The sequence below is a fragment of the Cupriavidus sp. GW823-FHT07B10 genome (genome assembly GCF_058794355.1).
The window spans coordinates 109,662-167,332 of record NZ_JBXAGS010000005.1; the positions used below are offsets into that span (position 1 = coordinate 109,662).

Sequence of the window (57,671 nt, forward strand, 5' to 3'; positions counted from 1 at the left end):
AGCGCCTCGCCAAGGCCTTCGAGAGCCTGCTCTGGACCTACGACCTCGCCGGTGGCTGGCGCGAAGGAATCCTGCACCAGAAGCTGACCAAGGCCGAGGTGCTGTCCCACTGCCCGACCTTCAATGAGGAACATCTGACCGGCGGCTACCTGTACTTCGATGCGCGCGTCGATGATGCCCGCCTGACACTGAACATCGCGCGCACGGCAGCGTTCCACGGAGCGGCCGTGGTCAATCACGCGACCGTCGCCGAGATCACCCGCGACGGCCACGGCAAGGTGGATGGCGCCATTGTCCACGCCGGCGAGCGCGAGATCCGCGTGCGCGCAGGCGTGGTCATCATGGCAACCGGCGTCTGGCTGCGCGACTGGACCGGCCGCAGGAAGGGCGAGGCCAGGACCCTGCACATTCGCCCTGCCAAGGGCGTCCACGTTGCCATCCCGTGGCTGAAGATCCGCAATGACTGCACGGTGACGATCCCGGTGCCCGGGCGCAGCCGCCGGGCAACGATCACGCGGTGGGGCAATGTGTCCTACCTCGGCACCACCGACGAAGACTATGAGGGCGACCTCGACAATGTCATGTGCACCCGGCAGGAGCTCGACTTCCTGCTGGAGGGCGCGCGCTCGGCACTAAAAACCGACCTGACGGCGGATGACGTGGTCGGCAGCATCGCGGGGTGCCGCCCGCTGGTGGCGCCGCCCGGCGGCAAGACCCTGGAAATCAAGCGCAATCACGAGATTCATACCGCGGACGACGGCCTGGTGACCATCGTCGGCGGCAAGCTCACGACCTCGCGGCACATGGCCGAGCAAACCATCGATGCGGCGCAGAAGGTCATCGGCAAGCGCAGCAAGTGCCTGACCAGATCGGCCTATCTGCTCGGGGCGGCTGGCTATGACGCGCAGGCCATCGTCGCATCCGGCGGCATGTCCGCGCACCTGGGCGAGCGCTATGGCACGGAAGCGCGCTTTGTCAGCGACATCCTGCAGGCGGACGCCACCCTGGCCAGGCCGATCGTCGAAGGCCTGCCGTATACGGAAGCCGAAATCGTCTACGCCGTGCGCCATGAACTGGCCGGCACGGTTGACGACGTCTTGTCACGACGCATCCGCGCCCGCCTGATGGCGCGCGATGCCTCCGCCCGCGCCGCAGCGCGGGTGGGCCAGATCCTCCAGGCCGAACTCGGATTGTCCGAAGCGGCCGTGGCGCGGCAGGTCAGCGAATACCTGGCCGCCGTCGCCCTCGAAAAATCCGTCCTCATGGGAGACTCAGCATGATCAGCAAGGAAGCCATCAAGCGCGGCTACAACCGCGGCAACTACGTCGTCGGCGCCCACACGCCGCCGGGCTATGCGGCGAACATCCAGGGCACCCCGGATGCGCCGGGCCTGCAACGCGACACCATTGCCGTCTGCGCGGCCGATATTGCGGCCTTGCGCAAGGTGGCCGACGAGGTCCTGACCGATACCGCCGACGTCGTGGCGTGGACGCGCGACTGGTGGGCCGGATCGATGATCACGGAGACCGCCGGCAGGCCCGCCACGCCGCGCGGGGTCATCGTGCGCGCTTCCACCGTGGAACAGGTGCAGGCAGTCATGCGCATTGCCAGCGCCAGTGCCATTCCGGTCACCGTATCGGCCGGCCGCAGCAACGTGACGGGCGCCGCCCTGCCCGTGCGCGGCGGCATCGTGCTGGACGTGTGCGGCCTGAACCAGTTGGTCGGATTCGACAAGGACAGCCAGATCGTCGACGTGGAAGCCGGCATGTTCGGCGACATTTTCGAACAGACCGTGCAGAAGGAATTCGGCATGACGATGGGCCACTGGCCATCGTCGTACGCGATCAGCACGGTCGGCGGATGGGTAGCCTGCCGCGGCGCCGGTCAGTTGTCCACGCGCTACGGCAAGATCGAGGACATGGTGTTCGGCATGGATGTGGTGCTGGCCGACGGCAGCCTCGTCACCGTGGGCGGCTACTCGCGCGCGGCATTGGGCCCGGATCTGCAGCAACTGTTCATCGGGTCCGAGGGCATGCTGGGCGTGATCGTGCGCGTGCGCCTCAAGCTGCACCGCCTGCCCGACTACGGGCGCGCCATCGCCTATGGCTTCAAGACCTTTGCCATCGGTCTGGAGGCCTGCCGCGAAATCATGCAGCGCGGGGCCAATCCCGCGGCGCTGCGGCTCTATGACGAACTGGAGAGTGGCGTGCAGTTCGGGCTGCCGGACACCAACGTCCTGCTGGTTGCCGACGAGGGGGCGCGCGAGATGGTCGATGCGGTGATGACGATCAGCGAGCGCGTGTGCCAGGAACTTGGTGACAAGCTGGACAGCGAGTCCATTTTCGAGCGCTGGCTCGACACGCGCTACCTGACCGGCAAGAGCGCCGAGGGCTTCAAGCGCAGCCCCGGCTTTGTCGCCGACACGCTCGAAATGTCGGGACCGTGGCGCGACCTGGCTGCCATCTACGCGGACGTGGTCAAGGCCATCAATGCCGTGCCGGGCACCCTCGCCGGCTCCGCGCACCAGTCGCACGCCTATGTGGACGGCGCCTGCCTGTACTTCTCGCTGCGCGGTGAGGTCGCGGTGGAAGACCGCCAGAAGTGGTATCGCCAGGCATGGGATGCTGCCAATGCGGTGCTGATCCAATACAATGCGGCACTGAGCCACCACCACGGAATCGGACTGTTGCGCGCGCCATACATGGCCCCGTCGCTGGACACGGCGTTCCCGCTGCTGGCGGCGGTCAAGCAGGCACTCGACCCGCAGAATATCCTGAACCCAGGCAAGCTGGGTCTCAGTGACGTGCTCACCAACGAACCGAAGTAACCAGCATGGACAGGTCCCTCGGTGCGCGCCTGACGCGACACCCCGTCATCGGCACACTCTACGGTGTTGACCAGATCGACGCCATTTTTGAAAGCGTGGCCGAAGTCTGCATTGTCGCCAACGTGGAACTGCGCAAGCTGCAGCCCGTCATCGCCACGCTGGCCAGCGCCGGCAAGTACGTCATCGTCAATATCGACAGCTGCGAAGGCTTGTCGCAGGACAAGGGCGGGGTGGAGTACCTGGCCGACATCGGGGTGACCAGTCTGGTCTCCACGCGCGTGGCAACGATCCAGCGCGCCAACCGCGCCGGCATGGTGACGATGCAGAAGGTCTTTGTGACCGACCGCTCCACCTGGCCGCGCAGCGTCAAGGCGCTCGAACAGAGCGACCCGAACCTGGTGCAGCTGATGCCGGCACCGATGCTGTCGCACCTGCCAGAAGCGGACCGCAAGGCGCTGCCGCCGATCGTGACATCAGGCTTTGTCTGCAATCGGGATGATATCCGCAGCGCGCTCGCACAAGGCGCTGTGGCCGTCTCCACCAGCGACCGCAAGCTCTGGAACCTGGAAGCGAGAGCGCTGAAGGCGTAAGAGTCCCGCCTGGGCAGTTTCGCTGACCGCTGATCGGCCAAAACTGGCCTGCAGCCGCAGGAAGATCGTATAGTCATGTCCTCGGACCTGGCTTGCCCCGCGCCGCGCCGGCCTGCGCCGCGCAGCCTGCAAGCCACCCCCCACATTCCTGATCCCGGAGGACTCCCCCATGAAAACCAAAGCCGCCATCGCCTGGAAAGCCGGCGCCCCGCTGACCATTGAAGACGTGGACCTGGACGGCCCGCGCGCCGGGGAAGTGCTGGTGGAAGTCAAGGCCACCGGCATCTGCCATACCGATTACTACACCCTGTCCGGCGCCGACCCGGAAGGCATCTTCCCGGCAATCCTGGGCCATGAGGGCGCCGGCATCGTCACCGACGTTGGCCCCGGCGTGACCTCGCTCAAGCCCGGCGACCACGTGATCCCGCTGTACACGCCGGAATGCCGCCAGTGCAAGTTCTGCCTGTCGCGCAAGACCAACCTGTGCCAGGCGATCCGCGCCACGCAGGGCAAGGGCCTGATGCCGGACGGCACCTCGCGCTTTTCCATCGACGGCAAGCCGATCTTCCACTACATGGGCACCTCGACCTTCGCCAACCACATCGTGGTGCCGGAGATCGCGCTGGCCAAGATCCGCCCGGATGCGCCGTTCGACAAGGTCTGCTACATCGGCTGCGGCGTCACCACCGGCGTGGGCGCGGTGCTGTTCACCGCCAAGGTGGAAGCCGGCGCCAACGTGGTGGTGTTTGGCCTGGGCGGCATCGGCCTGAACGTGATCCAGGCGGCCAAGATGGTGGGCGCCGACAAGATCATCGGCGTGGACCTGAACCCGGGCCGCGAAGCCATGGCGCGCAAGTTCGGCATGACCCACTTCATCAACCCGAAGGACGTGGAGAACGTGGTCGACCACATCATCCAGCTGACCGACGGCGGTGCAGACTATTCGTTCGAATGCATCGGCAACACGCAGGTCATGCGCCAGGCGCTGGAGTGCTGCCACAAGGGCTGGGGCAAGTCGATCATCATCGGCGTGGCCGAGGCCGGCGCGGAGATCTCGACGCGCCCGTTCCAGCTGGTGACCGGGCGCGAGTGGAAGGGCTCGGCCTTTGGCGGCGCGCGCGGGCGCACCGATGTGCCCAGGATCGTCGACTGGTACATGGAAGGCAAGCTCAATATCGACGACCTGATCACGCACACGCTGCCGCTGGAGCGCATCAACGAGGGCTTCGACCTGATGAAGCGCGGCGAGTCGATCCGCTCCGTGGTGCTCTACTGAGGACGGCGCCGACATGGAACTGATCTCGCAACACGGCTGCCACGGCGGCGTGCAGCGCTTCTATCGCCATGATTCGACGGCGATCGGGCTGCCGATGCGTTTCTCGGTCTACCTGCCGCCGCAGGCGCAGGCAGGCGGCAAGGTGCCGGTGCTGTTCTACCTGGCCGGCCTGACCTGCACCGAGGAAACCTTCATGATCAAGGCCGGTGCGCAGCGCTTTGCCGCCGAGCACGGCCTGATGCTGGTGGCGCCCGATACCAGCCCGCGCGGAGCGGGCCTGCCGGGCGAGGCCGATGCCTGGGACTTCGGCGTGGGTGCCGGGTTCTATGTCGATGCCACCGAGGCGCCGTGGCAGGAGTACTGGCGCATGGAAAGCTATGTGGCCGACGAACTGTTCGGGCTGGTCACCACCGCCTTGCCGGGCGATGCCGGCCGCGTCGGCATCTTCGGGCATTCCATGGGCGGGCACGGCGCGCTGGTGCTGGCGCAGCGCCATCCGCAGCGCTTCCGCTCGGTGTCGGCGTTTGCGCCGATCGCCGCGCCGTCACGCTGCCCGTGGGGTGAGAAGGCGTTCACTGGCTACCTCGGCACGGACCGCGCCGCGTGGGCTGAGTACGACGCCAGTGAACTGATGGCACGCCAGAATGGGGCGCCCTTCCCGGCCGGCATCCTGGTCGACCAGGGACTGGACGACCAGTTCCTGCAAAGCCAGCTGCATCCGGAAGCCTTCGCGGCAGCCTGCCAGGCCGTCGGCCAGCCGCTGACGCTGCGCCGGCACAGCGGCTACGACCACGGCTACTACTTCATCACCAGCTTTATCGCCGATCACATCCGCCACCACGCGGCACAGCTGTAGACGCGCCGCATCAACCTTCCGCCACGCGGCGGTATGCCCCCGGGCGCGATCCGGTCCAGCGCCGGAACGCCCGGTGGAACGCGCCCGGCTCGGCAAAGCCGAGCTCGGCCGCGATATCCGCGACCGGGCGGCCCGAATGGCTGAGCGCCTCGATGGCAAGATCGCGCCGCAGCGCGTCCTTCAGGTCCTGGTAGCTGACGCCCTCCTCCATCAGCCGGCGCCGCAGCGATGATGCCGACAGGCTCAGGCTGATCGCCAGATCTTCAAAGGTGGGCCATTGATCCGGGCGTTGGTTACGCAGCAGCCTGCGCACGCGCGCGCCCACGCTGGCGCGGTCGGAGTACTTCACCACCACGTTGTGCGGCGCATCGCGCAGGAAGGCCTTCAGGCTGCGCTCGTCCTGGCGCACCGGCTGCTCCAGCAGTGCCGCGTCGAAGACCAGCGCCGTGGCCGGCTGCCCGAACGCCAGCTGGCGCGAATACATGACGCGGTATTCCGCGCTGTACTGCGGCTCGTCGTAGTCGAAGGCCGCCAGCCGCACCGGCACGCGCCGCCGCAGCAGCCAGCTCATCAGGCCATGCAGCATGATCAGCATGGTTTCCTTGGCAAACACGCCGGGCTGCCGCCCCAGGTGTGCGCAGGGCGCGGTCAGCACCAGCGCGGCCTCGTCGCCGTGGCGCTCCAGCCGCACGCCGATATCGTCCAGCAGCAGCCGGAAGTACCGCGTGATGCGCTCCAGCCCCTGCCCCAGGGTGCGGCTGCCCGCCACCGCGTGGCACAGCATGGCAAAACTGCCGCACTTCATGCTGCGTGAATCCTGCCCGAAGAATTCATCGTCCAGCGCCGCCGCCACGGCCATCCACAGCTCGCTGTAGCTGGCGGCCGATACGCGTGACTGCGGCACCGCCAGCAGCGCCGGCGCAATGCCAGAGCCGCGCAGCACCGGATCCGGGTCGATGCCGCGCGCGCGCAGCCCCGCGATGGCGTGGTGGACGAAACAGATGGCGACACTGCCTTTTTCCATGGCGCTGGAGGGTGGCAAACGAGTTCACGAAGATTGGCGGATTTTGGCATAGGAGCCCGCCTCCGGCGTTCCTACACTGCCCGCAGGTCAAACGCCAAGCGCGCATTCTGCCTGACTTGCCGCGCGGCTCCAAACCCCCACCCTCATCTGCCATGCACAGCGACTACACCGAAGAGCAAACCATGATCCGCGACAGCGCGCGCGCCTTTGCCAGCGAACGGCTGGCAGTGGGCGCCGCGCAATGGGACCGCGACGGCCGCCTGCCCGATGAAGTCGTCGCCGAGATGGGCGCGCTGGGGCTACTGGGCATGATCGTTCCCGAGGAATGGGGCGGCACCTATACCGACTACGTCGCCTATGCGCTCGCCATCGAAGAAATTGCCGCCGGCTGCGCCGCCTGCGCCACGATGATGAGCGTGCACAACTCGGTCGGCTGCGGGCCGGTCCTGCACTATGGCACCGATGCGCAGAAAGAACGCTACCTGGCGCGGCTGGCCAGCGGCGAGCTGATCGGCGCGTTCTGCCTGACCGAGCCGCAGGCCGGCTCCGAGGCGCACAACCTGCGCACGCGCGCGCGCTTCACCGACAACGGCTGGGTGCTCAACGGCAGCAAGCAGTTCGTCACCAACGGCCAGCGCGCCGGTGTGGCGGTGGTGTTCGCCTCGACCGAGCCCGAGCGCGGCAAGAAGGGCATCTCGGCCTTCCTTGTCCCCACAAACACCCCCGGCTTTATCGTCCACGCCCCGGAGAAAAAGCTCGGCATCCGCGCCTCGGACACCTGCGCGATCACGCTGGAAGACTGCACCGTGCCGCATGACGCACTGCTGGGCGAGCCCGGCGAGGGCCTGCGCATTGCGCTGTCCAACCTGGAAGGCGGACGCATCGGCATCGCCGCGCAGGCAATCGGCATTGCACGCTCAGCCTTCGAGGCCGCATGTCGCTATGCATCTGAACGCATCCAGTTCGGCCGCGCACTGCGTGAACACCCGCCCATTGCCAACATGCTGGCCGACATGGCCACCGAGCTGAACGCCGCGCGCCTGCTGGTGCACCGCGCCGCGCGCATGCGCAGCGAAGGCGTGCCGTGCCTGTCCGAAGCCTCGCAGGCCAAGCTGTATGCGTCCGAGCTGGCCGAGCGCGTGTGCTCCAAGGCGTTGCAGATCCACGGCGGCTACGGCTACCTCGAAGACTACCCGGTCGAGCGCCACTACCGCGACGCCCGCATCACCCAGATCTACGAAGGCACCAGCGAGATCCAGCGCATGCTGATCGCGCGCAGCCTGTAGTCCCCCATCCCTTGCCAACAGAACCAGACCTTCCGGAGACAACCATGAGTGCCGTGCCCAAGACCGACAATGCCGTGCCGACCGTGCCGCTGCTGATCAACGGCGAATGGGTGGATTCATCCGCCACCGAATTCCGCAACGTGGTCAATCCCGCCACGCAGGAAGTGCTGGCACGCGTGCCGCTGGCCACCGCAAGCGAGGTCGCCGCTGCCGTGGGCGCCGCACACCGCGCCTTTGCCACGTGGCGCCACACGCCCATCGGCGCACGGCTGCGCGTCATGCTGCGCTTCCAGGCCCTGATCCGCGAGCACAGCAAGCGTATCGCCGCCATCCTGACCGCCGAGCAGGGCAAGACCCTGGCCGATGCCGAGGGCGACATCTTCCGCGGGCTGGAGGTGGTCGAACACGCCTGTTCGATCGGCACCCTGCAGCAAGGGGGCTTTGCCGAGAACGTGGCCGCCACCGTCGACACCTACACGCTGCAGCAGCCGATTGGCGTGTGCGCGGGTATCACCCCGTTCAACTTCCCGGCGATGATCCCGCTGTGGATGTTCCCGATGGCGATCGTGTGCGGCAATACCTTTGTGCTCAAGCCGTCGGAGCAGGACCCGCTGTCCACCGTGGAGCTGGTCAAGCTGGCGCTGGAAGCCGGCGTGCCGCCGGGCGTGCTGAACGTGGTGCACGGCGCCAAGGACGTGGTCGATGCGCTGTGCACGCACCCGGACATCAAGGCGGTGTCGTTCGTGGGCTCGACCGCCGTTGGCACCCATGTCTATAACCTGGCCAGCGCGCACGGCAAGCGCGTGCAGTCGATGATGGGCGCGAAGAATCATGCCGTGGTACTGCCCGATGCGCACAAGGAGCAGACGCTGAACGCGCTGGCCGGTGCAGGCTTCGGCGCGGCCGGCCAGCGTTGCATGGCCACCTCGGTGGTGGTGCTGGTGGGGGCGGCACGCGACTGGGTGCCCGACCTGGTCGAACGCGCCAAGACCCTGAAAGTCGGCGCCGGCGCTGAAGCAGGCACCGATGTCGGCCCCGTGGTATCGGTGGCGGCAAAGGAACGGATCCTCGGCCTCATCGCCGCCGGCGAGCGCGAAGGCGCGACGCTGGTGCTGGATGGCCGCGGCGTGGAGGTGCCGGGCTTTCCGCAGGGCAACTTCATCGGCCCGACCATCTTTACCGATGTCCGGACCGACATGTCGATCTACACCGAGGAGATCTTCGGGCCGGTGCTGGTGGTGATCGGCGTCGATACGCTGGACGAGGCCATCGCCCTGGTCAACCGCAACCCGTTCGGCAACGGCACCGGCGTGTTCACGCAGAGCGGCGCCGCGGCGCGCAAGTTCCAGAGCGAGATCGACGTGGGCCAGGTCGGCATCAACATCCCCATCCCGGTGCCGGTGCCCTACTTCAGCTTCACCGGATCGCGTGGCTCCAAGCTGGGCGACCTGGGTCCGTACGGCAAGCAGGTGGTGCAGTTCTATACGCAGACCAAGACGGTGACGGCGCGGTGGTTTGATGACGCGACGGTCAACGATGGGGTGAACACCACCATCAGCCTGAAGTAATCGGGCGGCATTCAAGAACGACACGGAAGGAGACCCCATGCATATCGCCTTCATCGGCCTCGGCAACATGGGCGCGCCCATGGCGCGCAACCTGCTCAAGGCCGGCCATACGCTGACCGTATTCGACCTGAACGCCGCGGCGGTGGCGTCGCTGTGCGCCGAGGGCGCCGCCACCGCGGATTCCGCCCGAAAGGCCGTGGCCGAAGCAGACTTTGTCATCACCATGCTGCCCGCCGCTGCCCATGTGCGCAGCGCCTACCTGGGCCCGGAAGGCGTGCTGGCCGGCGTGCGCCCGGGCGTGCCGCTGGTGGATTCCAGCACCATCGACCCCGCCACCGTGCGCGAACTGGCCGCTGCCGCCGAGGCGCACGGCAATGCGCTGGCCGATGCACCGGTCTCCGGCGGCACCGTTGGCGCCCAGGCCGGCACGCTGACCTTCATGGTCGGCGCCACCGAAGCACTGTTCGCCCAGGTGCGCCCGGTGCTGGCCGGCATGGGGCGCAACCTGGTCCACTGCGGCGGCACCGGCACCGGCCAGGTCGCCAAGATCTGCAACAACCTGATCCTCGGCATCTCCATGATCGGCGTATCCGAGGCGATGGCGCTGGGCGTCAAGCTGGGCATCGACGCCAATGTGCTGGCCGGCATCGTCAATACCTCCACCGGCCGCTGCTGGGCCTCGGATACCTGCAACCCCTGGCCCGGCGTGATCGAGGCCGCGCCGGCCGGGCGCGGCTACACCGGCGGCTTTGGCGCCGACCTGATGCTCAAGGACCTGGGCCTGGCCAACGACGCCGCGCGCAGCGTGAAGCAGCCGCTGTTCCTGGGCGCGCTGGCGCAGCAGGTCTACCAGGCCGTGAGCCATGCCGGCGACGGCCAGCTCGACTTCTCCGGCGTGATCCGCCAGTACCTGTCCGCCGCTGACAAGGAGTCCAAGCAATGATCGAGTTCGCCCTGCACGGCCACGTCGCCACGCTGACGCTGAGCCGCCCGCCCGCCAACGCCTTCACTGCGGAAGGCCTGCAGCAGTTGCGCGAGCTGGTGGCAAAGATCGACGCCAACCCCGAAGTGCGCGCCGTGGTGGTCACCGGTGCCGGCGAGAAGTTCTTCAGCGCCGGCGCCGACCTGAACGGCTTCGCCGAGGGCGACCGCGCCCATGCCCGCGTGATGGCGCAGCAGTTCGGCAGCGCCTTCGAGGCCCTGCAGAACGCGCGGCCCGTGGTGATCGCCGCGATCAACGGCTATGCCATGGGCGGCGGGCTGGAATGCGCACTGGCCTGCGATATCCGCATCGCCGAGGAACACGCGCAGATGGCCCTGCCTGAAGCCGCGGTCGGCCTGCTGCCGTGCGGCTGCGGCACGCAGACGCTGCCGTGGCTGGTCGGCGAAGGCTGGGCCAAGCGCATGATCCTGACCAACGAGCGCGTGGATGCCGCCACCGCGTTGCGCATCGGGCTGGTGGAAGAAGTCGTGCCGCGCGGCCAGGCCATCGCCACCGCGCTGGCGATGGCTGAGCGCGCCTGCAACGTGAGTCCCCGGGCCGCCGCGCACAGCAAGCGGCTGGTGCACCTGGCGCGCCAGGGCGTGCCACGCCAGGCCGCGCTGGCGCTGGAGCGCGAGCGCTTTGTCGACCTCTTCGACGATGCCGATCAGCGCGAAGGCGTCAACGCCTTCCTCGAGAAACGAACGCCGCAATGGCGCAACGCCTAGGAGCCCGCCATGCGCCTGACTGAAGAGACCAAGGCCGCCAACCTGGATGCCGCCGAGCCGGAGGTGCTGTTCCAGGTCGTCAACGGTGTCGGCATTGCCACGCTGAACCGGCCGCGCCAGCTCAATGCCCTGTCGTACCCGATGATCGTCGCGCTTGGTGCGCAGATGGAAGCCTGGGCGCGGGATGACGCCGTCCGCGCAGTGGTGCTGCGCGGCGCCGGCCCCAAGGCCTTCTGCGCCGGCGGCGACATCCGCGCGCTGACCGACAGCTACCGCGACGGCACCCCGCTGCACCGGCGCTTCTTCATCGACGAATACACGCTGGATTACCGCCTGCACCGCTATCCCAAGCCGCTGGTGGCGCTGATGGACGGCATTGTCATGGGCGGCGGCATGGGCCTGGCGCAAGCCGCGCACCTGCGCCTGGTCACCGAACGCTCGCGCGTGGCCATGCCGGAGACCGGCATCGGCCTGGTGCCGGACGTGGGCGCCAGCCATTTCCTGTCGAAGCTGCCGGTGCAGCTGGCGCTGTACCTGGGACTGACCGGGGTCACCATCGGCGCTGCCGATGCCCTGCTGTGCGGGCTGGCCGACGCCGCGGTCGACAGCGCCACGCTGGCCGGCCTGGAGCAGACCCTCGCCGGCATCGCCTGGGGCGATGACACGCTGTCAGACCTGCGCCATGCGCTGGTGCGCGAGCACGTCGCCAGCGCCGCCGACGCACCGCTGCTGCAAGTGCTGCCGGCCTTGCTGCGGCATTTCCCCGCACATGCAACGCTGACCGAGATCCTGGCCGGACTGGCCTGCCAGGACGACCCGGCTTACTCTGCCTGGGCCACCCGCACCATCGACGTGCTGCGCACCCGCTCGCCGCTGTCCGCCTGCGCCACGCGCGAGCTGCTGCTGCGCGGCCGCCGCATGGACCTGGCCGACTGCTTCCGCATGGAACTGGCGGTGGTGGTCAACACGTTCTCGCAGGGGGACTTCATCGAAGGCGTGCGCGCGCTGATCGTCGACAAGGACAACACGCCGCACTGGCGCATCGCCAGCTATGAAGCCGTCGATGACGTCGCCGTGCAGGCGCTGTTCCGGCCGTGGTGGGCACCGGGCGAACAGCCGCTGCCCCTGCCCGCCTGAGCGGATGCACCACCGTGAGCCTCGACGCGCTGCTGGCGCGCAGCCCCTGGGCGGCGGCACTGACCCCGGAGCAACGCCAGCGCGTGCGCGCCGAACTGCGTGAGCGCGCGGTGCCGCAAGGCGCCTATGTCATCCGCAAGGGCGACCTGGCCGACTGCTGGCTTGGCATCGCACAAGGCCTGGTCAAGGTGCATTGCGCATCGCCCTCGGGCAAGCGCGCGACGCTGACCGGCGTGCCGGCCGGTGGCTGGCTCGGTGAAGGCTCCCTGCTCAAGCGCGAGGCGCTGCGCTATGACGTAGTGGCCCTGCGCGATTCACGCATCGCCTGCATGCCGGGGGCGACGTTCCGCTGGCTGCAGGAGACCAGCCTTCCCTTCAACCGCTATCTGCTCGACCAGCTCAATGAAAGGCTGGGCCTGTTTATCGCCACCGTAGAGCATGAGCGGCTGCACGGCATCGAAGGACGCGTGGCGCGGGCGCTGGCTACGCTATTCCATCCCGTGCTATGCCCTTCCGGACCGGGCCCGGCGTTGCATCTGACGCAGGAAGAAGTCGGCCTGCTGGCGGGCATCTCGCGCCAGCGGGCTAATGCGGCGCTCAAGGTGCTGGAGGATGAAGGCTTGCTGGCGGTCAAGCACAGCGTGGTGCATGTGCTTGACCTGGAGGCGCTGCGCCGCTACTGAGCGCAGCGCTGGTTCATGCCTGCGCGGTTGATGCCGGCTTGACCAGCCCGTCGGCCCGGAACATCGCCTTGATGCCCCGCACCGCCTGCCGGATGCGCGATTCGTTCTCGATCAGGGCAAAGCGCACATACTCGTCGCCATAGTCGCCAAAGCCGATGCCCGGCGAGACCGATACCTTGGCCTTGGCCAGCAACTGCTTGGAGAATTCCAGCGAACCCAGCGCGCGGTACGGCTCGGGAATCCGCGCCCAGATATACATCGACGCCTTCGGGATCTCCACGGGCCAGCCCGCTTCGATCAGCCCGCGCGCCAGCACGTCACGGCGCGACTGGTACTGCGCGGCGATCTCGCTCACGCATCGCTGGTCGCCCTCCAGCGCGGCAATGGCCGCGATCTGCAGCGGCGTGAAGGTGCCGTAGTCGTGATAGCTCTTGATGCGCGTCAGCGCCGCCACCAGGTCCGGGTTGCCCACCATGAAGCCCACGCGCCAGCCCGCCATGTTGTAGCTCTTGGACAGCGTGAAGAACTCCACCGCGATGTCCTTGGCGCCCGGCACCTGCATGATCGACGGCGCCTTCCAGCCATCGAACACGATGTCGGCATAGGCCAGGTCGTGCACCACGAAGATATCGTGCTTGCGTGCCAGCGCAATGACGCGCTCGAAGAAGTCCAGCTCCACGCATTGCGCGGTGGGGTTGGACGGAAAGCCCAGCACGATCATCTTCGGCTTGGGATAGCTGCCGCGGATGGCGCGCTCCAGCTCGGCAAAGAAATCGATGCCCGGCACCAGCGGCACCGAGCGGATATCCGCGCCGGCAATGACCGCGCCGTAGATATGGATGGGGTAGCTGGGATCGGGCACCAGCACCGTGTCGCCGCGGTCCAGCGTGGCCAGCATCAAGTGCGCCAGGCCTTCCTTGGACCCGATGGTGACGATGGCCTCGGTATCCGGGTCAATCTCCACGTCATAGCGTTCGCGGTACCAGTGCGCGATCGCGCGGCGCAGCCGCGGGATGCCCTTGGAGGCCGAATAGCCGTGCGTATCGGGCCGTTGCGCCGCTTCCGTGAGCTTGGCCACGATATGCGCCGGCGTGGCGCCATCGGGGTTGCCCATGCTCATGTCGATGATGTCCTCGCCACGGCGGCGGGCGGCCATCTTCAGCTCGGCGGTGATATTGAAAACGTACGGGGGAAGGCGATCGATGCGCGCAAAGCGGCGCTTGCCAGAAGCGGCAGTCATGGAGGAAGTCCTTTACGTAAGCGCCCGGAACCGTCCGAGCGACGTCGGCAGCCGTTGTCTCGGCTGCCGGAGACTCATGTTAGCGGGGATGCGGCGAATGCACAACGGTCACGTGAGGCCGCGCGAAAGATCAAAGCAGCTTGCCGCCCGGCGGACGCGTCGGCCGGTCCGGCGGCAGGTTGCGCACGATGCAGTCCAGCGCGCGCGAATCTGACTTGCCGCCAAGCGCCGCGCTGACCGAATCCCGATACTGCGTTGGCGAGATGCGCTGGTAGTAGAGCCGCGAGGTCTGGTCCAGCCAGTAGACGTAGTTGTCGTCGCCCCTGCTGCCACTGGTGCGCAGCCAGTCGCTGATATTGCTGGAGCCAACCACCATGTTGGGGCAAGCGGTCTGCAGCGAATCGAGATAGGCATTGAAGCCCTTGGCCTGGATATTGCGCACGGAGTCCGGCGCACAGGCCGCCAGCAACGCTGCGCAGGCGCAGGCCAGCGCGAAGCGCCGGCTGATCGTGAAGCGGCGAAAGGTGGGCGAAGGCTGCACGGCAGGGTCTCCCTGGCGGATGGCGGTCGCACTATCTTACCGGCACCCCGCCCGCTTCAGTCGTCCAGCGTCTCATGCACCGCCGAAGCGCCACGCTTCCAGTACGCCGACGCGCGGATACGGCGCTTGTCGACACCGCGTTCGCTGACCAGGTACTGGCGCACCGCTTTCATCGCCGCGGCTTCACCAGCGGCCCACACATAACCCTCGCCGCGCGGCAGCGTGAGCTTGCGTAGCACCCCTTCCAGCAGGCTGCCTTCCAGCGCATCGTCACGATGCAGCCAGTGCACATCGCATTGCGCCTGCGTCGGCAGAGGAATCTGCGACGCGGCATTGCCCACTTCCACCACCACGATGGCGCGCGTATCGGCCCCGAGCTCTTCCAGGCGCCGGGCGATCGCCGGCAGCGCGGTATCGTCGCCGATCAGCAGGTGCCAGTCGAACGCCGTGGGCACCACGAACGAGCCGCGCGGCCCGCCCACGCCCAGGTACTGGCCCGGCTGCGCCTGCGCGGCCCAGGTCGACGCGGGACCATCGCCATGCAGCACGAACTCGATATCCAGCTCCTGCTTCGCCCCATCGTAGCGGCGCGGCGTGTAGTCGCGCGCGGCCGGCCGCGGCTGGCCTTCGGGGAAGGTGATGCCGTCCGGGGTGACCTGCGGCAGCACCGGCTTGTCAGCGCCGTCCACCGGGAAGAAGACCTTGACGTGGTCGTCGAACGACGCCGAGACAAAGTCCTGCAGGTCCGAGCCGCCCAGCGTGACGCGCAGCAGCTGCGGTGACATTTGCGCGGTGCGCACCACTTGCAGCAGGCGCATCTTAAGAGGATGGCGCACGCGCTGCACAGTCAGGTCGCGTGCGGAGGCTTGATTGTTCTCACTCATATTGGAATTCCTTGGGATAGAACCCGGCACCTGCCGGGTCAGGTTGCCGATGGCCGCAGCCAGCGTCAGTGCCACATGTCAGGCCTTGCGCACCGCTTCGATCTCGGCCGCCGCGCGCAGCAGGATCTCCGCGATGCGGCGCTGCTCGTCGGCGCCCGCATCGCTGCGCAGCGCAATGGCACGCTTGATCGCGGCGCGGGCTTGCATCAGCTCGGGCAGCCAGCCGCCCTGCTCCGGCTCGGGCTGCGGCTCACCGCTCATGGCGCGCCGCATCCACTCAACCTTGCGCGCCACGTGGCGCAGCTTGGCAATCATCACCTCGACCCGCTCGCGGTTGGCGGCCAGGTGGGCCTTGCCGGTCTCGGACAGCTGGTAGCGCTTCTTGTTGCCTTCCGTATCGACGGTGGCGTAGCCGACTTCTTCCAGGTAAGTCAGGGCCGGATAGACCACGCCGGGACTGGGCTTGTAGAAGCCGTTGGTACGGGTCTCGATCGCCTTGATCAGCTCGTAGCCGTGGCTCGGCTTCTCTTCGAGCATGGCGAGCAGCAGCAACTGCAGGTCATCGGCGCTGAACTTGCGGCCCCGGCGCCAGCCTTCGCCATCGAAGCTGCCGGGACCATCGGGGCCGCCCGGGCCGAAGCCGTTGTCATGCCCGCCGCCCCAGAAGCCGCCGCCATGGCGACCAATGGCGTGGTGGGCGAAGTGGCGCTCAAAGTGAGGCAAAAGGCGTATCAGCAGGTGAGGGCCGTGGCCTGAGGAGCCAAAAGGGTGGGAATGATGGCGCATGACACTTCCGATATGTCGCAAAACATATCTTACGATATATATCGTAAGAGCTAATGTCAAGCACGGCCAAGCTTCCGCCAGCTGGTACGTGCCCTGCCACACCAAGCCGGCTTGTAGAGCGGCTCCCCGCTTTCCAACATTCATTTAACGCCACGCTCGAAGAACAAGGCGAGAACAAGGCACAAGAAAAGCGAACCGGGAACGAGAGCAAGAGCGCAACAACAAGCGCCAAGAGAAGCATCAAACCGGTGCGCCAGAAGCCGCAACAACCGAGCTGGCACACCGGGGAACCATATGAACGCCATCAAACAGCGAAGGCTCGCGGCGGCCTGGATCGGTGCCATGATGCTGGGACCGTGGCACGCGGCGCACAGCGCCATGGAAGATGCGCTGCTCAGCGCCGAGCCGGTGGGACCGGCACCGCAAGGTTATGTGGTGGAAGGCGCCTATGACTTCAGCGGTCACTACCAGGGCGGCCATCTCCGGGCAGCCTACAAGTTCTCGCCGTCCTGGTCGCTGGAAGCAGGATACTGGCGCCGGCATATGAGTCACGGGCAAGACTCAGCGGACGTCGACAGCTGGCTGGCTGGCGTGAGCTATGGCCTGCTCACCAGCCCGGATGCGGGCCGCAAGCTCACACTGCGGCTGTCCGCCTGGGGCAACTATGCCGGCAGCCTGAGCAGGAGCGGATCCAGCAACGGCAAGAAGCTTGGAGACTTCACCGTCGCGCATCCGAACGACACGCAAGTGCAGGCAGACCTCATCTACACCGGGCAGCCATGGACCAACCACTTCCTGACGGGTTTTGTCAGCGCAGGCTATAGCTGGGTGCGAGCCGGCGATATACAGGGCACGTGGCGACAAGGCACATGCCAGTACAACGTAAGGGTCAGCGCGGACAACATGGCCATCGGCACGCTCGCAGCGCCATGTCGGATGGGACGCGCCACCCTCACCAGTGCCAGCGTCCGCGTCAACGCGACCCAGTTCGGCCTGAACGCCGGAGACGGCTTTCATGACAGCAGCGCTTTCATCGGCGCCGGCGGCTCATGGCGGTGGCGGGTTGGCTCGATAAGCCTTCTGGCCGGCTACCATGCCCAGTATTTCCTTCGCGAACTAGACCAGCGCTACTCGTCCTATGGTGCGCCGAAGGCCCAATTTAATCAGACGATTGCACTGCAGGCTTCCTATGCGGTCAACCACTACCTTGACGTGTTCGTACGCGGGGAAGGCTCACAGAACAGCCTCTTCGGCTATGTGCCGATGCTCTACAACCCGGTCATGGCAAAGGGGCTGGGCCGATCAAATGGGCTGATATCGATCGGGCTGCGTATCAACGGCTTCTAGAAATGGCCCCGCCAGGCGAGGTGCCCGCGGGACCGGGTAGCTCGACAGCCGCGGCCCCACACCGCGGCCCGCGCAACATCAGTCACGCTGCAATGCCTGGCCATGCAGCAAGGCCAGCTCGCTCAACACCTGCGTTTCATGCGCCAGCCTGCCCGCAAGGGAAAGCAGGCTCTCCCTGGTCTCCTGGCTCAGACCGCCCAGGTCCTCGCCCGAGGCGTCATAGTCGCTGGCCATCAACAGCAGGCCATAGAGCTCGGCCGCGCGTTCTGTCGCAAGGCTCAGCGGATTTTCTCCAGGGCTGTGGGCGGTCACGAGCATGTCGGCACCATTGTGTTCGGCTGTGATGCCGTGATGGCTATGGCTATACATGGCGCACCTCCGCATGCGTGGCTCGCGCGCGCTGATGCATTGTGCAGATGCTGGAGATTGCCAATCGCCCAATATGGGCAAGCAAAGACTGAAGCATGGAAATGCCCCCCTTGTCATACAGGTTCAGTCCCGCTCCCCGGGTGCGAATCGGGGTGGGCGGGCGCAAGGCAGGGTTAGCGGACCGGGGAACAGGAGCCGGCGAGCCCGGGGGCTCCCCTGCCAGGGCCCGCCCATGGAAGGGCGTGCGCAGGCACGGCGACCGCCAGAAGGCGGTCGCTCGGCCTGTTCACTCGGGCCGCTAAACCCGATCGCTACGATGGCAGCGACGAGCCTAGTATGCCGAGGGACAAGACCTGCTGGTATGGGCAAATTCGCAAAAGCGGCCGTAGGCAGCGCGGTATCGCGGCGTCTGTCAGCAACACCACCCTGCCGACCCCGTTGCCCGACCGGGCTCACCAGTTGCCAACTATTGGCGAATCGTCAGCACACCACGGGCGCGGGGCCCGTGCGCTACATCATTGCACGCGGCCGTAGTTGTCCTCAAAACGGACGATGTCGTCTTCGCCCAGGTAGGAACCTAAACGTCGATCTTGTTAAGGGCGTCAGTATCGTGGTCCTTGTCATCGGCGATGCCGGCCGGGCGTACCCCCAGCAATGGCAACGCCTCGGGCCTGTCGCCCGCCTGTCTGCCAGTCAGGTGAAACTTCGCCAGCATCCCCAGTCGGTCAACCAGTGCATGAATCTTCATGCTCAGTCCACCACGCGATCGCCCGGGGCCTGGCCTAGCTACCGTTTTTTGGGGTACACCGGCGGCGCGCTGATGAGCGCGCGCAATGATGCTACCCGATCCTCCGCGGATTAGTATCCCGCTTCATTTCCACTAGTCAAGACACCCGAAGTTTTGCAGCCAGACGACGTTCGATCGTAGAATCACCAGCTACCGTGTCGGCAATGCCGACCCCATTGAGTGGAGAAATCAGCGTTGACTGGAAGAAGAATCTCGGACGGCTACGTTGTCTGGCTAACGGGCCTATCGGGGGCTGGCAAATCGACGATTGCAGTAGCACTGCGTAATAGCCTGCGCGATCGAAGCGTCAATGCAGTCGTGCTGGACGGCGATAATCTGCGCACTGGCCTGAACGCCGACCTTGGATACAGCGCCGAGGATAGAACCGAGAATCTGCGCCGCATGGCGCATGTCGCCGACTTGTTTCGGAAACAGGGTTTCGTTGTAATCGTTGCCACTATTTCGCCCGAGCAAAAGCATCGAGATAGAGCTCGTGAAATCGCCGGCACGAACTTCATCGAAGTCTTTATCGATACACCACTCCATATTTGCGAGTCGCGAGACCCCAAGGGCCTCTATGAAAGAGCCCGCGCGGGCACGATCAAGAACTTTACGGGAATCGCCGCACCTTACGAAGTACCTCACAATCCAGATCTATCAATCAACACAAAGGAGCTAAGCGTAGAGGAGTGCTCGAACAAGATCTTCAGCTTCCTGGTCGGAGATGTCTCGCTCGCAGCATCAGCACCTCCACCCTCTTCACTTGCAAGCGCCAACAATGCCGAATAACAAAAATATCGCCGCTCCTATTTTCATTCACTCGCTCTATCGCTCTGGTAGCACGTATCTGTTCAATGTATTCAGAAGATCCGAAGGTCGGTATTTTTGCTATCAGGAACCGGAACATGAATTCCTGCTCAACCTCAATGAAGATCCGGATGCATTACTTGAGGTTCATGAGGACATGGCGGAGAGCCTTCGCCACCCAAAACTGACGAGACCCTATTTCTGGGAGTTCCACCAGATACAAGAAACTTTGAATGGCCTTTTCAGAAAAACGTTTAGTTTCGACGATTTTTTTTGCTTGCCCGCCGATGTTCTATCGACCGAGCAGACTTCATACTTCGGTGCCTTGATTGAGCACGCCAAAGCGCGACCGGTACTCCAGTTCTGCCGTAGCGCTGGGAGAGTCGCTGCATTCAAGGCACAGTTTGGCGGTGCACACGTGCATCTCTGGCGGGAGCCGCGCAACCAGTGGTGGTCATTTAAGGTTAATGATTTCTTTGATCCAGCAGTTCTGCTGATCTACAACGCAAAGAACATTCCATCCGCGCTGGCTGAAATTCGCACTCGATGCCAAATTGGTGAGATTCATGCCGAGACAATCGGCGATGAATTGACCTTCTTCAGGCAGCATCCACTAACCGCGGCCGAGAACTACCTTGCATTCTTTGGACTCTGGCTATATTCGTATATCGAATTCGAGCGTCATGCCGACATATCGATTAGCGTCGAGCGCTTGAGTTCGGATGAGGGCTATCGAGATGAGATTATCAGAAAACTCGAGATGCAAGGTATTATGGGCCTTGATTTCTCCGATGCTGATATTCCTCATGCATCCTTTGCGGGAAAGGAAATCAATTTCTATCACCACATCGAGCAGTTAGTCCTACAGATCTTTCAAGAGCATGGCTACCATAGAGAGGCACTAGATCAGGCATTTGCGGCAAAAGAAGCACTTTCAGCCCTAACGGCCGCGTCTGAACCGCATGGTTCAGCGGATGATTCCGTCAGAGCAAGAAGAACCGCACTCCGCCTTCTTGATCAATCTACGGAAGCCTCAGCGAGAGCTATCGCCTCGATGGCAAAGGCGGAACAGATCGACGCTGAATCCCGGTTAGTGGTCGCTGAACTCGCTTCCACGCGGCAAATCAGCAGCGCACAGCACGCGAGAATGCTTGTCGCAGAAGAACAAAGCGCCGGTATCCAAGCACAACTGAATCACACGCAGGCCGAACTGTCTGGTGTGCGGGAGGTCGTTCGAGAGCAGAGCGCCAGCCTTGTCCTTGCGAACCAAGAAATGGAGCGGCTACATGGGCAGGTGCGCACGGTACACGGCGAACTGGCGGCTGCCCGGAGTCTTGCAGAGGAACGGCATGCAAGCATGCTCTGCGCGGAGCAGGTGGCGAGCGAGCTGCGCGATCAAGTGCGTCTCGTGCAAGAGCGACTGCAGACTACCGAGAGAGTCGCCGACGCACATCGTGCCGAGGCACTCGCCATTGCGCTGGACAGATCGGCGCTGCAAGAGCACTTGCGTCTGGCCGAGCAGAACCTGACAGCATCCAGGCAAACCGCTGACGAGCGCTACGCGAGCATTCTCGCAGTCACAGGTGAGAAGCTGGCCCTACAAACCGAGTTGGACAGCACCCGCGAACTTGTCGAGCGTCAGCACGCTGCCGCCCTGGCTGCACAACGGCAGATGGATGCTCTCTCGCAACAGCTTGAAGACATCCATGCCAGTCGGTCATGGCGCCTCACGTCGCCCATGCGCGCGGCATCAATGCAGTTTTCCAAGCTATTTGCGCGGAAGCGCAATTCAGCGAATTAAGCGAAGCCCGGCGTACACGAGCCTCGCCTGAGAAGCCTATGTCGACGCCGTCACGCGCGGCCGCGGCTGCGCCGGTTGCTCAATTGAGGCGACCGTAGTGATCTTCGAACCGAACAATATCATCTTCACCGAGATACGCGCCGGACTGCACCTCGATCAACTCCAAAGGAATCTTCCCTGGATTTTCCAATCGATGGGTCACTCCAATCGGAATGTAGGTAGACTGGTTCTCCGATAACAGCAACTCCTGATCGCCGTTGAATACCCTGGCGGTCCCACTCACCACGACCCAGTGCTCAGCGCGATGATGGTGCATCTGTAGGCTCAAAGATGAACCTGGCTTAACTACGATTCGCTTCACCTGAAAACGATCGCCCTTGTCGATTCCCTCATAGGAACCCCAAGGCCGGAAGACCCGGCGATGCGTGAAAGACTCGTGCCGGCCTGAGCTATTCAGGCGCTCGACGATCTTCTTCACCTCCTGCGTCTTGTCGCGATGCGAAACCAGAATCGCGTCCGCAGTCTCGATAATCACCAGATCCCTCACGCCGACCGCCGCAACCATGCGATGCTCCGCACGGATATATGTATTGCTCGCATCCTCGATCAATACGTCGCCAGACAGCGCATTTCCATTCGCGTCGGTCGCTGCTATATCCGCCAGCGCCGTCCATGAGCCAATATCGCTCCAGCCGAGGCCAGCGGCTGCTACCATGGCAGCGCGCTCGGTCTTCTCCATCACAGCATAGTCGATTGAGATATCGGGGCACGCTGCAAAGGCTTCCGCACCTAGACGGAAAAAATCAAGGTCACTCGCAGCCGAGGCCACCGCAAGTTCAGTCTGGGCCAGAATCAACGGTTCGTGCCTAGCCAGTTCATCGAGATACGCCGACGCTCTCATCATGAACATCCCGCTGTTCCAATAGTAGCCGCCTTCTTGGAGAAGGCGCACCGCCGCATCCTTGTCGGGCTTCTCGACGAAACGATCGACCAGATATGCGCTTCTCTCGGACGACAAGGTGCCACCGCTTCGGATATAACCAAAACCGGTATGCGGCTCAGTCGGCTCTACACCAAAGGTAACCAGATAGTTGTCCTGCGCAAGCGCGGCAGCAGTATCCACCAGCCTGCAGAACACCTCCTCATCTTGGATCACATGATCAGACGGCAAAATCATCAGCAACGTGTCCTCAGCCTCCCGACTCGCAAGTAGCGCGGCCACAGCGACTGCGGGTGCCGTATTCCTGCCGACAGGCTCCAGCACGATCGAGGATGGCGTAATTCCCACCTCACGCAATTGTTCCGCTACTAGAAAGCGCTGCTCTGCGTTGGTGATGACGATTGGTGGTGCCACACCATGAACAGCTCGAAGCCGCATCGCGGTCTGCTGGACGAGGGTTCTACCGCCGGCGAGCTTCAGATACTGCTTCGGATAAGTGCTGCGCGACATCGGCCAGAGGCGGGTCCCACTACCGCCGCAGAGGATCACGGGGCAAATTCTCATGCCAGTTTTCCTAAAGTCTTTAAAAATACAGACCCGATCATATCCTTTCTCCCTTAGCGGCAATATCCATCGCACCCTCCGGAATATCCAGACGGCCGGCGCGGGCACGGCGTTCGTGGACCCACGACCACCACCCAAACCATACGACGTTCCGGCCCCAACGCCAGATCTTGCGTGGCCAGCGAAGACGATCTTCCGCGATGCGCACCAGTGGACGGCCGGCGGTCATGCCGAGCTCGCGTACAACGGATTCAGGTGTGGTGAATAGCCGCGAATGCCAATCCCAGTAGACTGGATAGCGGAGCAGAGCCCCCGCGACCAGCATGTCCAGCGAAAGCCGACGCTCGCGCCATGGCTGTGGCAATGCATCCTCGGTTAGCCCCCAACCAGCGTAGAAAGGCAAGCCATAGGTGAACACGCGCTTGCCACGCAGCAGCGCATCAAACCCCACCAGCGACGATAGAATATGAACTTGATCCGCCCGGTCCACCAGCGATAGCACGTCCGCTTCAGCATCCACAACATCTGCCAGGCCCTGAGCCTCGACCAATCCCTTTCGATTGCCTGAAAGGACATCAGGGTGTGGCTTGTAGACAATAAAACTATCCGGGTTACGAGCGCGCACTTCTTCAAGCAGTGCCTGCGCAGTCCCGATGGCGCCCGTACCGAAACGAATCGACGCGTCATCGGCTACCTGCCCTGCCACCAGAATCACGGTCTTCCCCACCGGTGCCCTCCAGATCGGTGTCCGGCGGCCCATGTTGTATTTTGTGACGCCCAGGCGGCAGACCAGCTCGCGCAGCTCTGCCGCGCGCGCAAGCTCAGCGCGGTCGAAGGTGGCGCTATTAAGAATGTGCGTCAGTTCGCAGGGCTTGCGAGCATCGAAGTAGAGCCCGAGACGATCGAGTACCTGGCTGCGTGGAGCAACCATGTCCGACCCCAAGCCATCGGAGTGAAAGAAGCCATCCTCCATGCGCAATGTCGGCGTGGAGGCAGTCATACCCTCGGCTGTCTTGCTTCCCCATAGCGCCACCCGACCATCTATGGCAGCATTGCTCGTGAGCGCGGTGCGCCAGGACACCCGTCCCCCGCCAGCCATCAGGTACGGCAAGGCAAACCGGCGCTTCCATAGCTGGAACCGCATCGCTACGACCTGCCGGCAATCGGCGTAGCGGAATTGAACGGCTCGCTGAAGCTCGATCGCGTCCAATACATTCGCGAGCGTTCCAGCGCCTTGGGAGCCCAAATCCAGGTATTGGGCCAACCGAATGTAGACAGCATCGAATAGCGCCATCGGCGTAGCTGCAGCGGTAGATTCAGGTTCCATGTCGTGAGTCAGCCCCAATCCGGCGTAGTACGGCCGTCCGAGCACATGGAGAGGAACACCTGCAAGCAAAACCTGCATACCCTCGGGCGCGCTGATTGTATAAACGTGATCTATGCGGGAAAGCGCGGCGAAAAGACTCCCTCCCTCAGCCAACCTGTGATATCGCCCCGCTGGCAGACGAATCTCGGAAAGCCCGCCGCGCCGGCGCCCTGAGAGGGGCCAGATCCAAAGGTCTGCCCCCGGATGCGCAAGACTTGCGGTAGCCGCCAACCGTTTGAATGATTCCGCGCTTGCACCTGGCCCGATGGGCTGATCGAGCAGCAAGACGGCGGGACGAGAGACCCTGGCCGTCAGAGCCGGCGGTACTTGAGGCGAGATGACTTGCAGGGCATCGGCCCGCAAGGCAACGACTCGCTCCATTAAGGAAGGCAGAGCGGGCGACGTACCCAAGGAGGGATCGGTGATGAGCAGACGTCGGACCGCATTGGTCAGCGGATCATCGGCATGTCGTTCGTCACGTGCATCCTCGGCAGACAGATCAAACCAGGACAACACTGGTGCCCCCGCTTCGCGCTGCCCCCACACCGGGCCAACCATCGCGATTCCAGGCGCCTTGACGCCACTACCCAGCGCGGCAGGCAGCCGTCCGACGCCGCACAATCCCCCGCTCTCGGTGCGCGCCCGATCCGAGCCCTTTGCCGAACTCCGCATCTACGCGAGTTCCTCAAGGAAATGATCGACAGTCTCGAAATGCGCCTTCCAGGTAGGTGCCCGAAAGCCGCCAATCCGCTTGATCTGCGCGCGGCGCGCCGCGCTGTTCTTCTCCGCAAACGCACAAATTCGCGAGATCCAACCTGGACCGTCCAACGGATCAAGATAATCAGGAATATCGTCCGCGATCTCGCGAAATACCGGCAGGTCACTTGCGATAACCGGGACCCCCATCTGCAGCGCCTCGACCAGCGGCATACCGTAGCCCTCGACAAACGAGGGAAACAGCAACGCACATGCATGGCGAAGATAATTATGCAAACGGGAATCCGGACAATCACTCTCCTCCACCACTGCCCCACGCAACGCCTCGCATCGCTCCAGCATATCGATTGCGTTCTCGCACTCCCATCCGCGGCGACCAATGATTACAAGTTTGGGGGCGCGCTCCCCGAACCTCTCCACAAGGCGACGCCACACATGTAGGATGAACCAATGGTTCTTCCGAGCCTCGATGGTGCCGATCATGACAAAATACGGACCCTCCAGCAAACTCGGACCCGCCGCCTGGCTCGCTACACCCGACGCCAGCCGCGCGACCACCGCCTTGGGCATCGACCAGCCAGCCCGGTCCGCCTCGTGGACCAGAGTATCGAGTGTGTCCTGGGAGTTGGAAATAATGCCCGCAGCGTGATCAAGCGCTACCTTCAACCGGCTGAGATGCTTGGCACGGACTCCGGGACGACAATACTCAGCGTGGGAAATTGGAATGAGATCATGCACCATGATCACGGTACGGATCTGCCTGCCGCATAGCGCATTGAAATAGCGCCTGAACTCCAGCCCAGAGTGGCTGGTATGCAACAGCACCCCTGGGTGAACGACCTCTCGACGGAGTCCGCTAAGCGCGCCGCGCACGAGCACCGCACGCGCCTGCCTCCAGCGCGTGGTGTCCTGACTCAGCAGCAATTCGAAGGCCAGCGCAGATTGGCGTTCGGACAGGACGACATGAAATCCGCCCTCGCTCAGTACAGCACGCGCCCTATGCGCGTAGTGTTGAACATAGGACAGGCCAACGCGATCCACGCCCGTAGGCAGCATTCGCTGTCGTAGCCGGTCCAGCAGTCGCGTAACGTCCAAGTATATTGGGAGCACTGTCTTCCTATCTGAAGGGATACCGTGGCTGGAACTAAGGAAAAGGCACATCCTGTCACAGGAACGAAATCGCCTCTCGCGGACCGCGAATCGTCGCATCCGCCGATGTCTCCGTCCTGCCAGCCTCCTCACCTCCGATCAGCAATAGCTTCTTTCCCACTCCCGCTTTAATCCCAGCCTCGATATCGGACTCCTTGTCGCCGACCAGCAACGAGCGCTCAAGGTCGATATCGAAATCCCGCCGGGCGGACAGGAGCATCCCAGGGTTGGGCTTACGAAACTCAGACTCTGTCTTATACTTCCCAATGCCGTGCTCTGGATGCGTCGGACAAAAATAGACGTGATCGATGAAGGCATTCTCTTTTTCGAAAACACCCTTCATCCAGTCCGATAACCTCAGGAAATCATTCACCGAATAATAACCCCGTCCAATCCCAGCCTGATTAGTCACCACAATAATCAGGTAGCCCAAATCCCTGGCGGCGCGCGTAAGCTCAAAAATCCCATCGATGAAGAAGAAATGCTCCTTCTCGAAGACATAGCCATCATCGCGATTTATAACACCATCCCGGTCTAAAAACAGGGCTCGATTCTTCACAGCCAGACTCCTGCCAGCTCGGTCTGGGCCCGGTGGAAGTCCTCGGGAATACCTATGTCGATGAAATGTCCGCGCGTCACGAACAGATCGAACCGCTGGCGATCGAGTTGCTTCGAAATAAAATCCACTTCCAATGAAAACGATTCGCTCGATTCGTTCTCGAGAAAGTCCCTGGGCAGGACATAGCAACCGGCATTGATTAGCCCCGGACCTGAGACGCCTTTCTCCGCGAATCCCATCACCCTCCCCTCACTGGTAAGCAGACGGCCATACCGGCTGGTATCCGGCACCTCGCGCCCGACGATCACGGGTACGCGCCCGATCTGCCAGCATGCCTCTAGTTCGTCAATTTCGAGATCCACATAAGTATCCCCATTGAAAACAAAGGCATGCCCATCCAGGCACTGCGCCAGCGCAGCCTTCACTGCGCCGCCGGTGCCCAACGGATGATCCTCAATCACGTAAGCGATTTCCATCCCTGCAAAGTGATTGCCGAAATGGCTGATGATCTTCTCGGCCATGAATCCTACCGACAGGATCACCCGGCCGAACCCCTTGCCAGCCAGGCGCTTAAGCAGAATCTCAAGGAACGGCCGACCTGCGATCGGAGCCATCGGCTTGGGAACATCGGAAACAACAGCACGCAAGCGCGTACCAAAACCACCGGCGAGAACAATCGCTTCACGCATGCTCACTGCTTCCCGAAGATCGCGCTCTCCACAAGCCCGCAGACGATATGACCGAGAACCAGATGCCCTTCCTGGATCTTGGGCGTATCCGCCGACGGGACTTCGAGCAGCAGGTCGCACGCCTCGCGCATGGGTCCGCCCCGGTTACCGGTAAAGCCCACGCAAAGCATGCCCTTTGCCTTAGCTTCCTGAAACGCCAGCAGGACATTCGGCGATTTGCCGGAGGTCGAATAGCCAATCAGCACGTCACCCCGGTTACCAAGCGCCTGCACCTGGCGGGCGAACAGCTTCTCGTAGCCGTAGTCATTGCCAATGGCGGTGAGGATCGAGGTGTCCGTCGTCAGCGCCACCGCCGCCAGCCCCGGGCGATCGAATTCAAAGCGGCTGACAAACTCCCCAGCGATGTGCTGCGCATCCGCAGCACTGCCGCCGTTGCCAGCGAGCAGCACCTTGCAACCTTGCCCAAGGGAGGTAACACAAGCGTCGGCCACCTTCTGGACGGTATCCAGCAGATGCTCATCGGCTAGCATCGCCGACATGATCCTCTGGGTCTCGGCGATATTGCGAGTGATATAGGTCATTTCAGATTCTCCAAGCTTGTGTGCCGTGCTTCGTGAAGTGGCAATTGCTGACCTGCCCCTCGTAGCGGCTCAAAGTTCGAATAAGATTCATGCGCTTCTCCGTAGGCACGAAGAACAGCATGAAGCCGCCGCCGCCCGCGCCGGACACCTTGCCCGCCTGCGCGCCAGACTCCATGGCGGCTTCGTAGATCTCATCAATATGCGCGTTGGAAACTGTCTTTGCCGAGTTCTTCTTGTTGTCCCAACCCTGGCGCATGGATGCCACAAACGCCTTGAAGTCTCCGCGTAGCAATGCCTCTTTCATGACCAGCGCTTCGCGCTTGATGCCATGCATCGCATCGACCGCGGCAGTCCTACCCGCGGTGACGTTCTCGCTCTGGTCCTGGATGATCTTCGCGGACTCCCTCGATACACCGGTGTAGAACAACACCAGTGATGCTTCCAGTTCGCAGAGTACCCAGTTCTTGATTCGAAGCGGATTGACAATCGTCCGGTCGTCCGAATAGAACTCCATGAAATTGAATCCCCCGAACGTTGCCGAATACTGATCCTGGCGCCCACCCTTTAAGCCGCAATCGACGCGCTCGATCTGGTACGCCAGCAGTGCGATCGCATAGTCGTCCAACGCCAGGTTCAGCAACTCGACAAATGCCTTGATCATGACCACGACGAGTGTCGATGACGAACCGAGACCGGATCCGGCTGGTGCGTCACAGAACGTGCTCAGCTCCAGCGCTATGGGCTTCGAGTCGTTGTAGTTACGGATCATGTGGTTGTAGACGGCCTTGTGCAGATCCAGCTTGCCGTTCAGCTCCAGAGGCTCGGAAATCAGCTTGTGCTTTTCAACCATCTGGTCGGTCGCGACGAATCGCACCACTGGTTCATCCAGCGTCTTGATCACCGCATAGGCATAGCGATCAATAGTTGCATTCAGAACGTAACCACCAAAAGTATCCGCATAGGGCGCGACGTCGGTCCCGCCCCCCGCCAAGCCCAGGCGCAGCGGAGCTCTCGCACGAACAATCATTGCAGTAACCTTGTTATCGGGTAAGGAACTTCTCGCCGGCAGAAACACGAGCGCGCCAGTAGTTCAGCAAGTCCTCCATGGTCTTCTCAAAGGAGATTTCCGGCTTCCAGCCGGTCACGGCTTCAAACTTCTGGGTGTTCGGAACCTGCAGGTCGGCATCGATGGGGCGCAGGCGCTCCGGGTCCGTCTCAACGCGAATGACGTCCTTCGCGGTCGACATGGAGACCAGAGTATCCAGCATCTGCCGGATGGTGCAGGTGTAGGTGCCACCAATGTTGTAGTACGCCGCCGGAATCGGATTGACGGTCACCAGCATGTAGTACGCCTTGACAGCATCGCGGACGTCCGCGAACGTCCGCAGAGAGTCCAGATTGCCCGTCTTGACGACCGGCGGAATCATGCCTGCCTCGATCATTGCAATCTGCTTGGCGAACGTCGACTCGGCAAATACATCACCGCGCCGCGGGCCGGTGTGCGTAAACATCCGGGTCGTCATCACGGTCATGTCGTACGCCTCGGCATAGTAACGACCGATCAGGTCGGTACCCACCTTCGAAATGGCGTAGGGCGAAGCCGGATGGAAGGTGCACTCTTCATCAATGGGCAGCTTCTCGCGGGGTACCCGACCGAAGACCTCCGACGACGCGCAAACGTGCGTCACCGCCTTGACCTCGTTCTTGCGCAAGGCTTCCAGCACGTTGGCCGTTCCCTGAACATTGGTCTCAAGGGTGTCGAGCGGCGAATCAAAGCTCGTCTTGGGATAACTCTGCGCCGCCAAATGAAACACAAAATCGGGCTGCGATTGCCTTACCGCTTCGTGGATAGACAGGTAATCGCGCAGGTCGCCGTAAACAAGCGAAATCCGATCCTTCTGATTGATCCTGGGCAGCAAGTGGGCAATGTTGTCCAGCGGGCTACGCCAGCGGCACAGGCCATAAATCTCCCAATCCGTATTTTCAAGCAGGAAATCGGCCAGATGAGATCCAACCATCCCGGTAATTCCGGTAATCAATGCACGCTTTTTCATATAACTCTCTCTAGTTAGACAATTCCAAATCAATCGCCTCATCGAGGCGGCGTGGCCGCCGCCCCAGCAATTTCTCAAAGCGAAGTGAACTCACATTTATGACACGAGGCCGATTCTCGAAGAATGCTGCTTCCGGCTCGCTGATTCCGTAGTTCAGCCTCGGCAGCGCCCTCGCCCGAATGCTCTCGACGAACTCTTCCCGTGGCACTAACTCGGGCCCGACGAAGTTGATAACACGATCGCCTGCCACGGAACCCCGTTCAATCAACCGCAGCACACCTTCCACAACGTCATCCCGATGCACGACACAACGGGAAAATGGTTTGAAGATTTCTGCTGTACGTCCCGCTCTCTCGCAGTCAAACAAATACTGGGTAAACCGATCAGCAAACGAGAACACATAGGAGAGACGAATCACCGTGACGCCTTCGCAAGCTGCAAATTCCTCCTCGACTTGACGCTTCATCGCCCCATAGACCCCAATTGGCGCGACCGCATCGTCCTCCTTCAGCAATTGTTCGGTAGCCCCATAGACGGTATCGCTTGAGAAGAAGATGACACGCCCGCCACGAGCTACCACTTCGCGAACTAACGCAATCGTTCCCGTCACGTTGACCTGGAACGCCCTGTCATAGTCTTTCGCACATGCATCCGGGGAGGAAATCGCTGCCGTCACAACCACATAATCGCCAGCCCTCACGTCCTCATACGGAAACGACTCAGGAGATGCCAGAGAAAAAAGGACATCGGCGCCGCCCGTCGTTGACGTTCCCACTATTTGCCAGCGCTTGGCGCACGCCGCATAGAGTACCTTTCCGATATAACCGGTGCTACCAATCAGGAAAACTTTCAGCACGCAAAGGCCCTCCGCAGTGAGGTTCTCAGCCATGGACGGCTCGTGGCGAGCCGTTCAAAAAAATCACCAACGTCATCGGACGGCAAGCGTTCGAACCAATCGAACTGCTCCCCGAGATATACCTCATACGACTTTGTGTTGGAGAGCAACTTGGAGTCACTCATCCGTTTATCCTCATTGAAACTAAATACATCTCTATATATTGGATAAAGTGCTATTTGGCTTGCATTCAAAGGATCCAGCACTGGATCGAACCAAATGTCGGAATGCGCGTATCCGAGCTTCAGCATGCACTGCGCACTGGCCTCGTGCAACAGCGCCACAGTCGGGTGATTCACTGTGTAGAACAGCCTACTATTGCGATAGTTCGTGGAAATGAAGTCAGTCACCGTGATGTCGATTCGTTTTCCACCATCGTTCTCACCGCTTTCCCGCGCCTTCAACTCGCTAACACACCAGGCCTCGATCTCCCCCATATCAATTGCGAGCGACGCGCCGACTTCCTCCAGGCGGCGCAAATATGTGGCGCGGTCAACCCCCATTCCGATTGCCGCCGCCACCAGAGTGTCAACATATCCCTCCGGATGCGGCGGCAGACCATATACCTGATTGAGCGTAGGATGATAGGCTTCCCAGTGCATGTATTGCACCGACAACGCCATAGCCCCGGCAGGCTGGCAGTTTCTGAGAAATTCAGAGGAAAATTGGGGGCCGCGATAATCTTCCGAAACTGGCTGATAAAGAAGCAGATCGAGATCCGGAAGTAGCTCTTTCGCGAAATGATCGATCTGCTCCTCGCTGACCGCATAGCAAGGGGGGATTTCGATGAATTCCCACTCGCTGGCAAATCTCGGGCAACTGTTCATTACTTGCGCCAATGCTGGCGCCTGACAAGAGCCATAGACAGAGTATTTTTTTCGTTGCACCACCAGATTTTCTCCTTAGATGTCACGCCTTCATTGCTCTGCCCAGCGGGTTAGGCTGATGTAGTCACTACTGGTCCGCGTTTCACCGAAGCGCTCCGTGTACTCTGCCGAACGGAGCATCGCCGAAACCAGTCCTCGCTTCGAAAGGCCGCTGCCCACGAGTCGTTCGGCGTAATCGCGCAGGCCACCCAGATCGGGCTCGCGACACAGCAGCTTCTTGTAGCAGATATAGACAAAGTGTTCAGCTCCGGAGCTGTCGAGCTCGCTCCAGAACAACTTATCGAGTACCGGTGCCAATTCGGTCGAATAGAGCGACAAATTGTCAATTTCCAGCAAGTCGTTCCCCGTTCCCGGCTGCGACTCGTCGGCCGAGGAGAGCGCACGAAGATTCTCTAGCAACGGGCGATGGCGCTTGGTCAGGAAGGAAAGATAATGTTGCTGGGCATCCTGCGGAATCATAGAGATCGCCTGTGCCGAGGCCGGGGATGCGAATCCGTCCAGCACACCCCAGATAGCCTGGGTTCTAAGATAGGCTGCGGGGTGTTTCGGATCCATGACGTCGCCCAATTGCCCGGAACACTGCAATGAGTCAAATTCCCGGTGTTGGAACGCCTTGAGATATTCGCGATTCTCGAAAATGAATTCAAAGAGCTCGCGGGCATAGCGCGCGTTGTCGTATTCCAGCGCGGCGGCTCGCCCACGCATGCCGATTGCGCGACGCTCCGTCGGATCCCCTAGGAGACGCTCGAATACGATCTGAAGCTCGTCAAAATCATCCGTGCTGTCTATTTTGCATGCAGTATCGCGAGGCAAATCCGCGTAGCAGCCAGTGTCATAGCAGACAACCGGCTTGCCCGCAGCCATCTGCTCAATCAGGGACCCGGACTGGCCTTCGGTGTTAGGCTGACGCAGATTGACAAAGACGTCGGCCTCCACCTGGAGCGCATATAGCTCGGTGTCGCTGACAGACCCGCGAAATTCAACGCATTCATCCAGACCACCAATGGAACATAAGCGCCGCAGGTACTTTTCATAGTCTGGCGAAGCGCCGCCGCAGAGAATCAAGCGCGCTTCGTTCCTAAGCCGCGCTGAATGGCCGAAGACGCGAATGACCCGATCGATGCATTTGCTAGGCGACATGTGACCAAAGGCGGCGAACACGACCTTGCCTCCGGCCCTCTCACGCACCTTGTAGAAGGTGTCGATGACTTCACTGGAAGGCACACGCTTGAGGTCGTACGGGTTCCGCGTCCTCAGGATGGGCCCAGCGAAGTGAGGCTTCAGCTGCTCCTCGAAGAAGCGGGAGTGCACCACGCACGCGGACGCGAGCCCAGCAAAGGGCTCGAACATTGGAAAGGAAGACACGGACGGCGCATCCCAGCCGCCACGCACGCCACCGGCATAAGCGATTTGACTGATATAGGCCGCCCGCACACCATCCTTGCCATACAGAGCGGAGAGCAGCCAGTAATACAGCTCCGGATTGTTCTTGCGATTAAAGAGATCGTTTACGAGACCGTGCTGCATTACGAAATCATGCAGCACTACAATCCCAGGCAACCTCTTCAGGCATTGGAAGATGGCATAGTGGTTCTCCTCGTTATTCCCGAGGTTATAGACCACCGCGTCGTAGTCCCGAGCGATGGGCTCCATATCCATGTTCTCTTCAATGACTCGGACCTCGACATCGTCGACCTCATAAGGATGGTGCCTACTATTCCACTGATAGAAAACAGTGACATCGAAGTAGTTCTTCAAATATTCCACGACAGCCTTGGACATGAAGCCAGGCCCACATGCAGAATGAAATGGAGTAAAAAATGCAAGCCTCATTGCAGCGCCTCCAGCAGAATGTTGTCGGGGCAGTATCGTCTTGTGTAATGCAGATACAAGCACTCGCCGAATTGCTGGGGGTTCAGTTCGTCTCGCGCAAACATACCGACGGCATGTCCAAGCGTAGCGAGTTCGTCGGTTTCAAAACCCGTCACCTCGTTCACGAAGTAAGCATCATCAACCGATGACCGATAGAACACGACCGGTCGTAGCAGCGTCGCAGCCAGGGCGAGACGCTGGAAGCTGACACGCGTGCTCAGACCAATGCCTACATAGAGCAAGCTTCCGGACAGCGCCGCGACAAAGGCGTCGAATTCGTGAATCGCATGAACCGGAATCTCAGCGTCGACTTCCAGGCGGGCTACCTTTGCGAGGACTGCCGGCTCGGCACAATGCACCACGAGCGCCTGGATTCCCGGTTGGCAAACGGCACACAGCGCCGCGCGCAGCGCATCGTCCGTCATGTCGGCCGAACTGTCGATGTCCACGGCTACGGTCCGGCTGTACTTGCCTGGCAAGGCCGCAGCGTTGTAGGTCAACGGGAAGCGCAATACTTCGGCATCGCCAGCGGTTGCGACAAGCCGGCTCTTCAGGTGAGGGCCGTCGACAAAAACACGATGTCGTCGTAGCGATGCGTTGCCCATGGCATTCATGAAAACATGTTTCACATGCGCCAACGTTCCGATACCAACTCCGGATCCGGTGTCGACGTTTGCTTCGTCCAGCCAATAAACGATCTTCTCCGCTCCCATCGGTCGATACTTTGGCGTCAGGGAAATGGTCGCGCCACTCGATGCCTGCGGAATCCCGGCAGCACTATCCTTCCGCGCCCGGTCAAGTGAAACGATGGATACGCATTTCCGCCCGGACCTGATGCAATTGGCCAAGTAGGACGCAACCTCCGCAGAGGTCGATATATTCTCGTCAAATACGATTCTAATCATCACTGGATGTCTTGAATGCCAGAAGCCTGCAATCCCGCTGAAATCCTAATGTCGATGCTCGACGCCCCGGCATCCCGATTCGGCAAACAACCGGCCCGAGCGAGGCTTCCCCCATCTGCCTTTTCATGCTTATGATGGCCAAAGTCAAGCGGTCGGGTGGCCGTCATCGGCAAGCCGCTCCCGGCAACCCTGACCGGCCATTCGAATAAGCCTGTCCCATTTATCCGTCACAGCCTCGACCCTGTATTGAGCGGAGATTCGATTTGCCCGCTCCCGGTAGGCGGCGAAGGCGTCTGCGTCGTTGCGCAACTCCATCGCCTCGACAATGCCGCTTGCCATGGATTCAACGGAATAGGGATCGAAGTAGATGCAGGCTTCCTGATAAACCTCGCGATGCACAGGAATGTCGGACGCGGCGACCATGCCACCGCTCATCATCGACTCGACACCGGAATAGTCGAAACCCTCCGCATAGCTTGGGCAGATCGTCACCGATGCATGCTTATACAAATCCCTCAACTCCTGCGCCGAGACATTAGTCAACTGGAACAGCTCGCCCTTCTCGATCCATGGCATCATCGAGTCGACCAGATCACTGTATTCCCAACCTAGATCCCCGACGAAAACCAACTTCAACGGGAGGTTGTGGCGTGTCCGCAGCATTTCCCAGGCGAAGAGTAGCGAGGCATGATTCTTCCTCGGCTCGACCGTCGAAACCATCAAAATGTAGTCAAAGTCTTGCTGCATCGAATCGAAACGATTTCGCCTGAAGACTTCGATATGACCGGTACCGAGTTCCTTGTATTTCTTTCCCAATGGCCTGAACAACCGAGATGAAATGATGGCGCGAACCACGTGCCTCGGCGACTCCTCATTCCGGTAGATCGATGACACGGTGTTGTGAATTACCACGGCACGGTCGCCAATCTCAGGAAAGACCTTAAGCAGATCATCCCGGGTGGCCGCCGACACGCAGGCGAAGAACGTCCCGGCGCGAACATTCCTGGCGAGCGCATCATAGTGGGCGCGCTGGTGGAAGGCGCGGTCCTTGATGGTATGCGGCATGAAGATCGGTATCGCATCGTGATACCGGACGATCATCCTAGTGTTGGGCGAGACAATGCCCGGGAAAGGGGTCTGGGCGATAAAGACGTCAAAATCCCGGGTTTCGATTCTCTTGAATCGCTTGACACCAAAAAATCCGAACATCGAAAGCTTGACGCGATGCAGAGTCCCCATGGCAACCGCCAGCACTCGGTACTCAGCACCGAGGATTCGGGAGCGGTCCTCGATCGGAAGCGTCTTGGCGAAGAAGGTGCGCCAGATGAAATCTTCAAATGACTTTGGAGAGAACATGCCGAGTTTCTCCGCTGTCCCGAACAACACGGACAGCCGCAAGCGGAAGCGGCGGACCTCGTTCCGGACAAGCCGGAGAATGGTTCCGGCAGTTCCGCGATGCCCATCATCCGAGAATGCCACGACCACCCGTGACATGGCGCCGATCTCCGCGGATCTATCTCGTGCATCCCCAGCGGAATGGACCAGGCCCGCCGTAATATCCCGGCCTCCTTGCTGGAGCAATCCTGTGACCGCAACGTCCTTCAATCCCAGCAGCGTACGGAACAGCAGCCGTGTCTCTTGCGGAATACCCGAGTACCCGTCTATAGCAGGCCGGAGCTCAACCAATATCCGTATCTTGTCACTCATTTCAACTTGTTTCTTCGCTGGCTTCAAAGCGCTAGATTTGCTGGGTTTTTCCGTAGAAGGAATATGCTTCATCCATGTCCGCGAACTCGTGCAGTTTTCCGCCGACCAGAACCGTGGCACGATTGCAGTTTGCCCTGATAAATGCCGGATCGTGGGAAACAAATATCATGGCCCTGGATGCACGCTTCTCGAATAACTCTATATGGCATTTCTGCCGAAATCGCTCATCGCCAACCGCTGTGACCTCGTCGATCAGGAAGCAATCGAAATCGACAGCCATCGAAATAGCAAAAGCTAGCTTGGCGCGCATGCCAGCCGAATACGTCTTTACAGGCTCCTTGAGATACCTTCCGAGTTCGGTGAAATCCTGAACGAAAGGAATTCTATCCTCCACGGACATACCGTAAATCCGGCATATGAAGCGCAGGTTGTCGATGCCGGTGAGGGAATTCTGAAACGCGCCGCCGAAAGCGAGCGGCCACGAGACACTCATTCCACGGTAGATCGATCCACGCGATGGCCTTTCAGCTCCGCTTATGATTCTGATCAGCGTGGACTTGCCTGCGCCATTTCCACCTAGGATGCCAACCTTCTCGCCGTAGCCGATCTCCAGGTTGACACCATCGAGAACCGTCCGCGATCCCGAACGGGTCTGGTACAACTTCCCAATGTCAGACAGTTGAATCATTCCGGGGTGACCTTTCGACCAACGTCGCGAACCAGGGCCAGCCCAATCAATGTCATCGCGAAGCATGTACATGCCATGTATCCAATGTCATAGTGGGCCACGACACGTCGACCGAAGTATCCTTCGCGCAATATCTCAACACCATGCACCATCGGCAACCACAGAACAGCCTGCTGAAACTCCGTCGACAACCAATCGACCATAAAGATGGCGCCTGACAATGGGAACATCAAATAGGTAACCGGGTGCCAGAGCTTTTCGATCAGCTCCGATTTTTCGCTCAATGCGCCAACGATTAGGGCAAGTGAGGCGCCGAACCAAATAATCATCACCCACCCAAAAAGTACTCCAAGGATGTCATTTGGAAGATCCACAAGCCCCAGAGCATAAAACGTGAGCATTAATATGAAAAAAGACGCCGTATTACCGGCAACTTCCAGCAGGATTCGAGCTAGAAAGATGTCAATCACCTTCACATTGCGGTGATACATCAACGACAGGTTCGGAGTAATAGCCAGAGAACAGCGTCCAGGCATATTTCTCCACAGCAGGATAGAGGAATATCCGGTCAACGCAAACGCGGTAATCGGTAGATCCGAGCCATGAGTGGCTCCTGTGATATTCCAGAGAATAGTAATCCCGATCGTGAAAATCATAGGCTCGACGAACAGCCACAGGAACCCAATGTTGTGGCGCCCATAGCGGGTCAGGATTTCACGCATAACAAGCGCGAATACCACTCTTCCCTGAATTTTCAGCGATCGGCCTAGGGTGGTAGCCATGAGATGCTAATCCTGATGCTCGCGGATACCCGAGAGCAGCATGGTCAAGATGCCCCATGCCACCAACCCGAGAAAGAGGCAGGCAAGTACGTTGCGGATACGCCTAGGCTCCATGGCAACATCAGGTTCGTTCGGCTGCGCCACCCGTTCCAGGTAGATTTGCTTTCTTTGGGCTTCATCTCTGGCCTGTTCCAGCGAAGCGAGTGCGGATCCGAGTAGCTTTTCGGCAAAAGTACGCTCCAGCGCCAAGCGCTCGTAGTCGACCGAGCGATTGGACAGTGAATTCTTTTCGCCAGCGACCTTACCTTTCTCGCTCTCAATGGTCGATTCCAAATCGCCGATCGACGCCGTGAGGCTGGCAATCTGAGGATTCTTCGGGCTGATCAATCTCAATTGGGCGAGCTGGGCTTTTTTGGTGATCAGTTCGTCTTGCAACTTCGCTACCAATTGCAACTGGATACCAGACTGGCGATCCGGGTCGAATACGCTGGCCTTGCCACGAAACTCAGACAGTGCTCTCGATGCTGCCTTCACCTTTTTTTCCGCGAGTGCCACCTCGGCAAGGGCATAGCTGAGCGAATCCTGTCGCGAGCGATTGTTCAGCTCGTTGACCAGACCCTCGGCCATCTCCAACATATTCTTGTTGATGAGATACGCATCCTTCGACGTAAATGCCTGGACGCGCAGCGTGCTCACTGCGGATGAGGACCCTGGGTCGATACCCACATGCTTCTGGAAATAGCGATACAGTTGTTCAAAACTGTCGTCGTAGAATATGCCGGGAAAACGGCTGAAAATGTCGGCGTTCTGAGAACCAAACGCGTTCCGCAGCGACAATTTTCCCTCGAGGATCGCAAGCGCATCTCTGGATTTGACATACTCCTGCACGACGCTGGAGTCTTCACTGACCTTGGAGAGAGAAACTCCCTGAAAAATGGCGCCCAATCCAGTCGCGCCATTTCTCTGGGGAACACGCAGGATGAACTTTGATTCCGAGATGTAGACGTCCGACGCAATCAGGCCGTAGTAGATGCTGGATATCACCGTGGGCAATACAACGGCGAGGAGGAACAGCGGCGACCTTTTCAATGTGGCAAACGACAGGAAGCGCAAAAACGACGGCATCCTAGACGACTTCGCGGGCATCTTGGCTGTCACGGCCCGCTGTGGGCTGGCGCTTGCCCGGGCTACCGGTTCAGCCTGCTCCACCGGTTCCGCTAGCTTTTCGGTCAGCGGCAGATCCACGGGAATGTCCGACGCGCGCGGGTCCGTCAGTACATACTCAAGGACCATCCGGCGGTGCCGAAGATCCGCTTCGTCGGATGCAAACTGAATGGACAGGCGTAGCGGACCCTCGCCCGCTTCCAGGAGAAAGCGCCAGGTTTTGAACACGTACCCCAGGATGCCGGCGGAATCCACCTGCGGAGAGCAATCCGAATAGTGCTCCCTTGCCCGGGCAAGCGCTGCGTGCGAGTCCGAAACTACGATTACAGATTCCCGTACCGGCAAGCCCCCGATCGAGAAGAAATCACCTAATGCACTGATAGTCATAATCTTTACTAGAGCCCTGCCCGCCTGAAACGTCAGATACCGTATCTAAGGGAGTGCCCTCGTGAACTCGAACCAGTTTGCAAGCCAATCACAGAGGGCGAAATTGCGCCCACGCTACTTGAACGTTTGCACGCCGGTCACGACCGGGTATACCACGGAGAACACTAGATTCAGCACCTTCTGTATATCTGCAATAGGCGCGTTCGACACGAACAACAGATCTTTGTTATCCATCATGAAGCTTTGCGCGACAAAGAAGGAATTTGGGTCTCGCAAGTTCACTCGGTATACGACCGGCACCTTCCCGTCAGCTGTAGTACGGACCGGCGTGCTTGGCCATTGCATTGCTCCGGCGTCTTCAAATCGGAAAACAAACACGCCTTGAGCATCTGAGCGCGAATCGTCCAATCCGCCAGCGCGCGCCAAGGCCTGGGCAAGCGAAATGCCCTTCGCTTCAAAATTGATTTCCTGGTTCTTACCCCCGCCAGAGAGCGCTCCAAGGGCCGTGAAACTGTACGGCTGGAATAGCGCGGTCACGACGTCGCCGGCGCGGAGGGGAACGTTCTGGCGCGGATCTTGGATGACTACCTGCAGTGGCAGCGAGGCAACCTTGTTTCCACGTGTCACCTGGAGCGTAATTTTATCGACTGGTTGTCGCACGCCGCCGGCGCCTGCCAATGCGTCCAACAACCGCTCGCCGCGCGCCGTCAACGGCATCCGGTTACTGTTTACGACATCGCCAACTACCGTTACATATGAGGTTACGTTGCGTGACAGCTTCACCAGCACCTGTGGATCGTGCGCCATGTGCTTGAGCCTTTCGGCAATATCTCGCTGCAGTTGACTGGGCGTGCGTCCAGCCGCCCTCACCGCTCCGATGAACGGCACACTGATATTGCCGTCGCCGTCAATCGTCTGGTCAGGCAATACCGTCACGCGCGAACTGCTCACACCGGTTTTCGCGTCAATTTGCGTGGCCCCGAAGAGCGTGGCCGGCGGGGCTTCCCAGATGGAAACCTCGACCGTATCGCTGATGCCTAGTTGCTGCTGGAATACCGTGCTGTTGCCGAGTGCCGTGAAAAAGTCCCCGCCATTGCGCTCTGCGTAGAGTTTCCGCGCAATCTCGTCAGTGACATCCACGACCTGAATGCCGTTTGTATTCAGTGCTTGTGCCGCCTGATTGATTTGCGCCCTGCTAGGCCCTGAAGTGGGCACAATCGAGCAAGCTGTGAGCAAGCTCGTGGACCCAACAAACGCGACCAGAACCGCACTGGATAGCAAACGCAACATTTCTTTGGGATAGTCTGTGATATTCGTTCGGCCGAATCGACTGAGCTTGCCTACTGGAACATCGAGCGAGGGAACGAAGACAAGAGGAAAACGGGGCCGGGCAACATGGAAACGCGCTGACTCGCCGACCAACCGTTGACGAGCGGCCAACGCCACGCATCCACCGCCAGATTGGCAAGTTGCGGGCGCCGATTATAGCTCTCACCCTATGACAGCGCTACTCCTTGTCGCCGCCAACGCGTCGAATTAACAACGCCTCTAAGGCCATTTCACCTTACCAAGCATCCCCGGCTACGGTATCCTTCCAACCTTTCCAAGGTACCCCGTCGCAGGCCTCGCCATGCCACGCGGATCAAACCACTCCGCGTTTTTTCGATACTCAGCCTGCTCCAATGCGTCGATCCTTTCTCACCCTGCAAGGCACGGCCTCCCCCTTCTTTAGCCAATTGGCCGCGGCGCTGATAGAGCGCGGCCACGGGACACAGCGCGTCAACTTCTGTGGCGGGGACTTGGCCTATACCGGCAAGGAAAAGGCGTATAACTTTTCTGCGGAATCACCTACTTTGCCGGCGTGGTACTCAAGAATCCTCAGTTCCGGTAATTTCACCGACATCCTACTTTTTGGGGATTGCCGAAAGATTCATAAGGCGATATATCCAATCGCACAACAATATGAAATCCGTGTGAACGTATTCGAAGAGGGCTACGTCCGGCCAAACTGGCTGACCTTGGAAACGCATGGTGTCAACGGCCGCTCGCGACTCCCGCGCGACCCTGCGTGCTATCGCGAGCGGCGCAGCGTCACGCCGCCCTGCCCTTCCAGCCAGCCCACCGGCTACAGCCTCTTTGAGCGCGCTTTCCACGATATCCGCTATCGCGCAGCGAACGCACTGTATGCCGTCCGTTTTCCGCACTACCAGAGCCATCGCCCCCATAACGGTTATCGGGAATATGCCGGCCTGGCTCGCCGCCTGCTCCAGCAACGCCAGCACCGGAATGAAGCCGACCGGCTCACGGAGCGCCTCCTGGCAAGGAAGCTGCCTTACTACCTCTTCCCCCTGCAACTTAACTCAGACTCCCAGATCCAGGTCCACTCGCCATTCGAGGGTATCCGTCAAGCCATCGACCACGTGCTGACCTCCTTTGCCGTGCACGCGCCCGCCGACGCCCTCCTGGTCATCAAGAATCATCCGCTTGACACAGGACTGATCGACTATCGCCACTACGCCAAGATGAAGGCAAAAGAGCTAGGCATGGACGATCGCCTCGAATTCATCGACGCCGGCCATCTGCCCACGCTGCTCGACCACGCACGGGGCGTGGTGGTCGTCAACAGCACAGTCGGACTGTCCGCCCTGCACCACCGCCGCCCCCTGGTGGCATTGGGAACGGCGATCTACGACATGGCCGGCATGACCTGGCAGGGCAACCTGGACGCCTTCTGGCGTGAAGCGGAAGGACCGGACATGGACCTGTACCAGGCATTCCTCGATTACGTGGTGCACCACACGCAGATTAATGGCGATTTCTATACCCGCACCGGTATTGCCATGGCCGTCGCCGGCGCGGTGAAGCGGCTGGAGGCCACTCCTCAATGAACAACCGCGGCCCCCGCCACGTTGTCATCACTGGTGCAAGCGCCGGCATCGGCCAGGCGCTTGCCCGCGCCTACGCGGCTCCCGGCGTGACGCTGGGCTTGGTCGCCCGCGACGCAGCGCGCCTCGCTGCATGCGCGGAACAATGCCGCCAATCCGGTGCGATGGTGGAAACTGCGCAACTGGATGTCCGCGACGCCGCCGGCATGTCGGCATGGCTGATGGCCTTCGACGACGCCCACCCGATCGACCTGCTGATTGCCAATGCCGGCGTCGCCAGCACCTTGGCAACAACCGGCGACTGGGAAGACCTGGAGCGTACGCGCCGCGTCTTCGACACCAATTTCTATGGCGCCATGCACACGCTATTACCGGTGATCGACCGGTTACGCGGCCGCAAGCGCGGACAAATCGCGATCGTCAGCTCGCTGGCCGCACTGCGTGGCATGGCGATTTCGCCGGCCTATTGCGCCAGCAAGTCGGCCATCAAGGCGTACGGCGAATCCGTTCGGCCGCTGCTGGCCCGCGATGGCGTCCGGCTTTCGCTTGTGTTCCCCGGCTTCGTGAAGACATCGATGAGCGACGTCTTCCCCGGAGAAAAACCGATGCTGTGGTCCGCCGACAAGGCTGCACGGCACATCCGCGCCAAACTTGCTGCCGGACGCGCCGAGATCAAGTTCCCCGGCCTGCTTGCCTTCGGCATGGGCCTGCTGCCGCTGCTGCCAGCCAAGCTTGGCGATGCCATTCTCGGCCGGCTCTCCTACGTGCCCCGGGAAGACCGCTAGGGACACATGTCGGGCTGGATCTGCTTCCTCCTGGCGCTTGCCATCTCGTTTGTGCCGGACAGCATCGTCCTGCCACGGCACCGCGCACCCTGGCGCCGGAGCATCCGGGCACTCAGCATCCACTGCCTGTCGGTGACGAACCTCTTTTCGCTGGCGCTGCTTTGTACCGCGCGCCCGGCCTTTGCCGCGCTCGTTGCTGTCTCGATCGTCGGCCTGCTGGCGGTGGTCAGCAACGCCAAGTACGCGTCGCTGCGCGAGCCGTTCGTCTTCACGGACCTGAGCCTGTTCAGCCAGCTCTTCCGCCATCCGCGCCTGTACCTGCCATTCCTCAGCGCCGTTGAGGTCCTCGCGATGCTTCTCGGTGCGGCCCTGTTCGCCGGCGCCTTCATCGCCAGCCCGGCGCTGCCCGTCGTGCCCGCCGTCGCACTGCTAGCCACGTCCGCCGCATGTGTGCTAGGGGGCGCGGTGTTCTCCGCCGCGCTGCCGCTCACACTCGAACCCGGCAAAGACCAGCAGCACCATGGCTTCTTCGCGGTGTTCGTCGCCTACTTGCTGAATGGCATGCGGCCCGCTGTGGTGCGCGGATTCCGGTCCGCGCTGGTGGCCGGCCCCTTCTCCGGAAAGGCCGCGCCGGTTGAGAAGCCCGACGTCATCCTGATCCAAAGTGAGTCGTTCTTCGATGCCCGGCGACTCGGCGATGCGATCCGCCCGGAGTTGCTACGGCACTTCGATGCGGCCCGGCAATCCGCCTTGCAGCACGGTGAGCTGCGCGTGCCGGCCTGGGGCGCCAACACGATGCGCACGGAATTTGCTGTGCTGACTGGACTGCCCGAGTCGGAGCTTGGTTTGGCACGCTTCTACCCCTATGTGTTCATCCGTCGGCCGTGTGCATCGATCGCCGGCTGGTTCCGCCGCGCGGCCTATCGCACGGTCGCGATCCATCCGTACTACGCGGACTTCTTCGGGCGCGACCGCGCGCTGCCGCTGATGCACTTCGAGCGTTTTCTCGATATCCGTCACTTCGCGGATGCCAGCCGGGCCGGTCCCTATGTCTCGGATGCGGCGGTTGCGGATGCGATCCTCGCGGAACTGGAAGCCGCCGGCAACGAGCCGGCGTTCGTCATGGCGATGACCATGGAGAACCACGGGCCGCTGCACCTGGAGAAGGTGGCACCTGGCGAAGGCGCGCAGTACCACACACGCGGCGATGGCGCTCCGTGGGACGACCTGACGGCGTACCTGCGCCACCTGGCCAACGCCGACGCAATGATCGGTCGCCTGATGGAAGCCCTGCGCGCGCGCAAGCGCAGCGCCATCCTGTGCTTCTACGGCGACCACGTACCGGCGCTGCCCAGGGTCTTTCAGGCGCTCGGCGGCATGCAGACACACAGCGATTACTTTATCTGGCGCAGCGACGACGGCGGAGAATCCGCCCCGCTGCGCCGGAACATATCAGCAGCTGATCTCGGACAGGAATTGGTACGGCGCATCCAACAAGTGGTGCCCGCCGGCCTGTCAGCATAAGCAGAAGAAAGATACGAATTGAGCAGTAGCAGGGATAGCAGGGTCTGAAAAAAATGAAAGATGCAATTGCGATCGTCGGGATGTCGTGCAGGTTTCCGGGAGGCGTACGCAGCCCGGAAGATTACTGGAACCTCTTGCTGGCGGAGAAGGATGCGGTAACCTCAGTACCGCCCGGCCGCTTCGACACCGAGTTCTACCAGCACCCCTCCAAGCGCGAACCAGGCAAGAGCTACACCTTCTCCGCCGGCGTGATCGACGACGTGGCCGGCTTCGATGCCGACTTCTTCGGCATCTCGCCGCGCGAAGCCCAGCAGATGGATCCGCAGCAGCGCCTGCTGCTCGAACTCGCCTGGGAGGCCTTCGAGAATGCCGGCCAGCTGCCGCAGCAAATGGCCGGCAGCAACTGCGCCGTCTTTGTCGGCGTGGCGAGCCAGGACTATGGCGACCGGGCCGTCGACGACCTGAGCGTGGTCGATGCCTACTCCGCCACCGGCAATACGCTCTCCATCGCGTCGAACCGGATTTCCTACCTGTTTGACCTGCGCGGCCCCAGCATGTCGATCGACACGGCGTGCTCGTCGTCGCTGGTGGCGCTGCACCAGGCCTGCAACGCGATCCGCTCCGGCGAGGCCGAGACGGCGCTGGCTGGTGGCGTCAACCTGCTGCTGCACCCCTTCCCTTTCATCAGCTTCTCCAAGGCCTCGATGCTTTCGCCGACGGGTCGCTGCCGCGCGTTTGACGCCAGCGGCGACGGCTACGTCCGCGCCGAAGGCGGTGCGCTCGTGCTGCTCAAGCCGCTCAGCAATGCGCTGGCGGACGGTGACACCATCCACGCGGTGATCGCGGCCTCCGGCGTCAACTCGGATGGCCACTCGCATGGCGGTATCAACGTGCCCAGCGCCGCAACGCAAGCCGCGCTGCTCGAAGCCGTCTACGCACGCGCCGGGGTGGATCCGCGAGACCTGGCCTACGTGGAAGCGCACGGCACCGGCACCGCGGTCGGCGACCCGATCGAGGCCCGCGCACTGATCGACGTGATCGGCAGCCGGCGCAGCGCCGAGTCGCCGCTGCTGATCGGCTCCGCCAAGACGAACCTCGGCCACCTCGAAACCGCGTCGGGCATGGCCGGCCTGTTGAAGGCCGTGCTGTGCCTGAAGCACCGCGCGGTGCCGGCATCGATCCATTTCCGCAATCCCAATCCGAACATCGACTTTGGTGGCGGTAACCTGCGCGTCGTGGACCGCTACCTGCCGCTGAAGGCAGGCTCCGCGCCGCTGCTGATGGGCGTCAACTCGTTCGGTTTTGGCGGCACCAACGCTCACGTGCTGCTGCGCGAAGCGGTGGCCCGGCCTGACGCTGCGCCCATGGCGCCTGAGGCAGACGCGTCGCGCCTCGCGCCGCTGGTGCTGAGCGCGCGCGCGCCGCAGGCGCTGCAGGCACTGGCCGGCAAGTACCAGGCACGGCTGCAGGCCGGCGCGTCGTGGCAGTCGCTTGCCAGCGCCACCGCGCATCGGCGGCAGTTGCTGCGGCATCGCGCCGTAATCGCCCCGGCCACGGAGGCGGAAGGCCTGGCCGCGCTCGCGCTGCTGGCAAAAGGCGAAAGTTCGCCGTCATATGTCACCGGCGAAGCAGCCAGCCAGGAAGGCAAGCTTGCGCTCGTCTTCTCCGGCAACGGCTCGCAGTGGGCCGGCATGGGCCAGCGCCTGCTTGCCGAGGATGCCGTCTTCCGCGCCGCACTGGAGGAAATCGACGTGCTGTGGCGGGCCGACGGCAGCCCGTCGCTGGCCGGCGTGATGGGCGATGGCGCCACCGCTGAATGGCTGCAGCGCACCGAGAACGCGCAACCGTTGCTGTTCGCGATGCAGGTCGGCATCGTGCGCTCGCTGCGCGCCAGCGGCCTCGAATACGACGCCTGCTACGGCCACAGCGTGGGCGAGATCGCCGCGGCGTGGGCGTCCGGCGCACTGACCCTGGCGCAGGCCGTCAAGGTGATCAAGGTTCGCAGCCGCGCACAAGCGCTGACGGCCGGCACCGGCAAGATGGCCGCAGTGGGGCTCGGCGAGGCGGCAACGCGTGAGCTGATTGAACGGCTGGGGCTGGCCGACGACCTCGAAGTGGCCGGCATCAACAGCCCGGAGGCCGTCACGCTGGCCGGCTCGCTGCAGGCGTTGCAGGTGCTGCAGGACCATGTCTCCCGCCAGGGCAAGTTCTTCCAGTTGCTGGACCTGGACTACGCATTCCACAGCAAGCGGATGGATGCGATCCGCGAGACCGTGTTGTCGGGGCTGGCCGATCTGCGTCCGCAGCCGACTGAGGCAATCTTCGCCTCCACGGTGACCGGCGGCCCGTTGTCCGGCGTGGAGCTGGATGCGCAATACTGGTGGCGCAACATCCGTGAGCCCGTGCGCTTCGATCAGGCGACGCAACACCTGGCCGGCACCGGCATCCATCTGTTCCTGGAGGTGGGCCCGCATTCGATCCTGCGCAACTACGTGGTGCAGACTGTCGAGCCGGCTGGCTCGGGTGACCGCGTGCTGCCCACGCTGAAGCGCAATCACGACTCGGCGGCCCAGCTCCGCCATGCGCTGTGCGCGGCGGTTGCTCATGGCGCCCGCCTCGACCGCGCCGCCGTTTATCCGGGCGATGACCGGACGCTGGCGCTGCCGGGCTACCCCTGGCAACGCAGTCGCCACTGGGCACCGGTCACCGCCGAAGGCTACGACCTCGTCGACCGCCATCGTGAGCACCCGCTGCTGGGCTACCGCCTGAAGGACAGCGCGGCCGCCTGGGAAAACCAGCTTGACCCGGTCAAGCTACCCGCACTCGCCGCGCACGTGGTGGACGGCACCGTGACCTTCCCGGGCGCCGGCTATGTGGAAATGGCGCTGGCGGCAGCACGCCTGTACTTTGGCACCGAACAGTGCGCCGTGGAGAATCTCGACATCCGCGCGCCGGCCGTGTTCCAGCCGCAGCAGAGCAAGCTGTTCCGCTTCACCATCGAGCCGCGCACGGCCAGCTTCGCCATCGAATCGCGGCCGCGCGGCAGCAACGATCCCTGGACGCAGAACGCCGTCGGCCGCCTGCTCATCGGCGGCCCGGCGCTGCCCGCGCCGGCTCCGGCGGCGGCGCAACTCGCTGCGCTGCAGGCTGCGCCCGTCATTGACGGCGAGACGCTGTATCAAGGGGCTGCAGCCATCGGACTGGAATTCGGGGACGCGTTCCGCTGGGTGGGGAACGTCCGCGTGGACGGCGACACCGCGCTGGCGGCATTCAATGCGCCCGCCGCGCTGGCGGACCCGAAGGCTGTCGCCGCTTACGTGATGCACCCGGGCGCAATGGACAGCGGTTTCCATCCGCTGCTGGCACTGGAGGCCAACGGCCGCAAGTCGGCGGACAGCGCGGCCTACGTCCCGGTGCAGTTCGGTCGGATCGACTACTACGGCGGCGGCGCCCCGGTGCGCGTGGTCGCCCGCATCGACCGCCGCAACCCGCATTCGCTGGTCGGCACCTTCACCTACCTGGACCAGGCCGGCAATGTCACGCTGCGGATCAGCGAATGCCGCTTCCGCCGCGTCGACCTGGTGGCGCGCCGCCATGGCGCGCCCGGCCGCTATGTGTTCGCGGCCGAGGCTCGTCCGCATGCGCAGGACATTAGCGCCGCGGCACTGCCGGTACCGGCCACGTTGCTGGCTACCGCCGCGCAGGCCGTTGCCGCGCGGGAGGATGCCGCGCACCGCAATACCCACCGGACTGAGGTGATGCCGCTGCTGGACGTGCTGGCCGCCGCCTATGCGTGGCGCGCCATCGAGGCACTGGGCGTGCTCGAGGCCGAAGCACTCCCCACCACGGCGAACCCCGCTTTACTGGAGCGCCTGACCGGCATGCTGCTGGAAGATGGCGTGCTGGCGATACGCGACGGCCGCCTGGTTCGCGGCGACGAGACGTTACCGTCGATCGAGGAACTCTGGCGCACCCTGTTGTCCGCATCGCCGGGACATGTTGCCGAACTGACGCTGCTCGCACATTGCGGCGCCTCGCTACCGGCGATCCTGCAGGGCGAGCGTGACGCATCGGCGGTCCTGCCTAGCGGCCGCAGCAGCCTGCTCGATCATTTCTTCGAGGCCTCGCCCACCTGGGCGCATGTGAACGCGATGGCTGAGTCCTGCCTGGACGCCGCAGTGCGGTCCTGGACCCAGCGCCGGCCGATGCGGATCCTCGAGGTCATCACCCCCGGCGCGGACCTGTTCCAGCCGATCGGTGCACACTGGCAAGACCGCTGCGACTATACGATCGCCGGCAGCGTCGAACAGCTCGGCGCCTTCGATGCCGCCGGTCACCCGCGGATCCGCACCGCGCCGATCGAACTTGGCAACGAAGTCACGCTGGCCATCGAGCCGGGCCGCGGCAAGTCGTTCGACGTGGTCATCGTCAACAACCTGCTGCGCGCGGGCGGCCAGCCGGCCCGCCTGCTGGCCGCCATCCGCTCGTGGATGGCGCCCGGCGCGATGCTGATCCTCGCCGACGGCCAGTCCAGCCGGTTCTCCGACATCGTGTTCGGGCTGTCCGCGGAATGGTGGCGCCACGGCCGCGGCGAGCTGATCCCGGCTGCCGCGATCAGCGCGATGCTGCAAGCGCAGGGCTTCGAGGCTGCGACGCGGCATGTGGAGGCCGATCTCGATATCGAGGGCGCCCCGCTGCTGCTGGTTGCCCGCCGCGACGCATCGCACGACGAAACCGCGCCCGCCACCACCGGTGCCCCGACCTCTTCCGCCGTGCACTGGCTGCTGGCCTGCCCGGGCCAGCCCGGCCCGCTGGCGGCCGCGCTGGCCCAGGCCATCCAGGCCGCGTCGCCGGCGGCGCAAGTGTCGCTGCTCGCCTCGCCGGAGGCCTGCATCGCGCACGCCGCGGCGGCCATGGGCGGTGGCACTCCCTGCCATGTGGTATTCCTCGCGGCCGATGCCGCGGTGCAGTCCGCCGCTGCGGACGGCAATGCGATGATGCTCGCGCAGGAATCGACCTCGATCGCGCTGGCCCGGCTGGGCCGCGAACTGCCGGGCAGCATGCCGGCCGTGCGGCTGTCGGTGGTCACGCGCGGCGGCGCACCGCTGCCGGTCGCAGACGCCGGCGCGGAAGACTTCCAGCCAGCGCAGGCCACCGTATGGGGACTGGGCCGTGTGCTGATGAACGAGCGCGCGGAGCTTGGCTGCCGCCTGATCGATCTCGATGCGGCAAGCAAGGCACCGGCTGCCGCGCTCGCGTGCGAGCTGCTGTCTGCCGACCAGGAAAACGAAGTGCTGCTGTGGGGCGGCGAACGCTATGTCCCGCGCATGCTGCCGGCCGGTCTTGCGCCGCGTCAGGACGTCATGCCCGACCAGTCCACGGCGGCGCCTCACAGTGTGCTCGCGTTCGAGTCGCCAGGCTCGCTGCGCCACTTGCAATGGTTTGAACAGCCGGCCTTTGATCTAGCAGCCGACGAGGTCGAGGTCGAGCCGACTGCCACGGGCCTCAACTTCCGCGACGTGATGTACGCGATGGGGCTGCTGTCTGACGAAGCCGTGGAAAGCGGCTTTGCCGGCCCCACCATCGGCCTGGAGTTCTCCGGCCGTGTCACGCGCGTCGGCAGCGATGTGCGGTCCTTCGCCGTCGGTGACCCTGTGCTGGGCTTCGCTCCGGCTTGCTTCGCGAGCCGCGTGCGAACGCGGGCGACAGCTATCGCGCACAAGCCGGTGCGAATGAGCTTCGAGGAAGCCGCCACTATTCCCTCCACGTTTTTCACCGCCTACTACGCGCTGTGCGAGCTGGCGCGGCTGCGCAAGGGCGAGCGCGTGCTGATCCATGGCGCTGCTGGCGGCGTAGGGATCGCCGCGATCCAGCTGGCGCGCCATCTTGGCGCCGAGGTGTTTGCCACCGTCAGCAGCAACGAGAAGCGGGAGTTCGTGCGCCTGCTGGGCGCCTCCCACGTGTTGGACTCGCGCAGCCTGTCGTTCGCCGACGATATCCGCCGCATCACGAACGGCCAGGGCGTAGACATCGTGCTGAACTCGCTCGCCGGCGAGGCAATGGTGCTGGGTATCGATGTGTTGCGCCCGTTCGGCCGCTTCCTTGAACTTGGCAAGCGCGACTTCTACGAGAACAGCCGCATCGGGCTGCGCCCGTTCCGGAACAACATCAGCTACTTCGGCATCGACGCCGACCAGTTGATGAATGCCGCGCCTGAGCTGACCGCCTCGCTGTTCAGCAATGTGATGACGATGCTGGACGAGGGCTCGCTCGACCCGCTGCCGTACCGCGCCTTCCCCGCCAGCCGCGTGGAGGAGGCGTTCCGCTACATGCAGCAGGCGCGCCAGATTGGCAAGATTGTCATTACCTTCCCGCACGGCGCGCCGGCGCCGCAGGCAGATGAGCCGGCCGGCCTGGCGCTGGACGCGCGTGCCGCCTACCTCGTCGTCGGCGGTACCAGCGGCCTCGGCTTCGCCACCGCGCGCTGGCTGGTGGACAAAGGTGCGCGCCACCTGGTGCTTGCCAGCCGCCGCGGCGCGCTCGCACCGGAACTGGCCGCCGAAGCCGACCGCTGGCGCGACGAGCACGGTGTTGCCGTCACGGTGTCGTCCTGCGACTTCACCGATGCCACGGCAGTGGACGCGCTCGTGGCGGGCATCGCCGCGCGCGGTGCGCCCCTCAAGGGCGTCGTGCATTCGGCCATGGTGATCGCCGATGGCCTCCTCGCCAACCTCGACGACGGCAAATGGCGCGACGTGCTTGCGCCCAAGGTTGCGGGCGCGTGGAACCTGCATCGCGCCACGCAGGCACTGGCCTTGGATTTCTTCGTGGTCTACTCGTCCGCCACCACGTTCCTGGGCAATCCGGGACAGGCCAACTACGTGGCTGCCAACAGCTTCCTCGAATCGCTCGTGCACCAGCGGCGTGCTGCAGGCCTGCCGGGCACCTTCATGGCCTGGGGCCCGCTTGAGGACGTCGGCTTCCTGGCGCGCAACGCGCAGACGCGCGAGGCGATCCAGTCGCGCATCGGAGGCCGCTCCATCACATCCGATGAAGCGATGGCAGCGCTGGAACGGGCACTGCTCACCAACCGCGCCGGCGAGGCGCTGCTGTGGCTGGACTGGCAGGCAATTTCGCGCGTGATGCCGGCCGCGCGCTCGCTGCGCTATATGGAGATGGGCGCAGGCACCGGCCAGGACGCGCAGCGCCAGGGCGGCGCCAGCGTCGCAGCCGACGTGCGCGCCCTGCCCGTCAATGAAGCCGTGCAGCGCGTCATCGACACGCTGCAAGCCCAGATTGCGCACATCCTGCACCTGTCGGCAAAGAAGATCGATCCGGACCGTTCGATCACCGACCTGGGCATGGATTCGCTGATGGGCATGGAGCTCGGCATGGCTGTCGAAGAGTCCTTCGAGGTGAAGCTCTCGGTGATGCTGCTGGCCGAAGGTGCTACCGTGCGCTCGCTGGCGCAGAAGATCGTTGAGTCCGTGCGCGCCGGCGCGGACAGCGAGGATAGCGGGGAAGCCGCCAGCATGGAGCAACAGATCGCTGCGATGGCATCGATCCACGCCATCGATCTGTCGCAGCCGGGACACGACGGCAGCGCCGGCACGACGATCCTGGCCGACGAGGCCGCGCAGTGACGGCGCAGCCCGGCTGGGCGCGGCAGCAAGGCACGCTCGCGACCGAACTGCGGCTGTCCGGCCACGGCCTGCACACGGGGCGGCGCGTCAACGTGCACATCTCGCCCGCACCGCTGGGCCAGGGGATCGTGTTCCGGCGCATGCGCGCGGGGCGCGTGGTGGCTGAGTTGCCCGCGTCGCCGCAGCTCCGGCTCGGGCAACCGCTCTGCACGGCGCTGCAGTCGGCAAGCGGCGTGCGCGTGCGCACTGTGGAGCATCTGCTCGCGTCGCTGCTGGCCTGCCAGATCGATCACGCCACGGTCGGGCTCGATGCCGAAGAAGTACCGATTCTCGATGGCAGCGCACTGCCGTGGATCGCGGCCATTGATTCCTGCGGACGCACTGCACTGCCAGCGCCCAAGCGCTTCCTGCGCATCCGGCACGCAGTGACGGTCGCGGATGGCGGCACGCGCCGCCTCACGGTAACGCCCGCTGACCGCTACGAGATGGATGTCACCAATGATCTGAAAGGCTTTGGCGAACTGAAGTGGGCAGGCACGATCGACCCGGCCTCCTTCGCCAGCGAGATTGCGCCGGCGCGCTCGTACGGGCGGCTCAAGTGGGCGGTGCCTGCCATCGCCTTCGGCTACCTCCGCGGCAATCCGATTCTGCGGGGCGCGCGGCCATCCTGCACCGCAACCATCGTCGGCAACGGTGTCATCGGCGGCATGCGGCTGCCGGTGGAGTTCGTGCGGCATCGGGTGCTCGACCTGATCGGCGATCTCGCGCTGCTCGGTGCGCCCCTGCTGGGCAAGGTCACGGCGCTGCGCCCCAGCCATGAAATGAACTACCGCCTCTGTGCCGCCCTGCTCGACCAGCCCGATGCGTGGGAGTGGGCGGACACGGCCAACTGAAAACAAGGACAAGCATGGGACTGGGAGACCAGTTGAGACAGCAGCTCGCGGCCAAGGCGCTCAAGCGTCAGCTGGAACGGGTGACTAACGAGATCGATGCGCAAGCCACTGCTCGCGACGCGAACGACGCCACGCCGCGTGCTGTGACGGCGCCGGCCAACCTGGCGGAGCTCTCCCGCTTCGACACCATGCCGGCCTACCAGCAGGTGGCGATCGGCCGCCAGATGAGCGAGCGGCTGCGCATCCCGTCGCCGTTTTTCCGCGTGCACGAGGCAGTGGCCAGCGCCACCACGCAAATCGACGGGCGGACTTACGACAACTTCGCCAACTACAACTATCTCGGCTTGGCCGGAGACCCGGTGGTATCCGCCAGCGCCAAGGCTGCGATCGACCGGTACGGCACGTCTGCCTCCGCCAGCCGGATCGTGGCGGGCGAACGGCCGATCCAGCGTGAGCTCGAGCAGGAGCTGGCGCGGCTGTACGACGTGGATGACTGCGTCGCATTCGTCAGCGGCCACGCCACCAACGTCACGGTGATCGGCTGCCTGTTCGGGCCGTCCGACCTGATCGTGCACGATGCGCTGGCTCACAACAGCATCGTGCAGGGCGCGCAACTGAGCGGCGCCAAGCGCTTGAGCTTCCCCCACAACGACTGGGCAGCGCTGGACGCGTTGCTGACGCGCGTGCGCCGGCAATACCGGCGCGTGCTGATCGCCGTGGAAGGCATCTACAGCATGGATGGCGACTTCCCGGAACTCGATCGCTTCATCGATATAAAGCGCCGGCACGCAGCATTCCTGATGGTGGATGAAGCCCATTCGCTCGGTGTGATGGGCGCACGGGGCCTTGGCATCCGCGAACACTTCGGGCTGGCTGGCCGCGATGTCGATATCTGGATGGGCACCTTCAGCAAGACGCTGGCCGGCTGCGGCGGATACATCGCAGGCGAGCGGGCACTGATCGACATACTGCGCCATCTGGCTCCCGGTTTCCTCTATAGCGTCGGGCTTTCGCCCGTGCTGGCGGCTGCATCGCTGGCCGCGCTGCAGTGCATGTTGCGCGAGCCGCAGCGCGTGGCGAGCCTGCAGCAGCGCGGACTCCAGTTCCTGGAGGAAGCGCGCCGCGCAGGACTCAATACAGGCCTGAGCACGGGCTACTCGGTGATCCCGGTCATCACCGGCAGTTCGATGAAGGCAGCGCAGTGGGCCAATGCACTCTTTGACCAGGGCATCAACGTGCAGCCGATCTTCTATCCGGCGGTGGAAGAGAAGGCGGCGCGGCTGCGCTTCTTCATCTGTTCCACGCATACGCCCGGGCAGATCAGTGCCACGGTGGACGCCGTGGCGCGACTGGCGCACGGATAGCGCATCGACAGGCATTCACACCATGCAAGATCGCCTCGGGTTCCGGTCAGCCACGGCAGACGACGCACGCGTGCTGGCACCGCTGGTGCTAGCCTCTGGGCGGCAGGAATTCGCGTTCCTGTTTGACGATAGCGATGCTGCATGCGAGGGATTCCTGGCGTATGCAATGGCTGCGGGGCATGGACGCTTTTCCTGGCGTCGTCACTACGTTGCAACCCTCGATGACATCCCTGTGGCCGTGATGGCGATTCAGGACGGCCGCAGCCGCACGGGCTGGCTGGACGATGCGGTTGCCGCCGGCCAGTTCCTGCGCCACTTCGGCGCGCGCCGCACGGCCGGCATCATCCGCCGCGGGCTGCTTCTCGAACGAGAAATCCCGAAGCCCGCCGCACATCAGACCCTGATGGCACATTGCGCCACGCAGCCCGAAATGCGCGGCACAGGCATTTTCCATGCGCTATTCCAGCACGTTCTCGAGACGAGCCGCCTGCCTGCATACCCCGGCCAGGAGTTGGTGCTTGACGTACTCAAGCACAATACACGCGCGGCAGCGTTGTACAAGCGGCTGGGTTTTATCGTTGCTGCGGGCAAGCGCCCCGCTCCGCGGGGCCTGCCCGTCTCACTTGCCGCGGACCGGATGACGTTCAGTCAAAAACCGACAGAATAAGGGTAAACCCCTACCTCAACGGCCTAACTGAGCCGATACCAATAACACCCGTCATCCCCGCGCTCCCGCACGGCCTCTTCCCGCATCAGCAAGTAGTTCAGATGCGCGATGCTTTCCCCTGTTGCCATCCCCAGCAAACCGCCACTCCCGGTGATCGGCCGCGAAAACAGTTCACCGAATACGTCCACCGCCCGCTTCGGTGTGGCCAACGCGCCACGCAAGCGGTCCAGCGCCTGCATCTGGCTCGCCCGCAGATAGTCAATCCGCGCATGCAGCCCACGGAACGGTTCGTTATGCGCCGGCAGCACCAGCACATCGTCCGGCACGGCAGCGCGCACCTTGTCCAGCGAGGCCAGCCAGTCCTGCATCGGATCGGCATCGGGCTCGGTCGGGAACACCGATACGTTGGAGGAAATGCGCGGCAGCACCTGGTCGCCTGACACCAGCAGCTTCAGCGCCGGGCAGTACAGGCAGGCATGTTCGGGCGAATGGCCGGTGCCGACGATGACCTGCCAGTCGTGCGCGCCGATGCGCACGGTGTCGGCATCGGACAGGCGGTGGAAGCTCTCGGGCAAGGCGTGGACATATTTGCCGAAGCCGCCGAAGCGGGTGCGGTACACCTCGATCGCTTCGTCGTCCCAGCCGGCTTTGCGATAGAACTCGATCGCGTCATCGGGCGCCGCTCGCCCCGTATCCGCCGCCAGCACGCGGCACATCAGGTATTCCAGCCGCGTCATCCACAGCTGGCAGTCGAACTTGCCGGTCAGCCACCCGGCCATGCCGATGTGGTCGGGGTGCATATGGGTCACGAACAGGCGCGTCAGGCCGCCCGCGAGCGGGCCGCTTGCGGCGAACAGCGCGCGCCAGGCCTGGGCGGTTTCCGGGGTCTGCAACCCGGCGTCGACGGCGGCCCAGCCGCTGCCGTCGCGGATGGCCCACAGGTTGATGTGGTTCAGGCCCAGTGGCATCGGCATGCGCAGCCACAGCACACCGGGCGCTACCTCGCGGGCACGGCCGGGTTCGGGCGCGTCGCCACAGGGGTAGTCGAGCTCGGGCTTTTCGAGGGAGATGGGGGCGGCTGCGAGGGCGATGTCGGGGGATTGGGCGCTCATCGGTATCTGGGCCGGTGGGCCGGCCGTGCTGTGCGCGTTGGCCGGTGCGGCAATGCCCCGGCTCCGCGCGTTCTGGATAGCTGACACCTTAGCCCAGATGGGCGATTCCTGCTACGCGCGCCCTGCCCGCGTTCCGTGGTGTGGAATAGCGGTGAGCTATCGGGCCGGCGCCGGCAGCACCTTGCCCGGATTCAGCAGGTTCAACGGATCAAGCGCCTGCTTCACCTGCCACATCAGCTCCAGTTCCACCTGGGACTTGTAGCGCGTCAGGTCGTCGCGCTTGGCCACGCCGATGCCGTGCTCGGCCGAGATCGAGCCGTTTTCCGCATGGGCCATGCCGTCGACCAGTGCCGAGACCCGCTCATACCACTGCGCCAGGAACTCTTTTCCTGGCTGATCCCTGGGTCGCAGCGGGTTGAAGTGCACATTGCCGTCGCCCATATGGCCGTAGATCACCATGCGCGCGTCCGGCACCAGCTCCAGCACCCTGGCCGAGGCTTCCTCGACAAACGCAGCGATGCGCGACAGCGGCACCGAGACATCGCACTTGATGCTGCCGCCGGTGCGGGTCTGGGCGTCGGAGATCTCTTCGCGGATGCGCCAGAAAGTCTGGGCATCGGACAGGCTGGCGGCCACTGCGGCGTCCTGCACCAGGCCCTGGCTGAAGCCGGATTCGAGGATTTCCATCAGCGTGGCGTTGAGGCTTTCCGCATCGGTCCCGGAGGTGAGTTCGATCAGCACCATCCACTCGTGCTTGTCCTGCAGCGGCGAAGCCACGTTGCCAAGATATTCAAGCACCAGTTCCAGCGCGGGCCGCGAGATCAGCTCGAACGCGGTCACGGCCTGGCCGGACAGGCGCTTGGCTTCGCCGAGCAAAGCTACCGCCGCGGCGGGGTCCTGTACGGCGACAAAGGCCACGGCGCTGCTGCGCGGCTGCGGCATCAGCTTGAGCACGGCGCCGGTGATGATGCCGAGCGTACCTTCCGCGCCGACGAACAGCTGCTTGAGGTCGTAGCCGGTGTTGTCCTTGCGCAGGCCGCGCAGCGATGAGTAGATGCGGCCATCGGGCAGCACCACCTCGATGCCGAGCACGAGGTCGCGCATATTGCCGTAGCGCAGCACCGCGGTGCCGCCGGCATTGGTCGACAGGTTGCCGCCGATCTGGCATGAGCCTTCGGAGCCGATGCGCAGCGGGAACAGGCGTTGCCCGGCCTCGGCGGCGCTGCGCGCCGCGCTCAGCGTGACGCCGGACTGCACGGTCATGGTGTCGTTGATGGTGTCGAGGTCCAGCACGCGATTCATGCGGCTGAGGTTGACGACCACGGCGGTGCCGCTGTCGTCCGGCACGGCGCCGCCCATCAGCGAGGTATTGC

Annotated in this window: 47 protein-coding genes (2 of these 47 cut by a window edge); 21 read left to right on the forward strand and 26 right to left on the reverse strand. The window is 63.0% G+C overall.

Annotated features, from left to right (window positions below; genetic code table 11):
• The 5 genes from AC1Q6V_RS12900 to fghA all read left to right on the forward strand — a co-directional run.
• Window positions 1-1,280: the 3' portion of a glycerol-3-phosphate dehydrogenase/oxidase gene (locus tag AC1Q6V_RS12900; protein WP_010814127.1), read on the forward strand. It extends 400 nt beyond the left edge of the window; 1,280 of the gene's 1,680 nt are visible here — the last part of the coding sequence; its start codon lies off the left edge, out of view; the stop codon is at window positions 1,278-1,280.
• On the forward strand, window positions 1,277-2,827 hold the full coding sequence (locus AC1Q6V_RS12905) for an FAD-binding oxidoreductase (protein WP_010814126.1): 1,551 nt from the start codon (window positions 1,277-1,279) through the stop codon (window positions 2,825-2,827). The genes AC1Q6V_RS12900 and AC1Q6V_RS12905 overlap by 4 nt, the downstream gene beginning before the upstream one ends.
• A gap of 5 nt (window positions 2,828-2,832) precedes the next feature.
• Window positions 2,833-3,417: a glycerol-3-phosphate responsive antiterminator gene (locus AC1Q6V_RS12910; protein ID WP_010814125.1), complete on the forward strand. Its 585-nt coding sequence runs from the start codon at window positions 2,833-2,835 to the stop codon at window positions 3,415-3,417.
• A 169-nt stretch (window positions 3,418-3,586) separates the two neighbouring features.
• The gene (locus tag AC1Q6V_RS12915; RefSeq protein ID WP_010814124.1) at window positions 3,587-4,693 is read left to right on the forward strand and encodes an S-(hydroxymethyl)glutathione dehydrogenase/class III alcohol dehydrogenase; all 1,107 of its coding nucleotides are present in this window, start codon (window positions 3,587-3,589) and stop codon (window positions 4,691-4,693) included.
• A gap of 13 nt (window positions 4,694-4,706) precedes the next feature.
• On the forward strand, window positions 4,707-5,549 hold the full coding sequence (gene fghA, locus AC1Q6V_RS12920; protein WP_010814123.1) for an S-formylglutathione hydrolase: 843 nt from the start codon (window positions 4,707-4,709) through the stop codon (window positions 5,547-5,549).
• 10 nt (window positions 5,550-5,559) lie between these two features.
• Here the strand turns inward: fghA and AC1Q6V_RS12925 are convergent, their stop codons facing one another.
• Window positions 5,560-6,573 (reverse strand): AraC family transcriptional regulator, encoded by a 1,014-nt coding sequence (locus tag AC1Q6V_RS12925; protein WP_454749475.1) that lies wholly within the window; start codon window positions 6,571-6,573, stop codon window positions 5,560-5,562.
• 152 nt (window positions 6,574-6,725) lie between these two features.
• Between AC1Q6V_RS12925 and AC1Q6V_RS12930 the strand changes: the two genes are divergently transcribed.
• The 6 genes from AC1Q6V_RS12930 to AC1Q6V_RS12955 are packed head-to-tail and all read left to right on the forward strand — an operon-like array spanning window position 6,726 to window position 12,957.
• Window positions 6,726-7,859 (forward strand): acyl-CoA dehydrogenase family protein, encoded by a 1,134-nt coding sequence (locus AC1Q6V_RS12930; RefSeq protein ID WP_010814121.1) that lies wholly within the window; start codon window positions 6,726-6,728, stop codon window positions 7,857-7,859.
• A 44-nt stretch (window positions 7,860-7,903) separates the two neighbouring features.
• A complete protein-coding gene (locus tag AC1Q6V_RS12935; RefSeq protein WP_010814120.1) occupies window positions 7,904-9,427 on the forward strand; it encodes a CoA-acylating methylmalonate-semialdehyde dehydrogenase in 1,524 nt (507 codons plus the stop codon).
• Window positions 9,428-9,464: 37 nt separating this feature from the next.
• Complete coding sequence (gene mmsB / locus AC1Q6V_RS12940) at window positions 9,465-10,370, forward strand: 3-hydroxyisobutyrate dehydrogenase (RefSeq protein WP_439672679.1); 906 nt, start codon at window positions 9,465-9,467, stop codon at window positions 10,368-10,370.
• Window positions 10,367-11,137, forward strand: a complete 771-nt coding sequence (locus tag AC1Q6V_RS12945) for an enoyl-CoA hydratase (protein WP_454749476.1) — start codon at window positions 10,367-10,369, stop codon at window positions 11,135-11,137. The genes mmsB and AC1Q6V_RS12945 overlap by 4 nt, the downstream gene beginning before the upstream one ends.
• Window positions 11,138-11,146: 9 nt before the next feature.
• Window positions 11,147-12,274, forward strand: a complete 1,128-nt coding sequence (locus AC1Q6V_RS12950; RefSeq protein ID WP_454749477.1) for an enoyl-CoA hydratase/isomerase family protein — start codon at window positions 11,147-11,149, stop codon at window positions 12,272-12,274.
• Between the two features lie 14 nt (window positions 12,275-12,288).
• Window positions 12,289-12,957 carry a Crp/Fnr family transcriptional regulator gene (locus tag AC1Q6V_RS12955; RefSeq protein WP_011617068.1) on the forward strand — a complete coding sequence of 223 codons (669 nt, stop codon included), beginning with the start codon at window positions 12,289-12,291 and terminating at the stop codon, window positions 12,955-12,957.
• 13 nt (window positions 12,958-12,970) lie between these two features.
• Here AC1Q6V_RS12955 and alaC read toward each other — a convergent pair whose 3' ends face one another.
• The 4 genes from alaC to AC1Q6V_RS12975 form a co-directional block, all read right to left on the reverse strand.
• The gene (gene alaC, locus AC1Q6V_RS12960; protein WP_010814115.1) at window positions 12,971-14,197 is read right to left on the reverse strand and encodes an alanine transaminase; all 1,227 of its coding nucleotides are present in this window, start codon (window positions 14,195-14,197) and stop codon (window positions 12,971-12,973) included.
• A 130-nt stretch (window positions 14,198-14,327) separates the two neighbouring features.
• Window positions 14,328-14,738 (reverse strand): hypothetical protein, encoded by a 411-nt coding sequence (locus AC1Q6V_RS12965; RefSeq protein WP_010814114.1) that lies wholly within the window; start codon window positions 14,736-14,738, stop codon window positions 14,328-14,330.
• Window positions 14,739-14,794: 56 nt separating this feature from the next.
• On the reverse strand, window positions 14,795-15,622 hold the full coding sequence (locus AC1Q6V_RS12970; RefSeq protein ID WP_454749478.1) for a siderophore-interacting protein: 828 nt from the start codon (window positions 15,620-15,622) through the stop codon (window positions 14,795-14,797).
• A 78-nt stretch (window positions 15,623-15,700) separates the two neighbouring features.
• Window positions 15,701-16,408 (reverse strand): PadR family transcriptional regulator, encoded by a 708-nt coding sequence (locus AC1Q6V_RS12975; RefSeq protein WP_454749479.1) that lies wholly within the window; start codon window positions 16,406-16,408, stop codon window positions 15,701-15,703.
• Between the two features lie 294 nt (window positions 16,409-16,702).
• Here AC1Q6V_RS12975 and AC1Q6V_RS12980 point away from each other — a divergent pair, with 294 nt between their 5' ends.
• Window positions 16,703-17,755 (forward strand): hypothetical protein, encoded by a 1,053-nt coding sequence (locus AC1Q6V_RS12980; protein WP_454749480.1) that lies wholly within the window; start codon window positions 16,703-16,705, stop codon window positions 17,753-17,755.
• A gap of 78 nt (window positions 17,756-17,833) precedes the next feature.
• Here AC1Q6V_RS12980 and AC1Q6V_RS12985 read toward each other — a convergent pair whose 3' ends face one another.
• On the reverse strand, window positions 17,834-18,124 hold the full coding sequence (locus AC1Q6V_RS12985; RefSeq protein ID WP_454749481.1) for a hypothetical protein: 291 nt from the start codon (window positions 18,122-18,124) through the stop codon (window positions 17,834-17,836).
• A 577-nt stretch (window positions 18,125-18,701) separates the two neighbouring features.
• The gene (locus AC1Q6V_RS12990) at window positions 18,702-18,872 is read right to left on the reverse strand and encodes a hypothetical protein (protein ID WP_454749482.1); all 171 of its coding nucleotides are present in this window, start codon (window positions 18,870-18,872) and stop codon (window positions 18,702-18,704) included.
• Window positions 18,873-19,091: 219 nt separating this feature from the next.
• On the opposite strand from AC1Q6V_RS12990, the gene cysC reads away from it, so the two are divergent.
• Together cysC and AC1Q6V_RS13000 are read left to right on the forward strand one after the other, a co-directional pair.
• Window positions 19,092-19,700 carry an adenylyl-sulfate kinase gene (gene cysC / locus AC1Q6V_RS12995; RefSeq protein ID WP_454749483.1) on the forward strand — a complete coding sequence of 203 codons (609 nt, stop codon included), beginning with the start codon at window positions 19,092-19,094 and terminating at the stop codon, window positions 19,698-19,700.
• Entirely contained in the window at window positions 19,690-21,519 is a 1,830-nt protein-coding gene (locus tag AC1Q6V_RS13000) for a coiled-coil domain-containing protein (protein ID WP_454749484.1), read from the forward strand. Before cysC ends, AC1Q6V_RS13000 begins: the two co-directional genes overlap by 11 nt.
• 79 nt (window positions 21,520-21,598) lie before the next feature.
• Here the strand turns inward: AC1Q6V_RS13000 and AC1Q6V_RS13005 are convergent, their stop codons facing one another.
• The 17 genes from AC1Q6V_RS13005 to AC1Q6V_RS13085 form a co-directional block, all read right to left on the reverse strand.
• Window positions 21,599-23,023: a mannose-1-phosphate guanylyltransferase/mannose-6-phosphate isomerase gene (locus tag AC1Q6V_RS13005; protein ID WP_454749485.1), complete on the reverse strand. Its 1,425-nt coding sequence runs from the start codon at window positions 23,021-23,023 to the stop codon at window positions 21,599-21,601.
• 37 nt (window positions 23,024-23,060) lie between these two features.
• The gene (locus tag AC1Q6V_RS13010) at window positions 23,061-24,947 is read right to left on the reverse strand and encodes a capsular polysaccharide export protein, LipB/KpsS family (RefSeq protein ID WP_454749486.1); all 1,887 of its coding nucleotides are present in this window, start codon (window positions 24,945-24,947) and stop codon (window positions 23,061-23,063) included.
• A 114-nt stretch (window positions 24,948-25,061) separates the two neighbouring features.
• Window positions 25,062-26,216, reverse strand: a complete 1,155-nt coding sequence (locus AC1Q6V_RS13015) for a glycosyltransferase family 4 protein (RefSeq protein WP_454749487.1) — start codon at window positions 26,214-26,216, stop codon at window positions 25,062-25,064.
• A 55-nt stretch (window positions 26,217-26,271) separates the two neighbouring features.
• Window positions 26,272-26,814, reverse strand: coding sequence for a D-glycero-alpha-D-manno-heptose-1,7-bisphosphate 7-phosphatase (locus tag AC1Q6V_RS13020; protein ID WP_454749488.1), 543 nt, complete (start codon window positions 26,812-26,814; stop codon window positions 26,272-26,274).
• A complete protein-coding gene (locus AC1Q6V_RS13025) occupies window positions 26,811-27,503 on the reverse strand; it encodes a nucleotidyltransferase family protein (protein ID WP_454749489.1) in 693 nt (230 codons plus the stop codon). The genes AC1Q6V_RS13020 and AC1Q6V_RS13025 overlap by 4 nt, the downstream gene beginning before the upstream one ends.
• A 2-nt stretch (window positions 27,504-27,505) precedes the next feature.
• Window positions 27,506-28,084, reverse strand: coding sequence for a D-sedoheptulose 7-phosphate isomerase (locus AC1Q6V_RS13030; RefSeq protein WP_454749490.1), 579 nt, complete (start codon window positions 28,082-28,084; stop codon window positions 27,506-27,508).
• Window position 28,085: 1 nt separating this feature from the next.
• A complete protein-coding gene (locus AC1Q6V_RS13035) occupies window positions 28,086-29,111 on the reverse strand; it encodes a GHMP family kinase ATP-binding protein (protein WP_454749491.1) in 1,026 nt (341 codons plus the stop codon).
• A 13-nt stretch (window positions 29,112-29,124) separates the two neighbouring features.
• Entirely contained in the window at window positions 29,125-30,138 is a 1,014-nt protein-coding gene (locus tag AC1Q6V_RS13040) for a GDP-mannose 4,6-dehydratase (protein ID WP_454749492.1), read from the reverse strand.
• A 10-nt stretch (window positions 30,139-30,148) separates the two neighbouring features.
• Window positions 30,149-30,991 (reverse strand): NAD-dependent epimerase/dehydratase family protein, encoded by an 843-nt coding sequence (locus tag AC1Q6V_RS13045; protein ID WP_454749507.1) that lies wholly within the window; start codon window positions 30,989-30,991, stop codon window positions 30,149-30,151.
• Complete coding sequence (locus AC1Q6V_RS13050; RefSeq protein WP_454749493.1) at window positions 30,988-31,923, reverse strand: WcbI family polysaccharide biosynthesis putative acetyltransferase; 936 nt, start codon at window positions 31,921-31,923, stop codon at window positions 30,988-30,990. Before AC1Q6V_RS13050 ends, AC1Q6V_RS13045 begins: the two co-directional genes overlap by 4 nt.
• A gap of 27 nt (window positions 31,924-31,950) precedes the next feature.
• A complete protein-coding gene (locus tag AC1Q6V_RS13055; RefSeq protein ID WP_454749494.1) occupies window positions 31,951-33,753 on the reverse strand; it encodes a glycosyltransferase in 1,803 nt (600 codons plus the stop codon).
• Window positions 33,750-34,697 carry a capsular biosynthesis protein gene (locus AC1Q6V_RS13060; protein ID WP_454749495.1) on the reverse strand — a complete coding sequence of 316 codons (948 nt, stop codon included), beginning with the start codon at window positions 34,695-34,697 and terminating at the stop codon, window positions 33,750-33,752. Before AC1Q6V_RS13060 ends, AC1Q6V_RS13055 begins: the two co-directional genes overlap by 4 nt.
• A gap of 144 nt (window positions 34,698-34,841) precedes the next feature.
• Complete coding sequence (locus AC1Q6V_RS13065; protein WP_454749508.1) at window positions 34,842-36,404, reverse strand: glycosyltransferase family 4 protein; 1,563 nt, start codon at window positions 36,402-36,404, stop codon at window positions 34,842-34,844.
• A gap of 31 nt (window positions 36,405-36,435) precedes the next feature.
• Window positions 36,436-37,092: an ABC transporter ATP-binding protein gene (locus AC1Q6V_RS13070; protein ID WP_454749496.1), complete on the reverse strand. Its 657-nt coding sequence runs from the start codon at window positions 37,090-37,092 to the stop codon at window positions 36,436-36,438.
• On the reverse strand, window positions 37,089-37,874 hold the full coding sequence (locus tag AC1Q6V_RS13075; protein WP_454749497.1) for an ABC transporter permease: 786 nt from the start codon (window positions 37,872-37,874) through the stop codon (window positions 37,089-37,091). Before AC1Q6V_RS13075 ends, AC1Q6V_RS13070 begins: the two co-directional genes overlap by 4 nt.
• Before the next feature lie 6 nt (window positions 37,875-37,880).
• Entirely contained in the window at window positions 37,881-39,425 is a 1,545-nt protein-coding gene (locus AC1Q6V_RS13080; RefSeq protein ID WP_454749498.1) for a KpsE/RkpR family capsule polysaccharide export protein, read from the reverse strand.
• A gap of 114 nt (window positions 39,426-39,539) precedes the next feature.
• Window positions 39,540-40,715: a polysaccharide biosynthesis/export family protein gene (locus AC1Q6V_RS13085; RefSeq protein ID WP_454749509.1), complete on the reverse strand. Its 1,176-nt coding sequence runs from the start codon at window positions 40,713-40,715 to the stop codon at window positions 39,540-39,542.
• A gap of 392 nt (window positions 40,716-41,107) precedes the next feature.
• Here AC1Q6V_RS13085 and AC1Q6V_RS13090 point away from each other — a divergent pair, with 392 nt between their 5' ends.
• From AC1Q6V_RS13090 to AC1Q6V_RS13120, 7 genes are read left to right on the forward strand one after another with little or no spacing between them, the layout of a single operon-like run.
• Complete coding sequence (locus tag AC1Q6V_RS13090) at window positions 41,108-42,313, forward strand: capsule polysaccharide biogenesis protein (protein ID WP_454749499.1); 1,206 nt, start codon at window positions 41,108-41,110, stop codon at window positions 42,311-42,313.
• Window positions 42,310-43,095 (forward strand): SDR family NAD(P)-dependent oxidoreductase, encoded by a 786-nt coding sequence (locus AC1Q6V_RS13095; protein ID WP_454749500.1) that lies wholly within the window; start codon window positions 42,310-42,312, stop codon window positions 43,093-43,095. Before AC1Q6V_RS13090 ends, AC1Q6V_RS13095 begins: the two co-directional genes overlap by 4 nt.
• Window positions 43,096-43,101: 6 nt before the next feature.
• Complete coding sequence (locus tag AC1Q6V_RS13100) at window positions 43,102-44,619, forward strand: LTA synthase family protein (protein ID WP_454749501.1); 1,518 nt, start codon at window positions 43,102-43,104, stop codon at window positions 44,617-44,619.
• A gap of 53 nt (window positions 44,620-44,672) precedes the next feature.
• Window positions 44,673-52,262 (forward strand): SDR family NAD(P)-dependent oxidoreductase, encoded by a 7,590-nt coding sequence (locus AC1Q6V_RS13105; RefSeq protein WP_454749502.1) that lies wholly within the window; start codon window positions 44,673-44,675, stop codon window positions 52,260-52,262.
• Complete coding sequence (locus AC1Q6V_RS13110; protein ID WP_454749503.1) at window positions 52,259-53,155, forward strand: UDP-3-O-acyl N-acetylglycosamine deacetylase; 897 nt, start codon at window positions 52,259-52,261, stop codon at window positions 53,153-53,155. The genes AC1Q6V_RS13105 and AC1Q6V_RS13110 overlap by 4 nt, the downstream gene beginning before the upstream one ends.
• A 14-nt stretch (window positions 53,156-53,169) precedes the next feature.
• Window positions 53,170-54,519, forward strand: coding sequence for an aminotransferase class I/II-fold pyridoxal phosphate-dependent enzyme (locus AC1Q6V_RS13115; protein WP_439669965.1), 1,350 nt, complete (start codon window positions 53,170-53,172; stop codon window positions 54,517-54,519).
• A 22-nt stretch (window positions 54,520-54,541) separates the two neighbouring features.
• A complete protein-coding gene (locus tag AC1Q6V_RS13120; RefSeq protein ID WP_454749504.1) occupies window positions 54,542-55,186 on the forward strand; it encodes a GNAT family N-acetyltransferase in 645 nt (214 codons plus the stop codon).
• Window positions 55,187-55,209: 23 nt separating this feature from the next.
• On the opposite strand, the gene AC1Q6V_RS13125 is transcribed toward AC1Q6V_RS13120, so the two are convergent.
• Window positions 55,210-56,298, reverse strand: a complete 1,089-nt coding sequence (locus AC1Q6V_RS13125; protein WP_439669962.1) for an MBL fold metallo-hydrolase — start codon at window positions 56,296-56,298, stop codon at window positions 55,210-55,212.
• A gap of 156 nt (window positions 56,299-56,454) precedes the next feature.
• Window positions 56,455-57,671, reverse strand: the 3' portion of a protein-coding gene (locus AC1Q6V_RS13130) for an FAD-binding oxidoreductase (RefSeq protein ID WP_037025469.1). 229 nt of this gene lie beyond the right edge of the window; only the last 1,217 of its 1,446 coding nucleotides appear in the window; its start codon lies beyond the right edge, outside the window — the gene reads right to left on this strand; the stop codon is at window positions 56,455-56,457.

Excerpts from the sequence above, each read along its gene's own strand:
- mmsB (WP_439672679.1), top strand. The coding sequence starts at position 9,465 with ATGCATATCGCCTTCATCGGCCTCGGCAACATGGGCGCGCCCATGGCG.
- AC1Q6V_RS13005 (WP_454749485.1), bottom strand. The coding sequence starts at position 23,023 with ATGAGAATTTGCCCCGTGATCCTCTGCGGCGGTAGTGGGACCCGCCTC.
- AC1Q6V_RS12910 (WP_010814125.1), top strand. The coding sequence starts at position 2,833 with ATGGACAGGTCCCTCGGTGCGCGCCTGACGCGACACCCCGTCATCGGC.
- AC1Q6V_RS13080 (WP_454749498.1), bottom strand. The coding sequence starts at position 39,425 with ATGACTATCAGTGCATTAGGTGATTTCTTCTCGATCGGGGGCTTGCCG.
- AC1Q6V_RS13000 (WP_454749484.1), top strand. The coding sequence starts at position 19,690 with ATGCCGAATAACAAAAATATCGCCGCTCCTATTTTCATTCACTCGCTC.
- AC1Q6V_RS13010 (WP_454749486.1), bottom strand. The coding sequence starts at position 24,947 with ATGGTTGGCCCGGTGTGGGGGCAGCGCGAAGCGGGGGCACCAGTGTTG.
- AC1Q6V_RS13070 (WP_454749496.1), bottom strand. The coding sequence starts at position 37,092 with ATGATTCAACTGTCTGACATTGGGAAGTTGTACCAGACCCGTTCGGGA.
- AC1Q6V_RS13125 (WP_439669962.1), bottom strand. The coding sequence starts at position 56,298 with ATGAGCGCCCAATCCCCCGACATCGCCCTCGCAGCCGCCCCCATCTCC.
- AC1Q6V_RS12935 (WP_010814120.1), top strand. The coding sequence starts at position 7,904 with ATGAGTGCCGTGCCCAAGACCGACAATGCCGTGCCGACCGTGCCGCTG.
- AC1Q6V_RS13095 (WP_454749500.1), top strand. The coding sequence starts at position 42,310 with ATGAACAACCGCGGCCCCCGCCACGTTGTCATCACTGGTGCAAGCGCC.
- AC1Q6V_RS13100 (WP_454749501.1), top strand. The coding sequence starts at position 43,102 with ATGTCGGGCTGGATCTGCTTCCTCCTGGCGCTTGCCATCTCGTTTGTG.
- AC1Q6V_RS12930 (WP_010814121.1), top strand. The coding sequence starts at position 6,726 with ATGCACAGCGACTACACCGAAGAGCAAACCATGATCCGCGACAGCGCG.
- AC1Q6V_RS13065 (WP_454749508.1), bottom strand. The coding sequence starts at position 36,404 with ATGAGTGACAAGATACGGATATTGGTTGAGCTCCGGCCTGCTATAGAC.
- AC1Q6V_RS12915 (WP_010814124.1), top strand. The coding sequence starts at position 3,587 with ATGAAAACCAAAGCCGCCATCGCCTGGAAAGCCGGCGCCCCGCTGACC.
- AC1Q6V_RS13075 (WP_454749497.1), bottom strand. The coding sequence starts at position 37,874 with ATGGCTACCACCCTAGGCCGATCGCTGAAAATTCAGGGAAGAGTGGTA.
- alaC (WP_010814115.1), bottom strand. The coding sequence starts at position 14,197 with ATGACTGCCGCTTCTGGCAAGCGCCGCTTTGCGCGCATCGATCGCCTT.
- AC1Q6V_RS12925 (WP_454749475.1), bottom strand. The coding sequence starts at position 6,573 with ATGGAAAAAGGCAGTGTCGCCATCTGTTTCGTCCACCACGCCATCGCG.
- fghA (WP_010814123.1), top strand. The coding sequence starts at position 4,707 with ATGGAACTGATCTCGCAACACGGCTGCCACGGCGGCGTGCAGCGCTTC.
- AC1Q6V_RS12945 (WP_454749476.1), top strand. The coding sequence starts at position 10,367 with ATGATCGAGTTCGCCCTGCACGGCCACGTCGCCACGCTGACGCTGAGC.
- AC1Q6V_RS13055 (WP_454749494.1), bottom strand. The coding sequence starts at position 33,753 with ATGAGGCTTGCATTTTTTACTCCATTTCATTCTGCATGTGGGCCTGGC.
- AC1Q6V_RS13035 (WP_454749491.1), bottom strand. The coding sequence starts at position 29,111 with ATGATTGTTCGTGCGAGAGCTCCGCTGCGCCTGGGCTTGGCGGGGGGC.
- AC1Q6V_RS13030 (WP_454749490.1), bottom strand. The coding sequence starts at position 28,084 with ATGACCTATATCACTCGCAATATCGCCGAGACCCAGAGGATCATGTCG.
- AC1Q6V_RS13025 (WP_454749489.1), bottom strand. The coding sequence starts at position 27,503 with ATGCGTGAAGCGATTGTTCTCGCCGGTGGTTTTGGTACGCGCTTGCGT.
- AC1Q6V_RS12970 (WP_454749478.1), bottom strand. The coding sequence starts at position 15,622 with ATGAGTGAGAACAATCAAGCCTCCGCACGCGACCTGACTGTGCAGCGC.
- AC1Q6V_RS13090 (WP_454749499.1), top strand. The coding sequence starts at position 41,108 with ATGCGTCGATCCTTTCTCACCCTGCAAGGCACGGCCTCCCCCTTCTTT.
- AC1Q6V_RS12980 (WP_454749480.1), top strand. The coding sequence starts at position 16,703 with ATGAACGCCATCAAACAGCGAAGGCTCGCGGCGGCCTGGATCGGTGCC.
- AC1Q6V_RS13085 (WP_454749509.1), bottom strand. The coding sequence starts at position 40,715 with ATGTTGCGTTTGCTATCCAGTGCGGTTCTGGTCGCGTTTGTTGGGTCC.
- AC1Q6V_RS12905 (WP_010814126.1), top strand. The coding sequence starts at position 1,277 with ATGATCAGCAAGGAAGCCATCAAGCGCGGCTACAACCGCGGCAACTAC.
- AC1Q6V_RS13105 (WP_454749502.1), top strand. The coding sequence starts at position 44,673 with ATGAAAGATGCAATTGCGATCGTCGGGATGTCGTGCAGGTTTCCGGGA.
- AC1Q6V_RS12975 (WP_454749479.1), bottom strand. The coding sequence starts at position 16,408 with ATGCGCCATCATTCCCACCCTTTTGGCTCCTCAGGCCACGGCCCTCAC.
- AC1Q6V_RS12990 (WP_454749482.1), bottom strand. The coding sequence starts at position 18,872 with ATGAAGATTCATGCACTGGTTGACCGACTGGGGATGCTGGCGAAGTTT.
- AC1Q6V_RS13040 (WP_454749492.1), bottom strand. The coding sequence starts at position 30,138 with ATGAAAAAGCGTGCATTGATTACCGGAATTACCGGGATGGTTGGATCT.
- AC1Q6V_RS13120 (WP_454749504.1), top strand. The coding sequence starts at position 54,542 with ATGCAAGATCGCCTCGGGTTCCGGTCAGCCACGGCAGACGACGCACGC.
- AC1Q6V_RS13060 (WP_454749495.1), bottom strand. The coding sequence starts at position 34,697 with ATGATTAGAATCGTATTTGACGAGAATATATCGACCTCTGCGGAGGTT.
- AC1Q6V_RS12985 (WP_454749481.1), bottom strand. The coding sequence starts at position 18,124 with ATGTATAGCCATAGCCATCACGGCATCACAGCCGAACACAATGGTGCC.
- AC1Q6V_RS12950 (WP_454749477.1), top strand. The coding sequence starts at position 11,147 with ATGCGCCTGACTGAAGAGACCAAGGCCGCCAACCTGGATGCCGCCGAG.
- AC1Q6V_RS13115 (WP_439669965.1), top strand. The coding sequence starts at position 53,170 with ATGGGACTGGGAGACCAGTTGAGACAGCAGCTCGCGGCCAAGGCGCTC.